At 40.2% G+C, this 57,671-nt stretch carries 51 protein-coding genes and 1 pseudogene (2 of these 52 cut by a window edge); 17 read left to right on the plus strand and 35 right to left on the minus strand.

The genetic code is table 11. The annotated features are described in order from the left end of the window. The 4 genes from AHMF7605_RS28725 to AHMF7605_RS28740 form a co-directional block, all read left to right on the plus strand. Positions 1-465, plus strand: the final stretch of a protein-coding gene (locus AHMF7605_RS28725) for a lysozyme inhibitor LprI family protein (protein ID WP_106933708.1). It extends 510 nt beyond the left edge of the window; only the last 465 of its 975 coding nucleotides appear in the window; the start codon falls outside the window, past its left edge; the stop codon is at positions 463-465. Between the two features lie 122 nt (positions 466-587). Then, the gene (locus tag AHMF7605_RS28730) at positions 588-1,361 is read left to right on the plus strand and encodes a restriction endonuclease (RefSeq protein ID WP_106933709.1); all 774 of its coding nucleotides are present in this window, start codon (positions 588-590) and stop codon (positions 1,359-1,361) included. Between the two features lie 159 nt (positions 1,362-1,520). Then, positions 1,521-1,844, plus strand: coding sequence for a hypothetical protein (locus AHMF7605_RS28735; protein WP_146153704.1), 324 nt, complete (start codon positions 1,521-1,523; stop codon positions 1,842-1,844). A 17-nt stretch (positions 1,845-1,861) separates the two neighbouring features. Continuing rightward, the gene (locus AHMF7605_RS28740; RefSeq protein WP_317046590.1) at positions 1,862-2,773 is read left to right on the plus strand and encodes an IS3 family transposase; all 912 of its coding nucleotides are present in this window, start codon (positions 1,862-1,864) and stop codon (positions 2,771-2,773) included. A 173-nt stretch (positions 2,774-2,946) separates the two neighbouring features. On the opposite strand, the gene AHMF7605_RS28745 is transcribed toward AHMF7605_RS28740, so the two are convergent. The 3 genes from AHMF7605_RS28745 to AHMF7605_RS28755 all read right to left on the minus strand — a co-directional run bounded on the left by AHMF7605_RS28745 (position 2,947) and on the right by AHMF7605_RS28755 (position 5,815). Further along, complete coding sequence (locus AHMF7605_RS28745) at positions 2,947-4,152, minus strand: serine hydrolase domain-containing protein (protein ID WP_106933711.1); 1,206 nt, start codon at positions 4,150-4,152, stop codon at positions 2,947-2,949. A gap of 11 nt (positions 4,153-4,163) precedes the next feature. Next, complete coding sequence (locus AHMF7605_RS28750) at positions 4,164-4,799, minus strand: hypothetical protein (RefSeq protein ID WP_106933712.1); 636 nt, start codon at positions 4,797-4,799, stop codon at positions 4,164-4,166. 131 nt (positions 4,800-4,930) lie between these two features. Continuing rightward, a complete protein-coding gene (locus AHMF7605_RS28755; protein WP_106933713.1) occupies positions 4,931-5,815 on the minus strand; it encodes a LytR/AlgR family response regulator transcription factor in 885 nt (294 codons plus the stop codon). 401 nt (positions 5,816-6,216) lie between these two features. Between AHMF7605_RS28755 and AHMF7605_RS28760 the strand changes: the two genes are divergently transcribed. The 5 genes from AHMF7605_RS28760 (at position 6,217) to AHMF7605_RS28780 (ending at position 9,238) form a co-directional block, all read left to right on the plus strand. Beyond that, positions 6,217-6,786 (plus strand): Crp/Fnr family transcriptional regulator, encoded by a 570-nt coding sequence (locus tag AHMF7605_RS28760; protein ID WP_106933714.1) that lies wholly within the window; start codon positions 6,217-6,219, stop codon positions 6,784-6,786. Between the two features lie 153 nt (positions 6,787-6,939). Beyond that, positions 6,940-7,374, plus strand: coding sequence for an SRPBCC family protein (locus tag AHMF7605_RS28765; protein ID WP_106933819.1), 435 nt, complete (start codon positions 6,940-6,942; stop codon positions 7,372-7,374). 61 nt (positions 7,375-7,435) lie between these two features. Beyond that, entirely contained in the window at positions 7,436-7,987 is a 552-nt protein-coding gene (locus AHMF7605_RS28770) for a cupin domain-containing protein (RefSeq protein WP_106933715.1), read from the plus strand. Between the two features lie 196 nt (positions 7,988-8,183). Further along, on the plus strand, positions 8,184-8,708 hold the full coding sequence (locus AHMF7605_RS28775; RefSeq protein ID WP_158267664.1) for a Crp/Fnr family transcriptional regulator: 525 nt from the start codon (positions 8,184-8,186) through the stop codon (positions 8,706-8,708). Positions 8,709-8,809: 101 nt separating this feature from the next. Next, complete coding sequence (locus AHMF7605_RS28780) at positions 8,810-9,238, plus strand: ester cyclase (RefSeq protein ID WP_106933717.1); 429 nt, start codon at positions 8,810-8,812, stop codon at positions 9,236-9,238. A 300-nt stretch (positions 9,239-9,538) separates the two neighbouring features. On the opposite strand, the gene AHMF7605_RS28785 is transcribed toward AHMF7605_RS28780, so the two are convergent. Then, on the minus strand, positions 9,539-10,117 hold the full coding sequence (locus tag AHMF7605_RS28785) for a Crp/Fnr family transcriptional regulator (RefSeq protein ID WP_106933718.1): 579 nt from the start codon (positions 10,115-10,117) through the stop codon (positions 9,539-9,541). Positions 10,118-10,253: 136 nt separating this feature from the next. Here AHMF7605_RS28785 and AHMF7605_RS28790 point away from each other — a divergent pair, with 136 nt between their 5' ends. From AHMF7605_RS28790 to AHMF7605_RS28800, 3 genes are all read left to right on the plus strand, one after another. Then, positions 10,254-11,390 carry an FAD-dependent monooxygenase gene (locus tag AHMF7605_RS28790; protein WP_106933719.1) on the plus strand — a complete coding sequence of 379 codons (1,137 nt, stop codon included), beginning with the start codon at positions 10,254-10,256 and terminating at the stop codon, positions 11,388-11,390. A gap of 265 nt (positions 11,391-11,655) precedes the next feature. Next, positions 11,656-12,543, plus strand: coding sequence for a c-type cytochrome (locus AHMF7605_RS28795; protein ID WP_106933720.1), 888 nt, complete (start codon positions 11,656-11,658; stop codon positions 12,541-12,543). A 111-nt stretch (positions 12,544-12,654) separates the two neighbouring features. Continuing rightward, on the plus strand, positions 12,655-13,257 hold the full coding sequence (locus AHMF7605_RS28800; RefSeq protein WP_146153705.1) for a hypothetical protein: 603 nt from the start codon (positions 12,655-12,657) through the stop codon (positions 13,255-13,257). Positions 13,258-13,466: 209 nt separating this feature from the next. On the opposite strand, the gene AHMF7605_RS28805 is transcribed toward AHMF7605_RS28800, so the two are convergent. From AHMF7605_RS28805 to AHMF7605_RS28830, 6 genes are all read right to left on the minus strand, one after another. Continuing rightward, positions 13,467-14,321: an MBL fold metallo-hydrolase gene (locus AHMF7605_RS28805; RefSeq protein ID WP_199200381.1), complete on the minus strand. Its 855-nt coding sequence runs from the start codon at positions 14,319-14,321 to the stop codon at positions 13,467-13,469. Between the two features lie 395 nt (positions 14,322-14,716). Continuing rightward, entirely contained in the window at positions 14,717-15,442 is a 726-nt protein-coding gene (locus AHMF7605_RS28810) for an SGNH/GDSL hydrolase family protein (RefSeq protein WP_106933722.1), read from the minus strand. A 78-nt stretch (positions 15,443-15,520) separates the two neighbouring features. After that, complete coding sequence (locus AHMF7605_RS28815) at positions 15,521-16,183, minus strand: hemerythrin domain-containing protein (RefSeq protein ID WP_106933723.1); 663 nt, start codon at positions 16,181-16,183, stop codon at positions 15,521-15,523. Positions 16,184-16,476: 293 nt separating this feature from the next. Next, positions 16,477-19,716: a choice-of-anchor tandem repeat GloVer-containing protein gene (locus AHMF7605_RS28820; RefSeq protein ID WP_158267665.1), complete on the minus strand. Its 3,240-nt coding sequence runs from the start codon at positions 19,714-19,716 to the stop codon at positions 16,477-16,479. A gap of 529 nt (positions 19,717-20,245) precedes the next feature. Then, complete coding sequence (locus AHMF7605_RS28825) at positions 20,246-21,118, minus strand: helix-turn-helix transcriptional regulator (protein WP_106933725.1); 873 nt, start codon at positions 21,116-21,118, stop codon at positions 20,246-20,248. A 194-nt stretch (positions 21,119-21,312) separates the two neighbouring features. Continuing rightward, a complete protein-coding gene (locus AHMF7605_RS28830; RefSeq protein WP_106933726.1) occupies positions 21,313-21,978 on the minus strand; it encodes a DAPG hydrolase family protein in 666 nt (221 codons plus the stop codon). Positions 21,979-22,905: 927 nt separating this feature from the next. Between AHMF7605_RS28830 and AHMF7605_RS28835 the strand changes: the two genes are divergently transcribed. Further along, positions 22,906-23,682 (plus strand): hypothetical protein, encoded by a 777-nt coding sequence (locus AHMF7605_RS28835; protein ID WP_106933727.1) that lies wholly within the window; start codon positions 22,906-22,908, stop codon positions 23,680-23,682. A 278-nt stretch (positions 23,683-23,960) separates the two neighbouring features. On the opposite strand, the gene AHMF7605_RS28840 is transcribed toward AHMF7605_RS28835, so the two are convergent. The 3 genes from AHMF7605_RS28840 to AHMF7605_RS28850 are packed head-to-tail and all read right to left on the minus strand — an operon-like array spanning position 23,961 to position 26,435. Then, entirely contained in the window at positions 23,961-25,022 is a 1,062-nt protein-coding gene (locus AHMF7605_RS28840; RefSeq protein WP_106933728.1) for a PDDEXK nuclease domain-containing protein, read from the minus strand. 5 nt (positions 25,023-25,027) lie between these two features. Further along, positions 25,028-25,804 carry a TIR domain-containing protein gene (locus AHMF7605_RS28845; RefSeq protein WP_106933729.1) on the minus strand — a complete coding sequence of 259 codons (777 nt, stop codon included), beginning with the start codon at positions 25,802-25,804 and terminating at the stop codon, positions 25,028-25,030. Beyond that, a complete protein-coding gene (locus tag AHMF7605_RS28850; RefSeq protein ID WP_106933730.1) occupies positions 25,785-26,435 on the minus strand; it encodes a recombinase family protein in 651 nt (216 codons plus the stop codon). The genes AHMF7605_RS28845 and AHMF7605_RS28850 overlap by 20 nt, the downstream gene beginning before the upstream one ends. 417 nt (positions 26,436-26,852) lie before the next feature. Here AHMF7605_RS28850 and recD2 point away from each other — a divergent pair, with 417 nt between their 5' ends. Both recD2 and AHMF7605_RS28860 read left to right on the plus strand, forming a co-directional pair. Continuing rightward, positions 26,853-29,348 (plus strand): SF1B family DNA helicase RecD2, encoded by a 2,496-nt coding sequence (gene recD2 / locus AHMF7605_RS28855; protein WP_106933731.1) that lies wholly within the window; start codon positions 26,853-26,855, stop codon positions 29,346-29,348. Positions 29,349-29,727: 379 nt separating this feature from the next. After that, positions 29,728-34,095 (plus strand): lectin-like domain-containing protein, encoded by a 4,368-nt coding sequence (locus AHMF7605_RS28860; RefSeq protein ID WP_106933732.1) that lies wholly within the window; start codon positions 29,728-29,730, stop codon positions 34,093-34,095. Between the two features lie 386 nt (positions 34,096-34,481). Here the strand turns inward: AHMF7605_RS28860 and AHMF7605_RS28865 are convergent, their stop codons facing one another. The 3 genes from AHMF7605_RS28865 to AHMF7605_RS28875 all read right to left on the minus strand — a co-directional run bounded on the left by AHMF7605_RS28865 (position 34,482) and on the right by AHMF7605_RS28875 (position 39,128). Further along, the gene (locus AHMF7605_RS28865; protein WP_106933821.1) at positions 34,482-35,333 is read right to left on the minus strand and encodes a carbohydrate-binding protein; all 852 of its coding nucleotides are present in this window, start codon (positions 35,331-35,333) and stop codon (positions 34,482-34,484) included. A gap of 1,148 nt (positions 35,334-36,481) precedes the next feature. Further along, positions 36,482-37,222, minus strand: coding sequence for a LytR/AlgR family response regulator transcription factor (locus tag AHMF7605_RS28870; protein ID WP_106933733.1), 741 nt, complete (start codon positions 37,220-37,222; stop codon positions 36,482-36,484). Between the two features lie 28 nt (positions 37,223-37,250). Beyond that, complete coding sequence (locus AHMF7605_RS28875) at positions 37,251-39,128, minus strand: sensor histidine kinase (RefSeq protein WP_106933734.1); 1,878 nt, start codon at positions 39,126-39,128, stop codon at positions 37,251-37,253. Positions 39,129-39,348: 220 nt separating this feature from the next. Here AHMF7605_RS28875 and AHMF7605_RS28880 point away from each other — a divergent pair. Then, positions 39,349-40,475 (plus strand): annotated as a pseudogene (locus AHMF7605_RS28880) (IS3 family transposase). A 260-nt stretch (positions 40,476-40,735) separates the two neighbouring features. Here the strand turns inward: AHMF7605_RS28880 and AHMF7605_RS28885 are convergent. The 3 genes from AHMF7605_RS28885 to AHMF7605_RS28895 form a co-directional block, all read right to left on the minus strand. Further along, a complete protein-coding gene (locus tag AHMF7605_RS28885; protein ID WP_106933735.1) occupies positions 40,736-41,179 on the minus strand; it encodes a beta-barrel fold lipoprotein in 444 nt (147 codons plus the stop codon). A 261-nt stretch (positions 41,180-41,440) separates the two neighbouring features. Further along, positions 41,441-42,550, minus strand: a complete 1,110-nt coding sequence (locus AHMF7605_RS28890; RefSeq protein ID WP_106933736.1) for a DUF3991 domain-containing protein — start codon at positions 42,548-42,550, stop codon at positions 41,441-41,443. Between the two features lie 11 nt (positions 42,551-42,561). Beyond that, positions 42,562-43,224 (minus strand): DUF4099 domain-containing protein, encoded by a 663-nt coding sequence (locus AHMF7605_RS28895; RefSeq protein WP_106933737.1) that lies wholly within the window; start codon positions 43,222-43,224, stop codon positions 42,562-42,564. 135 nt (positions 43,225-43,359) lie between these two features. Here AHMF7605_RS28895 and AHMF7605_RS28900 point away from each other — a divergent pair, with 135 nt between their 5' ends. Then, positions 43,360-43,980 (plus strand): M23 family metallopeptidase, encoded by a 621-nt coding sequence (locus tag AHMF7605_RS28900; RefSeq protein ID WP_106933738.1) that lies wholly within the window; start codon positions 43,360-43,362, stop codon positions 43,978-43,980. Positions 43,981-44,117: 137 nt separating this feature from the next. Here AHMF7605_RS28900 and AHMF7605_RS28905 read toward each other — a convergent pair whose 3' ends face one another. From AHMF7605_RS28905 to AHMF7605_RS28980, 16 genes are all read right to left on the minus strand, one after another. Beyond that, on the minus strand, positions 44,118-44,477 hold the full coding sequence (locus AHMF7605_RS28905; RefSeq protein ID WP_106933739.1) for a helix-turn-helix domain-containing protein: 360 nt from the start codon (positions 44,475-44,477) through the stop codon (positions 44,118-44,120). Next, positions 44,474-46,441, minus strand: coding sequence for a type IV secretory system conjugative DNA transfer family protein (locus AHMF7605_RS28910; protein ID WP_106933740.1), 1,968 nt, complete (start codon positions 46,439-46,441; stop codon positions 44,474-44,476). Before AHMF7605_RS28910 ends, AHMF7605_RS28905 begins: the two co-directional genes overlap by 4 nt. Before the next feature lie 13 nt (positions 46,442-46,454). Beyond that, on the minus strand, positions 46,455-47,246 hold the full coding sequence (gene traN, locus AHMF7605_RS28915) for a conjugative transposon protein TraN (protein WP_106933741.1): 792 nt from the start codon (positions 47,244-47,246) through the stop codon (positions 46,455-46,457). A 1-nt stretch (position 47,247) separates the two neighbouring features. Next, positions 47,248-48,411 carry a conjugative transposon protein TraM gene (gene traM / locus AHMF7605_RS28920; protein ID WP_106933742.1) on the minus strand — a complete coding sequence of 388 codons (1,164 nt, stop codon included), beginning with the start codon at positions 48,409-48,411 and terminating at the stop codon, positions 47,248-47,250. Beyond that, positions 48,408-48,779: a hypothetical protein gene (locus AHMF7605_RS28925; RefSeq protein ID WP_106933743.1), complete on the minus strand. Its 372-nt coding sequence runs from the start codon at positions 48,777-48,779 to the stop codon at positions 48,408-48,410. Before AHMF7605_RS28925 ends, traM begins: the two co-directional genes overlap by 4 nt. Then, positions 48,757-49,365, minus strand: coding sequence for a conjugative transposon protein TraK (traK, locus tag AHMF7605_RS28930; RefSeq protein WP_106933744.1), 609 nt, complete (start codon positions 49,363-49,365; stop codon positions 48,757-48,759). Before traK ends, AHMF7605_RS28925 begins: the two co-directional genes overlap by 23 nt. A gap of 23 nt (positions 49,366-49,388) precedes the next feature. Continuing rightward, positions 49,389-50,372 (minus strand): plasmid transfer protein, encoded by a 984-nt coding sequence (locus AHMF7605_RS28935; RefSeq protein WP_106933745.1) that lies wholly within the window; start codon positions 50,370-50,372, stop codon positions 49,389-49,391. Between the two features lie 6 nt (positions 50,373-50,378). Beyond that, the gene (locus tag AHMF7605_RS28940) at positions 50,379-50,999 is read right to left on the minus strand and encodes a hypothetical protein (RefSeq protein WP_106933746.1); all 621 of its coding nucleotides are present in this window, start codon (positions 50,997-50,999) and stop codon (positions 50,379-50,381) included. A gap of 2 nt (positions 51,000-51,001) precedes the next feature. Further along, positions 51,002-51,673 carry a plasmid transfer protein gene (locus AHMF7605_RS28945; RefSeq protein ID WP_106933747.1) on the minus strand — a complete coding sequence of 224 codons (672 nt, stop codon included), beginning with the start codon at positions 51,671-51,673 and terminating at the stop codon, positions 51,002-51,004. Then, positions 51,648-54,092 carry a TraG family conjugative transposon ATPase gene (locus AHMF7605_RS28950; RefSeq protein WP_106933748.1) on the minus strand — a complete coding sequence of 815 codons (2,445 nt, stop codon included), beginning with the start codon at positions 54,090-54,092 and terminating at the stop codon, positions 51,648-51,650. The genes AHMF7605_RS28945 and AHMF7605_RS28950 overlap by 26 nt, the downstream gene beginning before the upstream one ends. Before the next feature lie 49 nt (positions 54,093-54,141). Next, complete coding sequence (locus AHMF7605_RS28955; RefSeq protein WP_106933749.1) at positions 54,142-54,444, minus strand: DUF4133 domain-containing protein; 303 nt, start codon at positions 54,442-54,444, stop codon at positions 54,142-54,144. An 8-nt stretch (positions 54,445-54,452) separates the two neighbouring features. Next, positions 54,453-54,776, minus strand: coding sequence for a DUF4134 domain-containing protein (locus AHMF7605_RS28960; protein WP_106933750.1), 324 nt, complete (start codon positions 54,774-54,776; stop codon positions 54,453-54,455). 33 nt (positions 54,777-54,809) lie between these two features. Then, positions 54,810-55,271 (minus strand): hypothetical protein, encoded by a 462-nt coding sequence (locus AHMF7605_RS28965; RefSeq protein WP_106933751.1) that lies wholly within the window; start codon positions 55,269-55,271, stop codon positions 54,810-54,812. A 68-nt stretch (positions 55,272-55,339) separates the two neighbouring features. Next, positions 55,340-55,771, minus strand: a complete 432-nt coding sequence (locus tag AHMF7605_RS28970) for a hypothetical protein (protein ID WP_106933752.1) — start codon at positions 55,769-55,771, stop codon at positions 55,340-55,342. Positions 55,772-55,898: 127 nt separating this feature from the next. Then, positions 55,899-56,525: a ParA family protein gene (locus tag AHMF7605_RS28975; protein WP_106933753.1), complete on the minus strand. Its 627-nt coding sequence runs from the start codon at positions 56,523-56,525 to the stop codon at positions 55,899-55,901. 20 nt (positions 56,526-56,545) lie between these two features. Further along, positions 56,546-57,671 carry the 3' portion of a relaxase/mobilization nuclease domain-containing protein gene (locus tag AHMF7605_RS28980; RefSeq protein ID WP_106933754.1) on the minus strand. The gene runs 464 nt beyond the window's last position, so the window shows 1,126 of its 1,590 coding nt (coding positions 465-1,590); its start codon lies off the right edge, out of view; it ends in the stop codon at positions 56,546-56,548.

A 57,671-nucleotide genomic window follows, 5' to 3' on the forward strand; every position in this document is an offset into this window, starting at 1 on the left:
GGAGTAGAATACGACCAGAGGAATGCAAAATGGGTTATAGAAGTTGGACCGAAAATTATTGAAGCCCTTCAAAGTAAAGTTGAATTCAGAGGTGGAAATTTTTCGCACACTAATCCTGAAGCTAAAGAGCACTGGATAGATAAATCTTTTCGGGAATGTGATTGGACGACGAATTTCGAGTGGGGCGAGTGTATAAAGAAGCACCGAGGGCTCTGGAAAAAAGAGGTTGATAATGTTTATAATGCTTTGATGCGTAATTTGGATGCTGAGAAGCAGGAAAAACTCACAGAATCACAGATATCTTGGGAAAAACAGCTTAAAATTGATTCTGACCTTGTTTTTTCTTTCGAAGACATGCAGTTAAAAGTGGGACGTGAAGGTTTATTCATTGCTGCAATGTCCTTCATGAATAGAGTTAGACAACGTGCATTAGAATTAGAGGAGATTCTGACACTCTTGGACTGATCTACAGCGTTCAACTTGGGCTTTTGCGCTAATCCGGTATACTTAGTTTATATATTTATTTTCATATTAAATCGGTTAGAGCAGAGCTTAGATCATATTCGTGACAATAAAAAAAATAAGAAATGATAACTGTTAATACCCCAAATAACTGGAAAGATTTACAAATTAAAGTTGCTGAAATTCTTAAGGACTGTGGATTTACTACTGAGATTGAGAAAATAGTAATTACAGCTCGTGGGCAGGTTGAGCTTGATGTATACGCCCAAGAGCAGATAAATGGGAGAAAATATTCTATAATTTGTGAATGTAAATTCTGGAATTCATCCATTCCTCAAGCAGTAGTACACGGATTTAGAACAATTGTTAGCGATATAGGAAGCAATATTGGATATATTATAACAACAAGTAATTTTCAAAAAGGCGCAATAAATACAACTGAGTTTACGAATGTCGAGCTTTTAACTTGGGATGAATTCCAAAATAAATTTTTTGAAAGCTGGTTTGAGAAGTTTTTTATCTTCAAAATAACCAAGGAGCTTGATCCATTGATGACTTATACTGAACCAATACTTCCAATGTGGTTTCCTCTTATGTCTTTAGAAGACAAACAAAATTACTACAGCTTAAAAGAAAAATATGATGTTATTGGATATATTATTATGGTACATTTTTCAACATACTCTAGAATGTTGGTCAAGAAAGATATTCCAAAACTACCATTAATTGAACTTATAAAAGAAGATACGGAAGAAATCGAGAAAAGAATTCCAAAAGATATTTTAACAGAGGTCGGATATAGAGAGTTTTTGGATAAAATAATTGCATTTGGAAAGGTTGGAATTACTTCATTTAGAGAATTAAGAGATAAGTATAGTAAGTCTGAAGATCCAGAATGAATTAAAACTAGTCGCATCTATTCTATTTATCATAAAATTAGTTATGAGGACAATTGGTAAACTCCTGAAATAGCTTTACACTACAAGTATAAAGTTATGAATAAAAGAGAGTTCAAAAGTAACAGAAAACAAACTTTTTCGTCTAAAGAGAAGAGAATCATGGTCGAAGAAATTCGTTCCGGTCTGCTTTCTCTTCGACAATCCATCCAACAGCATCAGGTTCCGGGTTCCGTTTTACAAAAATGGAATCGCTGGTACTTTAAAATGCGACTGTTAAAGTATTATCGACCAAAATCAGCATTTCTGATGGCGCCATCTCAGCCAACCGTTGAACAGTTAAAGCAACAATTAGCCGAAGCGCAAGCCCAGCTAGCCCAAGTAAAGCTCCAGAATACCGCTTTAGAGACGATGATTAAAGTAGCGGAGAAACAGTTAAACATAGACATCCGAAAAAAGTCTGGTTCCAAACAGTTCAAGAGTTAAACACGCAGCATCCCTTAATAGGTTTAGGGAAGTTGTGCGGACTGTTTGGAAAATCCCGGCAAGCCTACTATGAGCAGTTGTGGCAGCAAGATAAAAAGCAGGTAAATCAAATGGCTCTTGTGCAGCAAGTAGTGAAGATCAGAGAGCAATTACCCGGTGTGGGTACGGGAAAACTGCATCATTTATTAACTAACTTTTTGGCAGAGTATCACATAAAGCTGGGGCGGGATAAGCTGTATGTCCTGCTGCGGGAGCATCATTTATTACGCACTAAGCGGCGCAATAGGGCCAAAACCACCAACTCGCAACATCCTTTTTACAAATATGTGAACTTAGTGAAAGAGCTGCCGGTTAGCCGTCCTAATCAGGTATGGGTAAGTGATATTACCTACATCAGAACGGGTCGTGATTTTAGTTATTTGAGTTTAATCACGGATACTTATTCCCACAAAATCATGGGGTGGGCACTAGACACCACCTTACAGACGAAAGGACCACTGGCAGCATTGCAGAAAGCCGTTAAGAGTTTACCCAAGGGAAAAGAAAGCTTGATTCATCATTCTGATCGGGGTATTCAGTATTGCTCGAAAGAATACATTCAGTTACTCTGCTCCCGTGGCATCCGCATCAGTATGACCAGTCAAGGAGATCCAGGAGAAAATGCTTTGGCCGAAAGAATAAACAGAACCATTAAAGAAGAATTTAACTGCCGAGCTTTTATCTCCTTTGACTTGGCAAAGGTAGCTATCATCAAGTCTATTCAGGCCTATAATCAGCTCCGCCCTCATGCTTCTTGTGATTATCTAACTCCTAACCAAGCACACCTAAAGAAAGGTCCACTTAAAAAGCGCTGGCGAAAATACAAAAGAAAAAATCCTGTCAGCCAGGAGTTGTTAATCAAGAAATTAAATAGAATTTTTACCGTTTAACCTGTAAAGCTATTTCAGGAATCTACCATTCTTGCTTAACGTTTTGAGAAGAACTTCTTTATAAACTTTCTCCGGTATTTTCACGATTCTATAAAAAAGTATTTCTATCCGAAAAAGTATACTTGACTTACTAATACAGTTTCACAATTTGGATCAGGAATAACCAAAATGCATCACTTCAGCACGGTTTCTATTACCTCATTTTGCAGTTGTTCAGCCGCTTTGGCGAGCGGCCCACCCATAATAACACCCATATTTACAGCTACAAAAATGGTGATATCTTCATCCGGGAAATACGCGACAAAGCAACTCGAACCCAATCCGCTCCCACCGTGGCCGTAAGCATTGCCATAATCCGTTTCGAAATAGTGGAGACCCAGCCCATATTGTAATTTTTCCGGTTCTTTTTGAGTAGCGATAAACTGGCGCATTTGCTGCTTTGAGGCTACCGTTAATAAATTGCCTTTTAGTATCGCATCAGTAAATGAAACCACATCGTAAGGCGAGGCAATAATGCCATCATCGCCATGCATAGAGGCCACTTGCTGGTTCTGAATTTTAGAAATATCTTCTAAATAACCGTTGCCCCGACGGTCGTAGTAGGAACTTACCAACCCGGTTGGTTGTGGGTAAGCGGGTTCATTCAGGTAATAAGTATCGTGCAGGTTTAAGGGTTTAAAAATATGATCAGTAATGTATTTGGCGTGCGAAGCCCCGGTCACCTGGTCGATTAATATTGTTAGTAATAAGTAATTGGTATTAGAGTAACTGTAATCGGTTCCGGGTGCAAACTTTAATCTTTTACCGGCTACGTACCCTAAATATTTGTCGGATGTAAATGGGTAAAGGGGATTGTTTAGGAAATCGGTAATATAGGTGGCATCAGAAGCATAATCAGGAATGCCCGAAGAATGATTGAGCAATTGTCTTACTGTTATCTGATGGCTTTGGGTAATTTTAGCGGTTATCGTTGCCGGCAAATAGTGGTTAATAGAGTTATCTAAAGCAACAACATTTTGCTCGGCTAATAACAGGACAGCCGTGGCTACATACATTTTGCTAATGCTTTGAATGTATTGCAAATGACAGCCTTCCATTGTTGTTTTTGAAGCGATATCAGCTTTACCTGCCGCACCTAACCAATACCCATTTTCGGGACTGCGTACCAGCATTGCCACGCCGGGTAAACCTTGAGCAATGTATTTATTTAATACTTGTTGGTATAGCACTGCTTTCGGGTGATTGGGATAAACCGGAGGAGCGGACTGGCAAGCCGTTTGGGTAGAAGGCAGAGTATAATCTTCTTTACAACTAATAGTGGTTAAGGCCAATAAAGCAACTACCAACAAACGGGTTGCCGTATAAAATAAACGTTTCATAAGTAAGGTAATTATTGATTATTAAAATGGGAATTAATTTTTACCCCAACGTGCAGGTAAGATTGTGGAATAACGGGCAATCCGGGATTGTAGAAGAATTGGACTGCTGGTTGGTATTTTATAAATGGACTTACTTTAATAAATCGGTTTTCCTTTTCAAAACCTAAGCTAATAGAAGCAGTAACTAAAGCCGAGCCATTACCGCCGTTTTTTGCCGGTTCGTACTCACCCAAGTTGTTCAATTTATAACTGTTACCGGGTAAAAAACAATGCAGATAATTCAGACCAATCTGGTATTCGGTGTACAAACCGGTTTTTGCGAGCGTAATTTTATAACCAACATCGGTGCCCAGAAAAATGCCATTACCGTTGTTCTTATTTAAAAATAAACCGGTTTGACCGGTCTGGTAGAGTTGGGTTTTTCGGCCTTGCCGATACGTATACTGGGTCCCCACCGAAAAGCCAGGGTTAAGCGGCCGAGTTCCGGTAATCGCCACCATTCGGTCGAAGGGCAGACTAATATTTTGTTTAAGAACAGAGATAACGACCGGCCATTTTTGAGTTTGGCGGGGGAGCGTTTTCAGCGTTTGGGCGAAAAGCGGACCTTGTAAAAGGAAGGAAAAGATAAGGGCAAAAAGCTTTTTCATGGTATAGGGCTACAAAAACTAACCCGTCAGGCAGCTGGTTAACGCTGCAATAATGAAATAGCAAATGCTGTTTTGGTAACATCAAAGCCCCATAAATACCTGAAGTGTAGTAAATTTCAACTTGAAATGTACTAAATCAGCTCCCGGCGCAGCCATTTTTTAAAACTGGCAGCCTTCGTACGGCTGATAATTACGGGCGAAGGCATATCCAATTTTTCCTGGAGGGTAACCAATAATTTGCCGTTTACATCTTTCTCAATGGCCTTCACAGTATCATTACGCAAAATGCACTGCCGGTTCGCCCGGAAAAACTGATCCGGATCTAAATATTGCTCACACTTATCCAACGACATATCCAGCACGAGCTTGCGCTTTTCGTGGGTATAGAGCAAATTAATATCATCGACTACGTAAATAGCTAATATCTCGGGCGTAGGTACCAGCAGTTCTTTGTTGCCTAGTTGTACCCGGAAAGTGGGAGGTTGCTTGGTCGGTGTTTCGGCTGCAGACCCCAATTGAGGTGGAATAGTCCCGTTAGTTGGCAATTGCCACTGCATTTGTTTCTGCTTTTCGATGGCCTGGCGGTAAAGTTTAAAATAATATAAGCCAATATATACCCCATTCATCACCAAAACCCAGATCGCGAAAATAAACAAGTTATAGGTATAAAAACTGCGCTTCACTGGCTGATCCGAAACAATGAAATTTACTAATTCCGTAAGAGCTACAATAACACCGAGGCAAATCAGCATGGTAGTCACCAGTTGTAAAACAAGGCGTCTTATTAACCCTAGTTCCCATGGAAATTTCTGGTCAAGGGTGAGTATAATATACCGGGCGGAAAACCAAGCGGCATACCCTTCTAAGGTATCAATGACATAAGTGGTCAGTAAATAGGAGTTAAAATGAATGGACGAGTAGGTTAAATAATAATTAACTATATTAATGAGTGGAATAACCAGAAGAATAAAAATTTTATCCTGGTAGTTGAATGGATTGGTCGTACTTAACTCCATAAAAGCTATTTGAAATATCCGGCTCGTGGTATTTCAAAAATAAAATTTAATTTGTTCTTTTCTAACATTTTACTTAACAGAATTTAGATTATAAAATATCTCACAACAAGGTACACCGGTAGTGGAAACTGGTAAAAGTGACTTTTTCGCAGTTGACTACTTCGTAACAGGACTGCACCGGATAGTATTCAAAGGAAATAGATATGCTGGTGTAAGATTTCAGTTCCTTATCACAACCTTATTTGCAGTAGAATGGAATAGCAGGGCCGTAGTTAATTACAAAAGATAAGTGCAGATTTTATCATTTATAAAGGAGTAATTTTAGAAGTAGCTTTTTTTTATTCAAAAAAACTAGCTTTCCGCTTTTAAAACCATTAAAAAATAAAGAAGAAAGATTTCCTATGTCAGAACTCGAAAAATATATTCGTACCTATTTCGGGGTAAGTAATGAAGACTTAAGTAAAATAAGTTCGTTCTTTAAACTAAGTTCTTTAAAAAAGGGAGAATTTTTCCTGCAAATGGGTCGGTATTCTGACCGGCTAGGCTTTGTACAGTCGGGTATTATCCGGGAGTTTGTTACTATTGGCGATAAAGAAATTACGAAATGGATTTCTACCAAAGGCTATTTTGTAGTTGATTTATCGAGCTTCTACTTTCATCAAACTGCCCGCTGGAATATACACGCCTTAACGGATTGTGAGCTTTATGTAATCGACAGCAAAGAATATCATAAATTTGGGCAAATAATCCCCCAATGGGCCGAATTAGAAAAGCTCTTTATTGCCAAATGCTTTATGGTTTTAGAAGAAAGAATAATTACCCACCTTTCCCTGACGGCAGAGGAAAGATACAATCAATTACTGAACTTTAATAAAGAATTATTTAACCAAGTGCCTTTACATTACCTGGCTTCGATGCTGGGTATAACTCCGGAAACATTGAGCAGGTTGAGAAAAAAAGCGGTGGCGTAAATTTATTGATTTTTATCAAGAGCAAATTTTCATTTTGAGCAGACCTTTGTTCTGTCCATTTTGAATGGAAAAGTCATGTTCATAAAATTAATTCTTTTAACCGCTATTAGCCTAGCCACAACAGCGATAGCTTTTGCACAAAATAATTCAAAAATGAAAAGTATCAACAACCAAGCACCGGTAATGTGCAGTAAAAAAATTACCATTAACGCCAGTAGCGAAAAAGTTTGGCCATTAATAGCCAATATAAACAATTGGGCAAATTGGCAAACCGACATCAGCAAGGCCCAACTGAATGGTGAACTAAAGCCCCAGACAACCTTTGATTGGAAAACGGGCGGTGCAAACATCCATTCTACCCTGCATACTGTCGAGCCATACAAGGCGTTTGGCTGGACTGGAAAAGCTTTTGGAACTTATGCGATTCACAACTGGATGTTTACCGAAAAAGACGGGTGCACCGAAGTAGCCGTAGACGAAAGCATGGAAGGTCTTTTGGCCGTACTCTTAAAGAAAATATTAAATAAGAGTTTAGAAAAGGGAATGCAAAACTGGCTCGACTTGCTAAAAAAAGAATGCGAAAATTAAGCTGGCTTTTGTTAAACTACCCGCCAATTTTACTTTTAGAAAACGAAACCGATGAAAGAAAATGGCTTTCAAAAACAAGATAATCTGTAATCCCAAAACCGGCCAGGATATAAAATTTTTACAAACGGGCAAGGATACGAACGGTCAGCTTTTAGAGATGGAAACTACTTATAATGCGCACTCAAAAGAACCGGCCGCGCATTATCATCCTTACCAGGTAGAAGACTTTAAGGTATTAGCCGGTAAATTAACCGTTCGCCTGGATGGGCAAATAAAAGTACTGCACCCAGGCGATACGCTGCATATACCCAAAAATAAGGTCCACGCTATGTGGAATAATACAAACCGTAAGACAGTCGTAAACTGGAAAGTGCAACCAGCTTTGGACACCGATCATTTGCTCGAAACTACTACTGGGCTAACGATTGACGGCAAGACTAACGACAACGGAATGCCTAACCTCTTACAACTTGTTTTAATCGCCAATAAATATGCGCCTGTATTTCGGCTGGCTAAACCAGCATTTGCTGTTCAAAAAGTATTATTTATTTTTTTAATACCGTTTGCTTACTTGTTTGGATATAAAGCGGTTTACAAAAAGTATCTTGACTGAACAAGACGATGACTCCACTTCTAACTTTAATTATTAAGTTACTACCGTACAAGTATTAAGTTACCACCGTACAAGCGGTAAAACAAGAATTTTAATACTACTCAGTTCTTCGCAAATTTCGTAGTCATTTAGCACCATTTAAGATAGATAATTTCTCTTGAACCATCTTTTCACCTACCTTCAAACAATAACAGATTTGTCAGAAGAAAGCCGAAAGATTTTCTCAGCTACGCTAACATTTCTGGAGATAAAAAAAGGGGGCTACTTGTTACAAGCGGATGAGGTATGCCCAGCCATTTTCTTTATTGTAACAGGTTATTACCGGTCTTTTTACCTGAACGACGGAGAAGAAAAAAATACCAACTTCTACTTTGAAAACAGCTTTGCCACGAATGTAAAAAGCCTTACCCAAAATACGAAATCAGATTACTTCATTCAAGCTGAAGAACAAAGCTCCGTTATCAGACTCGATAAAACCAAATTGCTGGAAGCGTATAAGCAATCCCACGAAATTGAGAGATTGGGTAGAAAGTTGTTAGAGTTAATTTTAATGAACCAGGAAGAACATGCCAACCTGTTTAAATTATTCACACCGCAACAACGGTACGTATATTTGCAAAGAACCCAGCCGGAGTTATTTAACCGCGTATCACTAACTCAAATTGCTTCCTATATAGGCATTAGCCGGGAAACCTTGAGCAGAATTCGGGGCAGGAAATAAATAAAATGCCGCCTTGGGCAGGTATAATTTTGTGACGATTGTCACAGGTTGAAATAACAAGATAAAGCCAGTTTTGTATTTCAAAATTTAATTGTAAAAAAATGCAACAGGCTAATCACAAATTAGTTTCCGAGTTTGTTGAGCAAATTTGGAACAAGCAAAACTTCGAGAAGTTAGATGATTTTATTCATCCGGAATTCAAGGATTTCTCCTTACCACCAGCTTTAACACCAGATAAAGAAGGCCTGAAAAATTGGATTATGGCTACATGTGCTTCATTTGAACATAAAACAGTTATTGAAGACCAGGTTACCGAAGGAGACAAAAGCATTGTAAAAATCCGGATGGAGCTAAAACACATTGGGGTTTGGCGAGATATGCCGCCAACTAATCTTGAAGTGCTTACCCAAGGTTACCGGTTTTTCAAAATCAAAGCAGGAAAAATTTTGGAACATTGGGCTTTAATTGATGGACAAGCAATTGAAAGTCAATTAAAAGGCGCTTCCAATGGTTGTACGCTGCCCAGATAGTTAAATAACCATAGTTTTACAAAAGCAGGAATCTGTTACCTTAAACAGACTTTTGCAATACATTAGCTCGGGACATATGTCTATAAATCTAAACTAAATTTCCGCTTTTGTAAGGCTGCATTCTTATCTTTTCGGACAAAACCAATACTTTCGTAAAGTTAGTACCTGATTTTATTAGAGTTACAGGTTTATTTACAACCACCAATACCGTGGGGTAATAAACGACCTTGATTTAGTTAGGATGGTTACCTTTGTTATCTACTAGTAAATGGAGCAACCGGATATTCAAGCCAGAAGCAGTTAAACAGAACCTGCCCGGAGCCGACTCAAACTTACCTGCGTAATACCTAAATAAGAAGCAATGTGTTTGAGGGGACACCGGTTTAGGATGCCCGGATACTTATTTCCTAACGCTTTGTACCTCTCCTTTGCTTCGTGAAACCGGATACTTTCAATGCGTTGTTGTCCTTCCAGGAACGCGTAAATGGCCAACATCCGGCCGGCTCGCTCCATTTCGTGGTATTTTCGGCAAAGCTCCTCTAAATCAGCATATAAAATGGAGTATATAATAGAGTCCTCCAAAACGTGAATTCCTTTTTTGGATGGCATTCCGGTAAAAAGGCTTTCTACACCGCCGATAAATTGGTTATCAATGGCAAAATAATCGGTAACATCTTCCGCTTCATGGAAATAAAAAACTCGTGCCAAGCCCGTTTGAATAAAGTATAAATGCCGAGAAACGGCTCCAACATCTAACAAAATCGTATTTTTTTTAACTCCTGATGCCTTAGTAAGCTGGTTTAATTCCTCTATAACTACGGAAGATAATTTGCTAATTTTGTTCAACGCTTCTGCCAAAGAGGTATTTATACTTTCCATTTATTTTGTTTTTACTAATAATTGATTTCGCAATCAGGCTAAAGTACCAATTTTATTCTTGTCAGTTTGTTATTTAACATATGTAAAAATTTTTCTGCTCGCCAAGTTTTAGATTTGTGTCATAAAAAATAAAATTATGAAAATCAGTATAATAGGAGCGGGGATTGCCGGATTAACCACCGCCATAGCTTTAAAAAAAGCCGGATTTGAAACGGAAGTATTCGAAGCAGCATCCGAGATTAAACCGGTTGGAGCGGGCTTAGGCCTAGCACCCAATGCCATCAAAGCTTTTTATGAATTAGGTATCGCCGAAAAAATTATACCACTTGGCAGAAGGTTACCCCACTTTAAAATTACTAATGCCGCCGGAAGTATTCTTTCCTTTACAGATAGCCAGGCCATAAGTGCGCGTTACGGCATTGATAATTTTACTATTCATCGGTATGCTCTGCACCAAGCGCTCCTGCAAGAACTGGATGGGACCCCCATTTATATCGGCAAAAAAGTAATTGGTCTTACCAAAGAAGGAAAAGAACTAATCATTCAGTTTCAGGATGGGAGTTCGCACAAAACTCCTTATTTGATTATTGCCGATGGTATTCACTCTGTTTTACGCAACAAACTGGTTCCCCATGCTACTATTCGTTATGCTGGTTATAGCTGCTGGCGGGCGGTGATTGAAGGTACCGGCATTGCCCAGGAGGGCGCCTCCGAGACCTGGGATACCGCCGGCAGGTTCGGGATTGTGCCGTTGAAAGACAACCAAATTTATTGGTTTGCCTGCATTAATGCCCCGGAAAAAAGTGAAAAATTTAAAAATTTCCGGGTTCAGGATTTATATGCCCATTTTCATCAGTTTCATGCGCCTGTTCCACAAATTCTCTCCAAAACAAAAGACGAACAACTGCTACACCATGATATTTTTGATTTGGACCCACTACCGCATTTTGTTTATGATAATGTGCTGCTGGTAGGTGACACCGCTCATGGCATGACGCCCAACATGGGCCAAGGAGCTTGCCAGGCCATTGAAGATGCTGTTGTACTGGGTAAAGAGTTAGAGCGGAATACAACGATTGAAGCGGCACTTCAGGCTTTTGAACGAAGAAGGTTAAAACGTACGGAAAAGATTATCCTGCGGTCGCGGAATATTGGGCGCATCGCTCAAACCAGCAATCCGATTCTGGCTGGAATCAGAAATGCCATGCTACGGATTACTCCAGCTAGCGCCCAAACAAAGCAATTTGATATGCTCTACAACATTGATTTCTAAGAGCAACACTCCTGTTAATGCATGAGCCAGTTATTTGTACCAGGTAAAGAATCGAAGTAATTTCCTGTAATAACAACAAACCCTCCAGTCTGTATAAATGTCGCTTTTATTCAATACTTGAACTTAGCCAACAGCTAATTTTGGTGGATAATTAACAATTTTTTGATAAGCCGAGATATTGCGTTTTGCTTATCAGAAAGCTTATCCTATAAAGATGGGAAACACTCCATCATCATAGTTAAAATTTAATCTTCTTAATCATCCAATGAAAAAGTTCTTTAAATGGACCGGAATTGTTCTGGGCTCATGCTTCATTATGCTGCTTTTAACTTTTCTTTTTATCAACCATAAAGTAAAAAGCCGCTTCAACAAAGAGTATCAGGTATCGGTGCAAACCATTCCCATTCCTACCGATGATGCCTCCATAAACCTTGGTAAACACATTGCCACTATAAAGGGCTGCGGCGACTGCCACGGCCAAAATTTTAGTGGACAAGTAGTAATTGATGACCCAGCCATTGGCTTTTTGGCGGGTCCCAATATAACGCGAGGAAAAGGCGGTCTTTTAAGCCGGCATAAAACTTATACGGACGAAGATTACGTGCGGGCAATCAAGCATGGCATTGGACAAGATAATAAAACATTAAAACTCATGCCATCTTACGAGTACAACCCATTATCTAAAAAGGATTTAGGCGCTTTGATTGCTTATTTAAAAAGTTTGCCGCCTGTAGATAATGAAACACCACCTATTCGTTTAAATCCCTTAGCTTACGTACTTACCCATTTTGATAAATTACCGTTGGTGGCGGCGGAAAGGGTGGACCATAGTACGCAGAGCCAAGAAGAAGTTTTACCGGAAGTTTCCGCCGCCTATGGCCAATATGTAGCCGTGTCATGTACTGGTTGCCATCGCGATAATTTCCAGGGAGGCAGTGCCATAGTTCCGGGTTCGCCCGATGTCCCTAATATAAACAGTTCGGGTAACTTAGGAAAATGGTCAGAAGCCCAGTTCATTCAAACCTTGCGAACCGGCATAACACCCGAAGGCAAAAAAATGAATGCCAAATTCATGCCCTGGAAAATGACAAAAGAATACACAGATACCGAAATAAAATCGCTCTATAAATTCTTGAAAAGCTTACCTGGTTAAAGAAGTGAACCGCGAAACAAGCCGGTAGATTTCCTGAGAAGGTCAGGTTCTTAAATTAGAATACAGAAAGCCTGGCAAATTCATAAGGAGGCATTCTCTTGCTTACTTACTATGAAAACAAATTTCTCTTCATCTGTTATTATGAAAAAATATGATAAACCAATTGCCCTTCTTTTTGGGTTTTTAACTATTCTATTCTTGGTTCTTTTATTAACCAATACTGTATTCTTAAATTGGGTATTTGCCCGGCACCAAAATCAGATGAGCTGGTTTATCCGGCCTTTATTTATTGTACCCTTCTGCTATTTTGCTTACCGTCAAAGTTGGACCGGAATTTCCATTATCATATTCGCTATATTTGCCAGTATGTTCTGGTTTAATCAACCTGCTATAATAACAGATGATGTAAAAGCATTTCTGCAGTTTGAAATACATTGGCTTAGTGACACCTGGAAACTAAAAAAAGTATTATTCGCCTTAGTACCGCTGATTTCTTTCATGACATTAGGCTTTTCCTGCTGGCAAAGAAGCATCTGGATGGGACTGGCTGTAATTGCTTTTATGGCGCTGGGAAAAATGGCCTGGGGCATTGCTCAGGCTGGAGAACCTGGAAAATCCATGAAAATACCCGCTACAATCGGGCTCTTGTTTTGTCTAAGTTGTATTTATTTCGGATTTAAACAACTTGAAAAAAGAAAACCTACTAACAAGTAGGTTTAATAAGGGGGAAAACCCCTAAAATCAATCACATTATAGCTTACTACTTGAAATTTTTACCATCATCCACTTAAAAGGGTGCTTTCCTTTTTATGCTTTTGTTAGCCTTTAACTAATTCCGTTATTTAAAAAGTTTTAATCTGCTCTTTAAGTGAGCACATCCGCCTTTTCTATGCTAGACAGATTTAAATATTTTTAAAAAAAATTTACAAAGGTATAAGATCACCATCAAAGGGAATAATAACTTTTGAAACCAAGTTATTTTCTTGAAGGGCTTTTCTCAAAGCCGTTCGCTTTACAAAACAATGATTTACTGTATCCATGTGTACAGCTATAATTTTTGCATTAGGCTGTTTCGCATAAACTTGCCTAATATCTTCTGGAGTCATAGTAATTGGGCCTCCGGATAAAAACTGCGCTCCTCCTGCATTTACTATTATAGCTGTTGGTTGGTGTTCTTTTAGAGCTTCATTCACATCATCACACCAAATAGTATCTCCTGCCAAGTAAACGCTTTGTTGTTTACTAGCAAAAACAAATCCGGATACTTCTCCCATTTTTTGCCCGATCTCACCCGAGCCATGCTTTCCTTTAGTCCGGAAAATCTTTATGTCTTTCCAGATAAGTTGCTGGTCAATTGGTGTTACATTTGTAAAGCCTTGCTTTTTGATTTTATCTAAATCAGATGGCTGGCAAAATATAAGTTTATCTTTGTTTATAAGAGTTTGTGCAGCCAGATCCCAATGATCCCGATGAAGATGGGTTACCACAATAGCATCTACCTCGCTTAAAATCTTCTGTAATGCATCCTTTTCTAAGGGAAGATCAACCATTGGTATTCTTATGTTGTTCCCGCAATTTTGTACCGGGTCTAACTCTCCTTTTGATGCCAGCATGGGATCAACAAGCAGCTTTTGTTTACCAATATGAATAATTAAAGTGGCGTGCCTTAGTAATTGAACAGAAATTTTAGGGTTCATAAGCGGATATGGATTTGCTTTCAGTAAATAAGGGGTGACGCCAAGCAACAAAAGGTTTTGTAAAAATATTTTACGGTTCATCGTCTAACTCTATTAATTTCTGTGCAGAAAATTTAAAATCACAAATTTGCGAATACTTTCTATAGGTAGCATAATTTTAATTCTCACTCCGTTTTTTAAGTACATAAAGTCAGTTTTGCAGCCCTTTTTCTAAATTCTTGTTCCGCATTTTCTTAAAATGTCTGGCTAGTAATTTTTCCATGCTTTCAGCTACTGTTAATAATAATTGTCCGTCTTTTTGTATAAGCACCCAGTTACAAATTTCGTATTATCCGAGAGCTTTTTTGGTCCACCTAAACTGATTATTTAGCTAAACAGCATGAAAGGTTGAAGGGATTATTGCGCTACTGGTTTTCTAATTCAAAGTAGCGCCTGGTATTAGATCGCCATTAAGATGTAACCTAATAATATTTCGTTTAAGGCTTTAGTTTTTGCAATTGCTCTATAATACAAACTTTAAAAATTCGAGCTCCCGCGTTATTCAAGTGAACGCCATCAATGGTTAGCTGCAGGTGGCGCTTGCGGCTTAGCCAATCCGGGCCCTTTTTAGTGTGTGAAACAACCGGGTCGGTCAGGGTAACGGCCCAGAAGCTTTCCAAAAAGTAATTTGTTTGGGAGTTAATACTTAAAATTTGGTCATATTTTAACCCGCTATCCGCTAATAAGGTCGCTTCTTCCTGAGCAACTTTGCGAATAGCGGTATTGTAAGCAGCTCGTTGAAAATTTAAGGTAAAATGTAAATCCTCATTGATACAACCTATGGTGGTAAGTACCAGTTTGCCCTTAAAAATCCGTTTAACCTCCTGAACAGTTCTTCTCCAGGCATTTTCGAAATCCAAGGCAGAAGTTAGTGGCCATAAGCCTTTTTTGAGCTGTTCCTTTAAAGCAAATTGGAACAGCTTGCCTTTCTGTTGAAAATAAGGTAAAATTAAATCGTTATAACCTCCCTGGAGCACCACACCATCATAATCGGGATTCTTACTTAATTCCTGAAGAAGCCTTTCGCTGATATGGCTAAAAGTATCCCCATTTAAGCCCGCGTTTTTTATGTTATACCCAGGATTTTCGTACTGTATTATTTTTATAAAGCTCGTGCCAAGTGTACCCTTGGTGATACTATCACCTACAAATAAAATTTTCATAATAAGTTAGAATATAGTTTCTAGGCAACAGGGTGAAATGAGCACTTGATTATATCATTGACTGATGGCTTTAATTACTTAGTTGAATTTTAGTTCTCTAAAACGTACTTGGGGCAATTCATCTGCCGCCATTTGTAAAAAAACTTCGTAAACAGGTGCCGGAGCAGATACTTTAATACCATCCATCCATTCCAAAATTTCTGCATTATTAATACTGCGCATCATCCACCGGCTTTCTTCCATAAGTACCTGCGGGTCAATTGAAGCCATAATCTGTTGTTCCATGCGCAGGATCTCTTTATCCGAAAAGTGCTTCCAAAGTGCCAGCAGTAATTGGTTTTCTTCCTTATTCATGTGGTACAGATTAAAGGCGATAAATTCATTAAGTGCATAAAAGATTTGCTTACCGGATAACTCTTTTTCTTCCACTGATTTCGCCTGACGCCAATTGCTAATAAATTGTCTTAGATCAGCACTTAAATTATGGTCTATTACATGGTCTTTTTCCAGTTCTTCTGTAAGCTGCGGTTCCTGATGTACAATATGGGCTAAAATAAATCGGTCTTCGTGGTCGGCATGTTCATCGTAGAAATAGAGTACTCGTTCCATTTCGGCAATTACTTTATCGGCTTTAAGCTCTGTAAAATCAGTTTGTTGTATTTTGCTTTGTAAATCGAAAAGCATGCTTCTAAGTGCTTTGTGGATGTTGTTAAAAACATTATAGCGTTTTACGGTTCTCATGTTATTTTTTTCACTAAAATTAAGTTGGATTGAAGTTTAAATATTGAAGAAAAACGACAAAATATAGTGCTAGATAAAACTGCCTAAGAGAAGGTTTTAAGACGTTTTAGAAAGAAGATTCATCCAAGTCCTGTAGTATTAAAATATAAATTTACTAATAATTATACAGGCAACCAGACAGCAAGAGCGAAGAACACACAATTAAAGTCAAAATTATTAAACCGTATTAGGTGCTATTTCTTGATGGTTAGAGTAATAAATTATCAAACTAGCTTATCGGAACACCAGCCAGGTTATTTTTTTATAAACCGTAAAACTTGCTGGCCTGTACTGGTATACACTAAAAGCGAGTACAAACCTGGCCGCAAATGGCTAACTGGAAATTCTAATTGGTTAGTAGCTATCAGGCGATGCGTGTTTAAACCTAAACTTAGACCATCGGCACTTAAGAGGGAGGTTACCAGTTCTTCCGCCGGCACTTTTAAGTCTACGGTAAATTTATCGATAACCGGATTAGGATACAGGCGGGTAGCTAGGATAACTGGTGACGTGTCTATATGTTGCTCGGCTTTGCTGATAGGCAATATTTCAATGGCAGCAACACAAGCTTTATCCACTACTGAAATAAATTGCAGATTTAAAAAACCATCGGTTACAGTTATTTTTTTCGAAACATTAACCGCCTTGCGGGCTCCTTTCGCCGAAGCAAAGATATCGTAATTAGTTAACCAACCCGTTCCTTCTGCGGTTACGTTAAATTTACGCTTGCCCGCAGTTGTATAATAGATTTCCGCAAAATGTAGTTTTACCATATACGAGCCATTATTAACCGGAATAGTATATTGGAAACTACCATCCGAATTGGTAGCTCGGCGATTAGTTTTATAAAGGTTACCATCTGTAGTATTATCAATAGTTCCCGAAGTAGCGGATATACTTGTAGCGCCAACAAAGTAAGTATCCGCAACAAAACTACCTAAAGAAGTAGTCAAAGCAGTTCCTCCTGCATTAATTCGGATTGCTTTCGTTACTTCCGTTCCTACCGTAATAAAAATTGTTTTAGGTACAGATGACTGGCAGCCCCAGATAACCCGGAAAGTAAAGGAATCTGTACTAGTAAAACCAGCTTTTGGCCGGTAGGTACGCTTCGCTCCGGAACCGCTTAAAGTACCATTTTTAGGTAATGAAACAATCTTATAAATTAAAGGAGAGGCACCCGTACCAGATAGCGTAATAGATTTTGGTGTATTAATAGCAGTAGTAACGTTCTGCGAATTAGCTACTGGAGTAGCTTTCTGAAAAATTAAGCTACCTACAGGATTTTTACCATCGGTAACAGGTTGTAAATGGTGCATAATGGTATATTTACCCGCAGGTGTGATTTTAAAGATAGTACCACTATAATTATGACCGCCGCCGCTGGTTAGCCCGTAGAAGTTACCTTCTTTATCCATTACTAGGCTACCGCTTGGGTTAGCGCCATCGGCATATTCATTTACTAAATACTTTAAAATTGTTATTTTACCAGTTGGGGTAATGGTAAAAATAGTACCAAATCCATCTTTTCCACCCCGGGAAGTCATGCCGTAAAAATTGCCATTCTTGCCTACTACCAAGCTACCAGCAGGATGGTCGCCTTGGTCATATTGATTAAAAGAATGCAATTTGGTAAACTTACCGTTAGGAGTTACCTTAAAAAAAGTACCCATATTATAATCGCCGCCTACATTGGTTAGCCCATAAAAATTTCCATCCTTCCCTTTTACCAGATTACCCCGGGGTGAAGAACCCTCTTCATAGTTATTGAGGCTGTGCAATACTTCGTAAGAACCGGTAGGCGTAACCCGGAAGATCACGCCGGATAACATATGACCGCCCGCTTGAGTCATGCCGTAGTAATAACCATCGTTGCCATCCACTAAGCTACCCCAAGGGGAATAGCCCGAATCATCGTTTTGGAAGGAATATAAGACGGTAAAATCCCCTCTGGGCGTTATCCGGAAATAGGTACCACTGCCGTTTACCCCTCCATGACGGGTCAGGCCATAAAAGTTGCCATCTTTTCCCAGCAGTAAATCACCCACCGGTAATCCACCATCGTTTAAATCGTCTAAGGACCGTAAGATGGTATAGGAGCCATCCGAACACAATTTGAAAATGGTGCCGTAATTATAGGTTCCACCATATTCGGTCATGCCGTAGAAAAAGCCATCCTGGCCCTGTACTAAACTACCCCGGGAAGCCACTCCACCAAAAGTACCTGGCAGAGCCATCAATATTTTAAAATTTTTACCAGTAGGCATAATCCGGTAAATAATACCATCATTTTGCGGACCGCCTATTTCATTCATGCCGTACAAATAACCATCCGTTCCTTGCATCAGACCACCCGCGCGCCCTCCCTCTTCCAAAGGCGAAAAGGAATGTAATACACCTACAGTGCCATTGGTCGTCAGTTTAAAAAGGGTTCCATTGCCCCAGTAACCGCCATTCATGGTGGTACCATACAGGCTACCGTCCTTTCCCCGCAGCAAACCTCTTTTAGGAGTATCCCCTATTTCTCCCCCGTATGTGAAGTGATAAATTACTTTGTAGCCTCCTGTTGGACTTATTCTATAGATCGTACCCCCAAAATTTTCTCCTCCGTACCGGGTAAATCCATAAAATTCACCATCCTTACCTTGCACTAGGTTGCCAACCGGGGTACCACCGGTAGTAATTTCAAAGGTATGGAGCAGGGTAAAGGTACCGGAAAGAGTTATTTTAAAGATAGTACCATACTGATTGGCTCCTCCGAGAGTAGTAAGGCCATAGAAATTGCCATCCTTGCCCCGCACTAAACTGCCATCTGGCCGACCTCCCCGAGAAGTTCCGTTGAAGTGATGCAGCACCGTATGCTTACCTGTAGGAGATAATTTAAAAATAGTACCCATATCGAAAGTACCGCCGTAAAAGGTCAGGCCATAAAAATTACCGTCCGGACCCTGCAATAAATCTCCATAGGGCCGATAACCATTGTTCCGAGTAAAGGTGTAAATTACTTTGTACTCACCACGGGGCGTTATTTTAAATGCTACTCCCGGTTCTGCTCCGTTATTGTTCAATCCACCGGACGAAGTCATGCCGTAAAAATTACCATCAGCGGCTTGTATGAGATTATTTCCTTCCGGTGCATTTCCTTCAAAACCATTGAAATCGTGCAAGATAGTTATACTACCATCCGGTGCCATTTTAAAAATAGTACCAAGATTGTTAGCACCACCGGCCGAGGTCATTCCGTAAAAGTTTCCATCCTTAGCTTGCATTAATTCTGCTTTGGGGTTTGAACCTAACTTGGTAAAGGTTTTATGAACAGCAAAGCCACTACCATCAGATTTAATGGAAAAAGCAGTACCTCCCCCTTGGGGACCATAAGTAGAGGTTAACCCAAGTAATACCTCCTGAGCCAGGATGGGAGTAGGATGTATAATAATCCACAAGCCCATCAAGAAGCCCAGTATTTTAGCAATTAGTATCCCGGAAACCTTAATCAAGGTAAAAAATAAGTTATGCAATATTAATAATGAAGAAATGCATCCTCCTCTTGATGTATAATTCTGAGAGTAGTAAGACAAGAACAGTTTCATAATTAAATGGATTGATCAGTTTTAGATATAAGGAGTGTAGTTGTATCAGAAAAAAAGAACCTACTTATTCATTACTACATTTAGCGTAGGATAAATAATATTGTGTAGTTATTATCATTTAAGCACGAAGTATCTCTTTTGATTCTAGCACAAAATTAATCCGGCACAAAAAATTTATATTGAATAAAACCGACATTCTAGAGTAACTGGATATTATAGAACTATTAATCGGAAGAAGTTTTCAGATTATAAGCGATTAACAATCAATAATTTGCTATAATTAGGCGCCAAAAGTTCGGGATAGGTCTTTTGTAGAAAAAATACTTGCTTAAGAGTTTTTGAAATAGATTATCTTAAGTAAGAGAATTAAAGCAATATAATATTTCTTATACTTCAGAAATTTGTTGATTCCCATTCCTGAAGTAAACAATTTACTTCAATAAGCGAATGATACATAAGTAGGGCAAACTTCCAGGGTTTGGAAGAAGCTTTGGTCATTCGTAATTAAAAAGGATGGGACCGTACCAGTAAATTCCCTGCAATCTCTAATGAAATGTGCTTGATCGGAGAATCCAAGTTCATAGCTCAGCTCTGCCCACTTAATTTCTGAATCAGTTGCCTTACGTACATATTGATAAGCGTTGCGGAAACGGATGATGCGCTGGTAAGTTTTGGGACTAGTACCTACTAATTCTTTGAAGTTTCGTTGTAGCTGCCGAGGACTAATGTACAGTTGATCACTTAAAGCTTCTATTGATAGTTTACCCTGCACTTTTCGAATCAGCCGGCAGGCTTCCACTACGTAGTTGCGTTCCGCTCTCAAATTACTAAGTCGGTTTAACAGGTATTTTTCGGCAATAGTTACTAATTGAGGTACACTACTTTTTCCAGACATTTCGTTTACCATATTCTTAGCGGTAGTTCCCAATAATGCTTCCGCATCGATAACGCAGTTAAACAAACAGGCAACTGGTAATTTAAATAATTCTAGAATAGCTTCGGGTCTCATGCGAATACCGAACATGAGAGAGTCCGGGCTACCTTTCCAAAAACTAGTATCTTTAAATAAACCAGCAAAATAAATAATATGGCTTTTTTCCCAGGTTTGCTGCTGGCTATTGTAAATAACACATGGCTTTTGGTCCACTTGAATGATAATTTCGACCGTTCCAAGTGGTAAACACCGCTTTACCGGTTGCTCTTCAATGGATAATCCTGGGGAAGAATAATAGTGCCAGTAGCATTCAATATATGATCTTAATACTGGTGATGGCAAATACTCGCGATACTGCGTTTCTGATGGCATCATAATTAATACAAATCAAGAGCACGAAGGTAAAATGAATGGCAATATAATGTATTGAAAAAAAGCGACATATATTTTTAAAAATTAACAGCGCCTGCCTTCAATAACACTGTTCCCGGAAAGGAATAAGAAAAGATTAAAATAGTAAGATTAGATGCATTATCTTATAGAGATAACCTAGCGTCATCAACCTTATTTCAGGCTATTGATTTCTCTAATTCAGAAACGGAAAGATAGCTGGCATATAACTTTGGCAAGAAAAATTCAAAATTTCCTACTTCCTCTACATTATGCTTTAGCCAACTAGTACCCATTTGTTTCGTAAAAACTTGGGTATGCAATAAAGGATTAATAAAATATTTACCTATAAAACTTTCCGCCCCTACTTGCATCCGCGAAATATAACGGGTACCATTAGAAACTGGTATAAATTGGTGCTCCAGGCTAAAAACTTCTATCCCCAGAATTTTGCGAATAAGTTTTAATCCGGTGAAATCTAATTTCACAACTTCTTCCGTGCTGTCAACTAATTGGTTTAGGTCGCCGCCAAATGCTTCAACGATTCTAAATTGTGCGCCAATCCCTGCACTGCCATTAGGGCTAGTTCTAGCTAACTCCCAGTGGATATGATCTATTGGGTGCCATACCAAATACTTAGAATACGTTTTGCCTTGGTAATCCATGGTGCCCTTAATGTTCTTAAACCACCATTCCAGCATAACCGGGGTGACATTTCGGATAGTATCGTGCTGAATACAAAGTTCATAGCTACTGTATGGTAAAATACTAAATTTTGTATGGGCACTATCCACGCTTTTCATCTTCCAACCAAAGTCTCGTGAATCAGGTAATCGCCATTTCATTAGTAAAACAAGTTAGGTTCTCGTCACAGATTTTGAATAGGACAAAGGTGAGGAATAAGATATTATAATCTTTTAACATTTGTTAAAAATTTGTAATTAAGACATAACAAATTCATTTTCAGATAAATGTTATTAAAAATAGTACTTAAATTATCTGTTCGAAGTGTTGATTCATTCACTGGTGTTAAGGTCCTTTTTAGTAAGTTGAGCAGATGGAGTGTGAACTTTGTTATAGGAAAGAACCGGGAACTAATTTTATAAGGTAATCAAGCTCTTAGAAAATCCTATAACCACTAATATGTAAAACAGAAAGTTGCTTTATTTCAGCAGGAACAAACCAAAACAAGAATACTTATAGGGTGTTTGGCTACACATAATATCTAATATATAATCAACAATAAGTAATCAATATTATACAAATGATGCATTCCAATTTTTGGAGATAAGAATATTTTATATGTAATGCTTTGGGTCAATAGAATTCTTTAGAAATAAAATCAAGAAAGCGAGCCATCAGGAGCGATCTACCTTTTGGTTCTAAGCTGCTAGGGGAGGGGTCTTAAAAATACCTATTTAATATCCTATGTTTGTGAGCTAACCCAAAAGGTTCTTTTCTTCTTTTTGTTAATTTAGTTAAGAAGGAAATAATTAAAGAGCAAGATGGTAAAAGACCAGAGAACTGGTTGACTTAAAACCAATTAGTCAACAAGTATAATATTGTATTATATACCGTAAGTAATGGATAAGTATAATAATGATATTATACTTTAGTGCTAGATTAGTCAACTTTAGTAATACTAATATTATAATTACTTATGAGATTAGGGGATAAGTATATGACTAATATTTGTACTATAAGCTGGTATATTCTATCAAGATAATACGTAAGTATTTAGTATATTTATTGACTAATCCACACTTAATGCTATGAAAAAGGAGTATTTCGAATTACTTAAATGTTTAGGCATTGGCCAAACCGAAATAGATGCCAATCGGTACCAGCCCGACATCATGCGAGCCTTGATTTTTGATTATGCCGAAAGACATATGGAGCAGTTTGGGGCCAAGAAACAAGACGGGCAGATCATCCGGCCGGTTTTGTTCCTTAGTGGTGAAAGGCCCGGATTTTACCTGATTGAGAAAAACGAACCGATATTGTTGCAATTGGATTTTGGGAGCCGGATCAGCCGCGCCGCCGTTCGAAAATCCATTGATGCCTTAAAACCTGGAGAAACCCTCGCCTTCAAAGAAATGGATGCCGGCTTATTAAGCTTTGTCCGGACGTATTGCAGCAAATCGGGGGAATACTCGGTAAGAAAGAAAAAAGATGGTTTAACGGTGGAGTTTGCCGCGGCCAAGAATTCGATTCGAAGTATTATCGTCAATGGTTTAACTAATTACGCCGGCTTACTAATTGTCAGTGAAAGTAATAAAATAAATTACGTACGGTCTTTGGTATCATTAGTAAATGCGGCGCAAAACAGAAACTATTCGGTAAAGGCTAACGGCAAAGAGATTCTCATTGGTTTACGTTCCGACATCGAAAACTACGCGAAGTCAAGTGAATCTTCAATGCCTGCTCATTGGACGGCCGATGATTGGACGCGTGGGTTTATTGCTGCCATGCGCCGCAAGGGCTATGGCAGGCAAGAGATGCGGAAAAAATTAGATGAATATATTACTGCAGCCAACGAGTTGTTTTAAAAACCAAAAACGGGATCTAATTAGCCAAGCTTTATTTTACTTTTTAGTCTTATAATAATAAAGTGTTTACATAACATCCGCTCATCAAACTCAATTAAACGTTTCTGCTTGTTGCTTTAAAGCTTGAGGAGGAGTTCTACGGCTTTATTTTTCAACATTATTTCTAGCTTTAAACACTTATACAAATCATTTTCAGGAGTTTACCATTTGTCTTATAATTTATCTTATGTTAAATATGAGTTGTATTATCTTAAGTTTCTCATGATAATGAGCCTATTTCATATGTTAAGGGTTAATTCATTTTCAATGTCTTCAATCGCAGGAAGGCTCGATTTTAGATTATCAGGCAGAGCACGGGTGAGTTCAAATTCAGAAATACCTATTGGTTTTTGCACATCCCGAAGAGCATATTCGGCCATTACTTTGTCTTTAGTCTGACAGAGAATCAGACCAATGGTAGGTCCATCAGTTGTATATCTAAGCAAATCATCTACCGCTGAACAATAAAAATTCATTTTGCCAGCGTATTCTGGTTTAAATTCTCCCTTTTTTAACTCGATGACCACAAAACACCGCATTTGTAGATGGTAGAACAATAGGTCTAAGTAATAATCATGATTGCTCACGACCAAATGATATTGTCGGCCGACAAAGGCAAAACCTGTACCTAATTCTAACAAGAATTTTTCAATATGCCGGGTTAGCTCTACTTCCAGTTCTCTTTCTGTAAAAGGTTGGGTTAGGGTCAAGAAATCAAAAATATATGGGTCTTTTAGGCTTTGTCGGGCTAGGTCCGACTGTGGTTTGGGCAATTGTTCAGCAAAGTTATTAGTTGTATCACCTTGCCTTAAGTGCAGGTTGCTTTTAATCATCAGGCTTAATACATCCCGGCTCCAACCATTATGGATGGTTTGTTGCGCATACCATAATCGGGTGGATTTCTCTTTAACTTTTTCAATCAATAATAGGTTGTGCCCCCAAGGAATTTGGGCAACAATCCCCAATCCAATTCTATTAGCTTTTAAATTTGCCACAGGCTGTGGCAAATTTGTCAGAGTTAGGTTTTCAGGTGGATATTCCCGATAAAAGGCCAACATTCTTCCCAGGTTGCGTTCGGAAAACCCTTTGAGTTCCGGTAGTTCATTTTTTAAGTCTTTGCTCAATTTGGGAATCACCGCGGCCGACCAGCCTTGTTCCTGCTGACGCTGGAAAATTAGTTGGCCAATATCCCAATACAAAAAAATCATCTCGGCATTAGCAGCCAGGGTAGCTTTGGTTTGGGCTATCCGGATCCGGGATTTAACATCCTCTAATAAAGATGTATAAAAAGTAAAGTCCATCTTATTTAAATTCTATCAGACAATTTAATAGGTATTTTGAAGCCTGCAGCTTTCAATTCCCGAACTAATTTTGCTTTCCATTTGCCAGCCTTATCATACGATTGATATACCACTCCTACAAAATCACTAGGTTGCTCAATGGGCTCTTCAGAATGAAGTACAAAAACGTTGCGACGGCCTAGTCGGGCTAAGAAGTAGCCTAATTCAAGTACTACATTTTGTCTAACACGCAATTTCAAAAGAGTTTCCTTACGGCCTTTGGAACGAAGTCTACCTTCATCATCCGCTGAGAAAAGAACCACTGCATACTCACAACGTGCCGCTTCTTTTTCGAACTTCTCAATGATCGTTTGTCCGTTATCATCTTCCCGTTCCAGAACTACCGTAGGTAAGATCAATCCACGTAACGCGCTCTGTACAACCTCACGCATCTGTAAATCTCGGCTATGAACAATAAATATTGATTTATTATCCCGATCAATCAATCGTAGAAGGGCAAGTGTTCCGACACGTAACTCCTCCGCCTCTTTATCAGGAAACCAGGATCCAGGGTGAGTTGTACTAGTGAGCTTACCTTGCAATTCAGCTAACTTTTTCCCATAAGCAGCTCCATTAGTTAAGTTGGGGTGCTTAATTAACCAGCCAGATAGACCAGAAAGAATAGTGCTCAGTTGTTTGGCCATTGAAGGCGATGAGCTACTGTTGTAATTGTTAGGTGCTGATATACTTAATTGCTCTGTCTTTTCTAGTAATAGACGGAGCTTAGTTTTGTCTAAATGCATACTGTAGTAAAATACATAAAGGATTATTAGTCTTTTCTCTTTTAATAAATCCTTTCACATCTACGCCGGCAAATTCCAGAATTTTATAAAGAGTGGGCTGGCTTTTGATATGGAACATGCTGCGGATTTCCTCGGTGCTGCGATTGTTCTTCTCATATACTTCTTTCACTTCCGGTGCTATTCGTTTGTAGCGCTCGTTTAAACCGGAAGGCCTCCCTCCTGTTCTTCCCCTGGCTCGGGCCGAGTCTAAACCAGCTCGGGTTCTTTCCCGAATGATATTGCGTTCGTGTTCGGCCAGAATACACATAAATTGAAAGAACAGGTTGCCCGTGGCGCTGCTTGTGTCTATGGCCTCACTTAAAGATTTTAGATTTACTTCTCGTTTCTTGAGTTCTTCTACCAGCTGTATCAGCTGCACCGTACTTCGGCCTAAGCGGTCTAGCTTCCAAACCACAATCGTGTCTCCCGGTCGGGCATACTCCAGTAATTTTTCAAAGTCAGGTTTACTGGCCTTAACCCCGGAAATTTTATCGGTAAAAATCTGTCGGCAACCATCACTCTTTAAGGCGTCCAGTTGTAAGTCTAAGTTTTGTTCCAGGGTCGATACCCGGGCATAGCCAATCTTGGTCATTTATGTAAGAAACTTAACGTAAGGGAGTAAAATACATTTAGAAAAAATACACGACAAGATAAACAAAGTTTTGGAATACTTTTCAGCTACTTGGCGCTGTGTAGAAAAACCCTCGTTTTTTTACACAGGAAATTTGGCTACTCCCCAACCTAAATATTAAATCCTGTTGATGTTTCTATTATCTTTTGAACTGGACCTTATTTAAAGATCGTGGGTCTGGAAGAATTAATGGGCTAGAAGCAACAGTTGCTATTACAACACCAAATTCCGCATTGTATTAGAAACAATTCATATGAGGAGCGGTCAGGAGCGTACCCGTTGTATTTATTAGTGCCGGAAAGATGGCTGGAAGAGAAACCTTACTTCTTAATATTTCTGTTAAAGTACATCTATCTTTGGCTTTACCTATCTTTGTATATGCCGGCATTGGACAGATCAACTACAACGGAGTTAGAAAAACTTTCGGGTATTGTTAAACGTATCACCTTCCATAGTGTAGAAACCGGCTATACGGTGCTAAAGGTAAACAGCTTTCAAAGACCTAATGAGGAAATCACCGTACTGGTGCATCAATCCAAAGTATTCGCCGGAGCAACGATGGACTTCTATGGCGAGTGGATTAATCATCCTTCGTATGGTCTGCAATTTAAAGCCAGTAAGGTCATTGAAAGAAAGCCGGCTACAGCCAATGCTTTAGAGAAATACCTGGGTTCTGGTTTGATAAAAGGGGTAGGTCCGGTAACGGCTAAGAGAATTGTCAGGCACTTTGGGGATAAAACCCTGGAGGTATTTGAAAGCAGCATTGGAAAGCTCATCGAAGTAGAGGGCATTGCTCAGCTCAAGTTAGAGATGATCCGCCAAGCCTGGGTAGAACATCAGGAAATTAGGAATGTGATGCTGTTTTTACAATCCCATAATATCTCCACCTTGTTTGCCGTCAAAATCTACAAGACTTACGGTAACGAAGCGATTGAACTGGTCCAAACTAATCCCTACCGATTAGCCACCGACATCTATGGCATTGGCTTTTTCTCGGCAGATAAAGTTGCCTTAAGCCTGGGCTTAGCTCCTGATTCTCCGCAACGCATTCAAGCCGCTATCGCGCATGTGCTGCAAAATGCCAGGGAAGAAGGGCACTGTTATTTGACCCAAGAGCAAATTATTAAAGCTGTCCGGGAGCTGCTATCCTTATTAGACTCTACTGCCGTAAATACAATCCTCCGGCAAATGGAACTGCTGGAAGAACTTAAAATCAGGTTGATCCCCGATGAGCAAGGGATAAAACAGAAATGTTTCTACGCGCACTCCTTGTATTATGATGAACAATATATAGCCACCAAAGTCAAGCAGTTGGTCACTCAAAAGGTCAAGCTGAATCAGGATCATCTCCTGCAAGATCTGGACGTATTTTGCCAGGTGCATCATATTACCTTGAGTGAAGAACAAAGAGAAAGTGTGCTCCAAATAGCCTCTCATCAGCTTTCCATCCTCACCGGGGGACCTGGTTGTGGGAAAACCACCACTACCCGGGCCTTGGTAGGGGTCCTGCAGTTTATGAGCAAGAAAGTGCTGCTCGCAGCGCCCACCGGAAGAGCGGCGCAGCGCATGAGCGAAGTCATTGGTTTAGAAGCTAAAACCATTCACCGCTTACTGGAGTTTGACCCAGCCAAGGGCGGGTTTAAACGCAACGAAGTAGAACCCTTGCAAACGGATATTCTCCTGGTGGATGAATGCTCGATGCTGGATGTTCACCTGGCCGCTGCCTTACTCCGAGCCGTGCCGGCGAATTGTCAAGTGGTGCTGATCGGGGATGCCGACCAACTTCCTGCCGTAGGAGCCGGCAATGTGTTAAAGGATATGATTGCCTCCGGCGTAGTTCCTTGCCAGAGGCTAACGAAAGTTTTCCGGCAAGCGGCCGAGTCGCTCATTATCTCCTATGCCCACCAAATCAACCGGGGCGAGGTTCCCCAGATTGAATCGCCTTTTCATCAGCCGCAAGTCTGGCAGGAGAAAAAAGATTGTTTGTTCATTGATTCGCAAGAAGCTACGAGCGAACAAGTAAGGTTTATTACGAAGGTAAAGCGAGTGATGGGGAAGGCAATCCGGAATAATGGGCAGGAACCTACTCCATTAGAAGAGCCAATCACCGATCCATATCATCAGGACACTAACTTAGCTATCCCAGCTAAATTCAATCATGTGGATCTGGAAGTCTTGGTCCAAACCCGCAGCCAGAGTGAAGAGTTAAAGGCCGTTCTAAGGCGGGTGCATCCCTGGTCTTCCCTGCATTATGGCTTAGCCGCCGTAGGGATGATAGAAAAACTGTATGAGGCCATTATTCCCAAGTATTATGGCCAGGAAGTCGAGATCCAGATTCTTTCTCCCATGACCAAGGGTAGCTTAGGGACTGCTAACCTCAACAAAGTCATTCAGGCAAAGATTAATCCGGTAAGTGCGGGTAAAGCCCAACTAGTCGTAGGCGGCCGCATCTTCCGGGAAACAGACCGGGTTATTCAGAAGCGCAATAACTATGATTTGAATGTGTTCAATGGCGACATCGGAGTGATTACCCAAGTAGATAATGAGGAGATGGAACTTACCGTAAGTTTTAAGGCAGGTCAGGAGGTAAAAGAAGTGCGGTACCAAAAAGAGCACCTACTGGAACTGGATTTAGCTTATGCCATTACCATTCACAAATCTCAGGGGAGTGAATTTGAAATCATCATCATCCCGGTAGTCACCCAGCACTTTGGCATGTTGTTCCGCAATCTGATTTATACGGGTATTACCCGGGCTAAGAAGTTGGTGGTATTTGTGGGTACCAGAAAGGCTTTAGCCATGGCCATACACAAGCAGAATACCGCCATTCGGCAGACTGTTTTAGCCTATTTACTTCAGCAGCAAGGGGGCTAATTACTGTATTATCCTCTATAGGTTTAATTCTGTTTTACATATTGTTGGTTATAGGATTTTTGTTTAGAGTAAAGAATATTAGTATTCGACTCTAAGCAAAATATTTAAGCAAGCTTCCGAATCAGAGAGCTAAATGCTTGAGGAGCTTGCTTTTACTAAGGTTGTACCACATTGAGTCTGATCCTTCTTTGTCCTATATTGAATGCCTCTTCTTTATACTGGAATACTATATAATTCTAATATTTTTTTATAAACCATTTATAATAAAAAAAAGAAGGCATTTTGTAAAAACATTCAATTTAAATCGAAAATAAATCCTTGCTATTCTGTACATTTGTATTATTTTAATAAGAGCTATTTAGCAATTATTACATTATATATGGAAATAGTAATACGTTTTATAAATTTCAGCTCAGCTTACCAGCCGTTTGTCGCTCTTTCTTATAAACTCTACCTTGCCCTTTTATTAATTTTATGGACCATAGGAATACTTGCGGGTAGTAAGTCTTTAGCGGGAACAACTAGTCTTTCCCCAAATGCGGCCTTTGCAAATAGAAAGCCACCAGCTAATAACAACAAGCTTCAATCAAGTAAGCCCTATATAAATGTAGCAGCCTTATTTGATTATCGTAGCCAGCTCTTCACGGAAGCAAAACTTCAGAAGTATAGTGTTATTTGGGCCGTCGGAAATAACGACAACGATAATGTGCTGGATGGACCGGATAATGATGATGATAATGATGGCATTGCGGATATAGCGGAATCGGGTGGCGTGGACCCTACGATAGATGCCAATGGCAACGGAGTTATCGATTACCGGGAAGTAACGCCTGCCACTGACACGAATAATGATGGCATTAATGACCTTTATGATAAAGATAAGGATGGAATCATTAATGCTTTTGATTTAGATGCGGATAATGATGGTCTACCGGATGCTTATGAAGCTAATAAAGGATTTTTGCCGACCGGAATGGCAGCGGCCGGCCAGTATACGACAACCGTCGTTAATAGCAATGATAGTGATGGGGATGGCTTTCATAATAATGTGGATGCCAGCACCGGCGGAATCGCATTAGCGAACGAAGATAAAGACGGGGATGGATTACCTAATGCACTAGATTCAGATGCGGATAATGATGGTCTACCAGATGCTACTGAAAGTACTTTATCCGGAAGCAACTTAAGTAACAATGATTACGACGCAACCAATGCCGGCACCTTTCCGGTGGCCAATAAACTACCTAATTTTCTAGATTTAGATTCCGACGGCGACGGGATGGTGGATGCTATCGAAGCTAACGGTGGAAGATTACCCGCGAACATGAATACTAATGGGCAGTTTAGTATGGCTACCTTCCAAGATGCCGACCAGGACGGTTTGCACAGCGGCGTGGATCCAACTGAAGGAGGTACGGTGCTTATAAATTCGAACAGCGATTCGGATGCTTATAAAGATTTTCTAGATATTGATTCGGATAACGACGGTATCCTGGATAATCGAGAAGGGCAGGGCAACGGTGCCAGCTATATTGCGATGGTAACGGGCACTACCGCTCTAATCACGGATAGTGACAGTGATGGCTTAGTAGATATCTATGATCCGAATTGCGGTTGTGCCACGCCGGGGATAGCGTTAACTCCCCATAATTATGATGCAGATAGGGACGGCCTATGGGGATACCGAGATACGGATGCGGATGACGATGGGATTGGGGATTACATCGAGGGAAATGATGCCAATAAAAATGGTCGTCCTGATTACGGCGATGCGAACAATGATAATGTAATGGATCCTACTACTGCTGATACGGACGCCGATGGATTATTAGATATATTCGACAGCAGTTCCTCGCGTAATAATGGTATAAACCCAGCCTCTGCCTATGGTGTGCCGCAAGAATCGGATTTAGATGGTATCCCTGACTACCGGGATGCCGATGACGACGGCGACGGTTTACTGACCATTACCGAAAAAAGTGCTTCCCCCACTCTGCCTTACTTGATCTACACCCAAGGAGGATTTAACCGGCCAGATTACCTCTACGATCCGGTGTATATGTTTGAGATAAACAATGACGCGGTACAAACTTCCCCCAACTGTTTTATTTTGACTCCCGGCGTCGGTACAAAACGCGGAGAAGCCTGGCGCATCAATCCTATCTCATTAGATAAATCTTTTGAAATAAACTTTAGTGCTAATTTTGGTAATTTAGATGCGGGGGGAGCCGATGGGATTGCTTTTGGTTTTCAAAGAAAAGCAGTAGATCCGGTTCTAGCAGCCGGTAATACCGGTGAAGGCATTGGCTTTGGTCATGGTGCCGTACAAGGGGGCGTGCGAGCCGGTGGTATTTCTCCTTCTCTGGCCGTTGAGTTCGATACCCATTTTAATAATGTAACCGGTACCTTACCGAACGGCACCACTGGTGCCACCGATCTTACCGTGGATCACATTGCTATTTTTACCAATGGCGATGAACGCAACGTAGTAGCGGGTCCGGTACAAATGAGTACTACTAGCGGTAATACGGAAGATAATCTGAACCATACTATTAAAATTATCTGGAAAAAAAGCGTGAATACGCTCTTTGTATACTTCGATGGCAAATTCCGGCTGCAATACCAAAACGATATTGTCGCTACTATCTTTGGCGGCGATCCAACAAATATTTACTTTGGTTATACGGCTAGTACCGGGGCGAATCATAATACCCAGAGTGTCTGTGATATTCAATTTGATCCTTTAGATGCTGACCGGGATGGCATGGCGGATGGAGAGGATATTGACGATGATAACGATGGCATTCCGGATTTGATGGAGTTATACGGCGTAAATAGTGGTTTGGACCCATTAGCGGATGACAATCAAAACGGCCTCGTGGAATCCGAGGACAACGATGGTGTTCCCAGCTACCGCGATCCAAAGTTTACGGGTAAGACCTGGGTTGATGCTAACGCCGACGGAGTGAACGACAACTTCGATAAAGATCAGGACGGAATTATTAATTCCTTGGATTATGATGCGGACAACGATGGGATCACGGATGTAGTGGAAGCCAATAACGGGTTGGTGCCGGCCGCTGACTACGATGCCAATCGCGGTATTTTAACCAGTGCAGTCGGCACGAATGGGATGCCTAATACCGCAGAAACTAGCCCGGACAACGGCGTAATGAAATATACTCTGGCCGATTTTGATGGTGATGGCATCTTGGATTACTTGGATATAGATGCGGATAATGATGGCTTGTTAGATAACCGCGAAGCCCAAGGCAATATTATCATCGCGAAAAGTGGGTTGGATAGTGATAAAGACGGCTTGGACGATGCCTACGACAGAAATAACCGGTTCAGCAATACTTTGCTGGCTAGTGCTCAAGTCTTAACTCCGGTTAATTCCGATCGGAGTGGTTCTTACGACTACCGGGATGTGGATGCCGATGATGATGGGTTACTGGATAATCTGGAAGCGCAAGGGGTTACGGTTCGTTTAAAATCAGGTGCCGATGCAGACCAGGATGGCCTAGATAATACCTATGATCCTACCTGCGGTTGTCCAACAGCCGGAATTGCCCTTAATCCAGTAAATACCGATAAAGATGCCGCCCTGGATTACCTGGACCTGGATTCCGATAACGATGGTATCTTAGATATCGTGGAAACCCAATCTAATTATTTTGTTAAAAAAGCTAATCTGGATACGGATGGGGATGGACTGGACGATAGTTATGATCCCATTTGTGGCTGTAGCCGGAACGGAGTAGCGAGCACCCAAATCAACTCGGATGCCACGGCTCTTCCCGCTAACCAGGATGGATTACCAGATTACCTGGATCCGGACAGTGATGGAGACCTGCAACTAGATGTGGCGGAGGGCAATGACATCAATGATAATGGAATTTCTCTGGATGATTTCAAATTATTAGCCGCCACCTTTGGGGGTAATAACCTTTGGTATGCCGATACCGATGCGGATGGCAACAAAGTTCCGGACTGGTTGGATAACAGCAATAATGATTTGTTCTTGAATTTTCTGGATGTTACCAGTTCCTTTTACCAGGATACCGACCAGGATGGGTTAGTGGATATTTATGACCCGGATAATCTAGGAACGGTTCCGCATGCGAGCAATGATGCTAATAATTATACGTTTAATTACTCCTTCCGGAACCTGAATGAAATAACACCCTTGCCCGTGGAGATAATTAATTTTGCTGCTATTCCGGGAGCCAACTTTATTAAACTTAGCTGGCAAACGGCTAGTGAGCATAATAATGATTACTTTCAAGTAGAAAGAAGTAGTGAGGGAATTCATTTTACGGCCATTAGCAAGGTTAAGGGGGCGGGTACTACGGACCTACTGACTTCCTATCAATTTTTAGATAAAAGCCCATCGCTAGGCACGAATTATTATCGCTTAAAGCAAATGGATTTGGATCAAAGTTTTCGCTGGAGTGCCATTGTATCAGCCCGGATAAATCAAACTTTATCAGAGAGAGACAACCTGGTGATTAGCCCCAATCCTTTTGAAGACCTGTTGCAGATAATGGTCGAAGCTACTAGGGAGGACAAACTGCTGATAAAAATAAATAACCTTCTCGGAAAAACTTACTGGGTAAGTGAAATACCCGTCTTGCCTGGATTAAATAATATAATGCTGCCTTTAGGGAGTCTAAATAGCGGCTTATATTTAATAGAGTTAAAGCTCGGGGAGAAAAGTACCACTCAGCGAATTATAAAACGATAGCTGAATACTTATTCAGAACGGATAAGAATTAAAAACAGAATAGGCACGGATTACCTCGGGACTTTTCTGTTTTAGGGTCGTATATAAATCAATATGGTTATAAGTAGAGAAGAAAATGTAAAGCTGTTTTACATATTTGTACTTATTGGACTCTTAAGCGGTATGATTATTAATAACCAACATTCATATTAATCACAACCTGTTATTAGGAAATCTATTCTCATTAGATCCAATCAAGTAATCCCTACCCAAATTGTCTAGGCTATAAAAAATAGTAACTTATAAACTGTTTTGCATTAAAGGACTCATAAGAAAAATCAAGATTGTAAATAAACAAAAGGGAGAATAAATATTGCTCTCCCTTTTATTAGTAAGCTTTATTATAATTATTGCCAATACTTATGCCACATATGGTCGTCGGTGCCTTGTACAAAGCAATCGATGCGATTAGGTCCCCAAGATACGGCTCCTGGCCCACTTTTGAGTATACCTCCTAGATCTGCCCAATCTCCCCAGTTACTGCCATCCCAGTATTTATGCCACAAGTGGTCATCCATTCCTCTAGCAAAACAATCTAATCGATTTGGTTCCCAAGAAGTAACGGCAGTAGATGAAGAAATTTGACCTCCTAGATCTTCCCAATACCCCCAATTACTGCCATCCCACCAGGTATGCCACATATGATTATCAGCACCCCGAGCAAAGCAATCGATGCGATTAGGTCCCCAGGAGACAGCACTAGGTGCATTCTGGATGTCGCCACCTAAGTCTTCCCATTCACTCCATTTGGTTCCATCCCAAGCCATATGCCACATCCGGTTATCTAAACGTCGAGTGAAACAATCTAACCGGTTAACCCCCCAAGAAGCTACTGTTGGAGAGGTAGCCAATTGCCCCCCCAAATCTGCCCAATCTCCCCAGCTACTGCCATCCCAGTATTTATGCCACAAGTGGTCATCTATTCCTCTAGCAAAACAATCAATCCGATCGGGACCCCAGGAAATAGCAGCCGGCGCGTCTTTAATCTGTCCGCCCAAATTCTCCCAACTACTCCAAGTATTACCGTCCCAACACTTATGCCACACATGATTGTCAGTACCCCGAGCAAAACAATCAAGTCGATTAACATCCCAAGAAGCAACACTAATTGAGGAGGCTATGCCATTACCTAAATCTGCCCACTCACTCCAATGGGGACCAGCATCAGGACGTATGATTGACCAATAGATGCAATTCATATTAAATTGAACAACCGCCGGGAAATTAGCTCTTCCACCGTGTTCATTGATAGCATCAATAAACTTAGAAAGGCTATTAAGAATATTAGCAGCTACTTCTGCAATTGCAGCCGCAGCTGTACCTCCCGTTGGATCCCCTGCTGCTCCCCCAATTATTCCTGCTGCAGTTTTAATGACTCCCGTGTCGAATTGGTTACTCCCTTGAATTTTCATGATGACTCTTGTGCTGAGAATTACACCATTTGCATCAAATTCCATTTCAAGTTGGGCATGATCATCTTTTGCTCCACCTCGAATGTGGTCAAGCTTAGTTGATAGGAAGATGCCTGACTGAGGAGTAAAAGAAACAGTGGGTTTATAAGTACGGTAGTTACTCCCCGCACTTTTGTATTCAGCAGCATTACCTTCTTTTTTATTCCAGCCAATGCCATTGAGTTGTTGGCCTAGTTTGGCCATGTCGAATTGTATACTCATTTGATTAAAATTGTTGATTAGTGAATATTAGTTTTGATAGGTCCTCTTTGGTCCAAGACCATTTGTTAAGAATTGATTTTTTGACTGTTGTTTTCATTTGTTTATTTTGGTTGTTTGAGCCTACTCTAATATCGCTTTTCGGCTTGGGCGAAAAATCTGTAATAAGCTTAGGTAAGGATGGATCCTAAATGGCCTGTTATCAGAAAATTAGAAACTATTTACTGCTCATTATCAAGATGTTAATGTAAGTATACTGGGCAGATTTCTGTTTTATTGCAGACAATGCGCATGTGGTATCCAGCAGATGTAGCTGGTTAATTCGGGTGAGCAGTTTACAGTAGAGTAGTAAGAAAATAAAACAGGGAATTATTAAAGCTAACGGTAAAAAGGAGGATAACTATTGAGTTTACCTTAGTGTCTAATCTTTAGAATAGATTTAATAGATAAAATATAAGAGGATAGAGTAGACCCTTAGAAAAAAGGTTTACGCTTCATTACTGTGTTGTTGAAGTAATAAAGCATAAGCAGTTGAACCGGCGAGGTTCAGCGTGTAAAAATTCCAGCTACTTTTGTAACTGAGATCTAATGAATAGTTGTTGACTTACTTTAGAATAGAGTAATGTAGGATACCCCTGTAAAGCATGATTTGTTACTCTTGAGGACTTGGTTATCGTTTAGAACATCCGTAATAAGGCGTCTTTCCTACTGCGAGCTACACTTACAGCTGAGTTATCGCTCATTAGTAGATAGCCACCATCGCCTTTGACGTATTTTATGACTTCATTTAAATTAACCATGTGAGAATGGTGAACTCTAAAAAAGTGGTGATTCTCCAGCATTTCTTCGACTTCTTTTAAGGTTTTAGATACGATTATTTTACTGCCGTTTTTAAGGAAAATGCTGGTATAGTTGCTGTCTGACTCACAGCGCACAATCTGATCGGCATACACCATTTCGTAGCCTTGTAGAGTAGGTAAAGCTATTTTCTGTAAACCATTGCGTACTTGCTGCATGTTACTAAGCAGTAAATCTAGCTGCTGGGTAGAAATAAACCGGGCAGGATGAGTATTTATTTTAATCAAAGCAGCTTGCAATTCATCTTTATCAATGGGTTTAAGCAGATAGTCTAAGGCACTGAACTTAATGGCCCGAATAGCAAACTGATCGTAAGCTGTAGTAAACACAATGTCAAAATCAATTCTGGGCAAGGATTGTAACATTTCAAACCCATTCATCTGAGGCATCTCAATATCTAAAAAGACTAGATCCGGCCTTCGCTCATTGATGAGGGGTATAGCTTCTTTGCCGGAGTTACAACTAGCCAATACCTGCACCTGTGGGAAGTACTTATTCAACTGCCACTGGAGCAACTCTACGCAGTGTAGCTCGTCATCGACAATAATGGCTCGGATCATAGTTTTGTATGTTTGTATATTAGATTAATTAGAGGGGTATTTTAAGAATCACCTTTGTTCCTAATGGATTGCCATTTGAATCTTCTTGATCAATAATCTCGACAGTAGCTTGTTGCTGTTTTAGCTTGTTGAGCATTTCTACCCTTTCAGAGGTAATTTGCATACCCATTGATTTGTCCTTGGTTGCTGATTTACTTTTTAACTCTACGGCTAACTTGCGGCCAACCCCGTTATCTTCTACTTCAACATAGAGGTAGGCGTTTTGCACGTACACCTTTATCTTTAGATGTCCTTTACCTTCTTTATGCAACAAGCCATGCCAAATTGCATTTTCTACGTAGGGCTGAATTAGTAAGGGCGGTATTTCAAAGTACTCGATATCTACTCCTTCTTGTATCTCCAAGCTGTAGCTAAAACGGCCATTAAACCTGATATTCTCTAGCTGAATGTAAAGCCGAATTGCTTCCAGTTCGTTCGCTAGCGAAACTAACGCTAACTTGGAATTAGTGAGGATCAACCTAATTAAACGCGAGAATTTGGTAAGATAATTAGCGGCGTCTTCTGCTTTATTCTTGACGATAAAATTATTAATGGAGTTTAAGGAGTTAAATAAGAAGTGTGGATTCATTTGGGCCCGCAAAGCTGTGATAGATACTTCGGCCAGTTGCTTTTCAAAAGAAGTTTTCAGTTGCTCTTGTCGGCGGACTTGTCGAATGCGATAGCGGTAAAAGGCAAAACTTAATACGATAATAATCAGGGAAGGAAAGGATAGCCAGGTAAGAATTTGTTTTTGGATAAAATCACGGGAAGGCTTTACTATATCATTAACTAGGAAGCTTACTCCAAAACGAGGTGCCATGGGGATGGCACCTGGGTAATTGTGGTACAATTCCTTTTTATACAAAAGTAGAATAGCTTTATCTGTCACATGATTCCAGCCCACTATATCCTGCAAACGTCCGTTTAGGGAAAGTCGTTTAAAATTGTTCTTAGCTGGAATAAATTTATTTAAACCATTTTCTGTCAATACCCACAATGTTCCCGCACTATCCTTGTGCAAGCCAGTGATAAAATCATGATCTAAACTATTGGGATCAGTAGGATTGTGCTGGTAGTGAGTAAATCTATGTGCATGATAATGGTAGAGACCTTTACTGGTACCAAGCCACATATCATTGCTATTACCTTTCTCGAAAAAATGAATAAGCAGAGGGTTTTGATTGTTTGTAGTAGGAGGTAGGCTTAAATAGGTAAACTCTTGGGTTTTTAGGTTAAATAAATAGATTCCTATGTTCATCACGATCAGAATATTTCCTGATCGGTCCTCCATAATAGCTTTCATCTGTACAAAGCCGAAAGGATAGCGGTCACTTTTAGTATCCGTAAAATTTTTATTTGCCTTTTCTAGCGGAATAAAATAAGGTCTAAACTTTTCGGTTATTTTGTCAAATTGATTAATACAAGCGCCCCAAGTAGTTAGATCTACTCTATTCGAAATGGTAGAAGTATAAGTTTGCCCAACCCAAACTGTATTATTACGACTAATAAAAGCAACTTCTGTATAGTTCTCCCTACCACTACCCATGTCGAATTCTTTTAAAAACAGTCCATCATAGCGATAAAGGCGATTATTAGATATTATCCAAATGAATCCTTGTTTCTCTTGGATTATTTGGAGATTGTGATTATACAGGTGGTTATTTGGATTATATAAGTGTTTTGCTTTCGGTTCATTTAAATCAGGAATAAATATTTTAGGAAGTACTTCATTAATTAAAGCTCTACTTGATGAATCTTCTCCTTTTCGCTTAACTGTATCCTTTGTGATGGATGAACGAGCAAAGCTATTAAAATGCAGTAAAATCAATAGAAAACAAAAAGCTATTGAAGTATTTGATTTTTCCATAAAAAAATAGGAACAATGTATTTTTCAATTATTAAAGAAATATACCTGAAAAAGCTTGAGTTATCTAAGTAAAATGAGCTACTCGTATTCTGTTTGGCCATTTGGGGTATCTGGGTGAGCAGTTTACAGAGAAGAAATTTTTCTTATAATAATTAGTGTAAGCTTCCCCCAAAATAGAACTGTTTAGGAAGAGAAAAAATCTTAACTTAGAACAGTGCTTATGAAAAGAAAAACCTTCCCTTCGCAACAGATTGCCAAAATCCTCAAAGAGTTTGAGGAAGGCAAAAGCGCCGCCGAGATAAGCCGGGAACATGGTGTGAGCCAGGCGGCATTTTACAAATGGCGGCAACGTTACAATGGCATGGATGCCACCGAACTCAAACGACTTAAGGACTTAGAAGAAGAGAACCGGCGGCTGAAAGCCATGTATGCCGAACTCGCCTTAGACTTAAAGTTAGCGAAGGAGATGGACCCGATGCTGAGGCACGTCTGCGGGTCTGAAAAAAAGCTTTGAAGCCCTGTCAAAAAAGGCAGATGGTGCAAGAAGTGCATCAGCAGCCTCAAGCTGGCATTACAAGGGCGTGCCGGGTATTAAACTTGAGTAAGTCGGTCTACTACTATCAGTCGCAAAAGGAGGATAAGGTAGTGGAAGCAGCATTACGTGAGAAAGCCGAGCAACATCCCCGAGAAGGCTTCTGGAAAGCTTATGGCCGATTATGCCAAGAAGGGCAGGTGTGGAATCATAAACGGGTATATCGCATCTACAAAGCCTTAGGTTTAAACCTGCGGCGTAAAGCGAAAAAGCGATTGCCGGCCCGTATTCAACAGCCTTTACAGGTGCCGAAAGAGTTAAACCATACCTGGTCGATTGACTTTATGAGTGATGCTTTGGGGAACGGGCGAAAGTTCCGCTCTTTCCATGTGTTGGATGATTTTAACCGGGAAGCACTGCACATTGAGGTAGACTATTCCTTGACAAGCAACCGGGTAGTCTGGGTGCTCAATCATTTAATCAAACGAAGGCAGAAGCCCAAGCGCATCCGAATGGATAACGGACCCGAGTTTATCGCCTCGCTCATGGCCGAATGGAGTCAGATGCAGGGAATAGAATTTCTCTTTATTCAACCTGGCAAGCCCACCCAGAATGCTTTTATCGAACGGTTTAATGGTACCTTCCGCCGGCATGTTCTGAATGCTTACTTGTTTGAGAACCTCGAGGAGGTAAGAGAAATTACAACAGGGTGGTTACAGGATTACAATTATAAACGACCACACGATGCTTTAGCCGGAATGACTCCGGTAGAGTTTGCCCAGAAAAAACATTGTGAACAATTAGTATCTGCTTAACCAAAATTTATACTTTTAACCAGTTCTAAATACGGGAAGCTAACAGCTAGATGAGCGATTGGATCCATTTTTATCGAGCACTTTAATGCCGGCTTCCGTAACCCAGTCCTAGTCATCATTCTGGGTTAAATGCCAGGCTGCCGCAACATCATCAGAGTTAATCTTCGCCACTTTCTCATAGTCGACTATATTACCTTCAAACTCATTATCAAAAATTATATTCGGATTATAGTCTCTGCGTTGGTATACCTCTACCATTTTTAGTTGGCTTTGTAACTGAGATCATCACTTTTATCCTTTGTTACTTCAGTATAAGAGAAAGTTTTTTCTTCTAATAAAGTACCATTTCTGTAAACGGAAAATTTCAAAGTCATAGCAGCTGGTCCGGTTTCCACGGGAGAAAAGCCGGTCATAGTGGAAATGCTTAATTCTTCTACATTGAGAGCTTCTACCGAAAAGGAAGCTGTATTTAAATTATCTCCCAGCAACACGGCCGGCACCGGATCTGTTGTCCCCCGGTACTTAAAATCTCCACCGGCGATAGTAATAATCCTGGTAAATTTCTGATAATCTCCGGTTTGACTTACATCTACCCGAAACGTCGCCGTGCTGGTGGTTGGGTTTGGATCGTCGTTATCTTTGCCGCAGCCAACAAGCAGGAGAAATAATATCAAGAAACTGCAAAAGTATTTAAGAGTTCTCATATAAGTATACTATAAGTGAATAAAATGGCTCTTTTTATAAACTAAATATATCTTATTAATATTGCCAAGACACCTAAATAAAATTACATATACAATAAAGATAAAGTACTATGGCTGACTATTGCCATTATATTTTTTAATTTCTTGCAATATATAACTCATACCTTGAGGCTATCATATCTAAACCCGGATCATGACCACCTTTTCCAATCTTGAAATATTTGCCTGGTTCGGTTCAAACCAGCTCTTTTAAATATATCATCAATATTTAATAGTAGATATTTTGCTTACTTGAGTTGCATTCTTTGGATGGATGATATCATTAAAGTCTTTAAAGGCTATACCGTTATTTTCACTGGCAGCTTTGTGAACAGTTACTCCAGACCTAATACCAGATGCCCTTTCAAAAGCAGCTAAGCTTATCTTTGCTACCTGAATTTCAAAGCTTTTACCATTTACCAGAAATAAAAGGCTATCCTCCTTCTTTTGAGGCAAGGGAACATCTTTACCACTTACTTGCATGGCTACAGCAATGTCATACATTTTGCCTTGGTAATCATTATCAAAGGCAGTATGTATTTTAACACCCGCCCAGTGCTGGAGTGCTCCCTGCAGCTGACTTTTGGCAATACCTCCACCGAAGGAAACAAAAGCCGCATTATCAACATCGAGCCGGTGTTTGTTTAATTGGTAGAAACTCATGAGGTCAATCGGATTCTCCCCTAAAAACACATTCCGAGTACGCTGGGGAGCCCCCACAAAGTCAGCAATCCACATACCGCTTTTCCGGTCGCTACCTGGTGCTACGCCTTTAAATCCATAGTTCCGTAAATCGTAGCCAACTACTTCATTACTAACGGGCTTGGTTAAGGGAAAGCCAATGTTTTCATAAGGCCTGCCTTTAGTTTTCTCAGTGTCCTTAACCAGGTGAATAAAAGGTGAGAAGCGTTTAATAGTTTCCGGATCTAAGCCCCGTTCCTGAATCAGATAATGTAATTTAAAGACAGAAGGATTAGCTATCTGGTACCGACTGGAATCAAATTTCTTCGGCTCCGGAATGCTGTACTCTACTTTTAAAAGATGGGGTTCGTTAACATAACTCTGAAGTACTTTGTTGATACCAGAAAAAACATTTTGATATGAGACGTTAAATCTGCTTAACCGATTTTTTACAAACTCAATTAAATCTCCCCGGTCGTTGGTACAATCCCGATTAAAGTAAAGTTTTTTCACCGGATCGATCAGCACAGTATCTCCATCCGAGTGTTTAAACTCCAGCACGGCTTTTCCCTTTTGTAAATTAACTTTGTAACCTAAAGACTCAGCTACTGCGGTGATGGCAATTCGCTCTCTGTAGTCCTGAAATGTCATGACCGTAAGAATTACCTTCTAACACCTTTAATTTTCTCTGAACTAACAGCTAGTGTTGGTTCTTCCAATTTAACCATTGTTACTTCTGGATTTTGCCGGAACTGGTTGGCATCAGTTATTTTGTAACCTCTGGGTTCATTTAAATCTATTTGAACTATGTTTACTTCTTTGGTGGACTTATTTACAATCTCAACCGGCAATCCTTTTTTAAGCTGCTCTTTTTGATCTACGCTTAACACAGTATCTTTTATAGCATTAGGGATTTGGATGGCGCTTAACCTGGCGCTTAGTAGTTCATTAGTTTCTTTGTCCAGCTGGTGGATGTGCGGCTCTATGGAGCCATTCAAAGCTTTGGAGTTTTTTACAATTGCCTCTCCTTTTAATAATTTATTCCACTGCTCTTCATTGGCTTCAATGTTGTTTACTGGCCGTGCTAAAATCGGATGTACTCCGAGGGAGAGTGTATTATCAGGATTTCTGGTTAAACTTAATTTAGCCTGAGCTTCAATTGGCTTCATTCCTTCTTTTAAATGAATCCTTAAAGAAATTAAACCTGTGCGGCGACCTTCAAGCAAACTTGCCAGTTCATGAGCTGGCATCGTGATTACATCTTTTCTGCTCATTCCCAGTTGTTCAAACTGAGAATAGGGCAAGTCTTTAATTTGGAAACTCATGACATTTAGTTTATAAATGTATTTTCATAGATTATCTTTGAGTAAATATACATAATTGACATGTAAAAGCGGTACACTTTAGAATTAGTTGTTTTATAATATACATATTTTGTATACTTATTATACAAAATATACATGAAAACACTTAAACAGTTATCACCAATCTTATTACTAGTTATTCATTATACTGCAAAAGCTCAGTTTAATACCATTAAAAGGGTTAAAATTCTACCTCATATCCAGATTGATTCTAATACCAGCTTGCCAAACAACCCCTCGCATAATAGTATTTGGGAGACTGTAAATGTAAATAGTCTTCGTCAAAAAACTAATGTATCCGTATCTATGCCCTTGCAGGCGCCAATTATTAGCAGCGGGTTTGGTAATAGAATATATCCACTGACTGGGAAAATAAAATTTCATTATGGCCTTGATTTCAGAGGATCTTCAGATTCAATTATGGCCATTCTACTGGGCACAATAAAGAAAGTAGCTTATTCTCGAAGTTTAGGCAATTATGTTGAAGTAGAACACGGTGAGTTTAAAATCATTTATGGTCATTTATCCCAAATAATGGTTAGAGAAAAGATGGAAATAACCGCTGGTACCGTCTTGGGTATAACTGGCAGTACGGGAAGAAGTACTGGAGAACATTTACATTTTGCTATCAAGCACCGAGGCAAGGCCATTAATCCAGTTCCATTTCTGAATTTAATTTATCGCCAGGTAGAAATGGAAGCCCGAAAAAAGCAATAGAATAGAATCGAAATTAACTTTCAAATAAGATAAAACTACTAAGCCTGAAGACAATGCCTCAGGCTCAGTAGTTACAAAACCAACCTTAAAGTATATAGAGAGCCTTGGCCCGGTACTGTATAAAGCACGAAAAAAGATTAGAAACTACCCTCTTTTTCCATAATACCTATGATATCAGTTATTTGGCCGTTGACATCTGTTTGCAGGATTTTGAGCCGTTCTATAGCAATGCTATTAAAAGTGCTCATGTGAGATAATGGTTCAGACCTTTTTATAACTTCGAATTCATCCGAAAAAATAAAGCTTATATGAAAATGGTCTGAGTAGAAATTCAGCAGTTGAACCAAGAGCTCCAGCGTACCTCCAATCCCATTCTCTAGACGAGATATTTGATTCTGATGTGTCTCCAGGGTTGCTGCTAAATCTTTTTGAGAAAGGTCCAGCCCCTTTCGAAGAAGTTGCAGGCGTTCCCCCAAATCGTGTAGATTTAATTTCATGTGTAGAAGTGGTCTTTTAGTGTTTCTATTTCTCGATTGATTTTGGTAAAGTTTTTATCTAAGACAGTGTTCCTGTCAGAAGCATTACCAAAATTATAAAATATTGGCATAGAAACATATGACTCTTCTTCTTTTGCTATTGCTGCAGTATCCAGATTAATTTTGCAATTATAGGTACTATTTACATGTTGGCCATTATATTCATTATTATCAAATGCTACCTGGGCCACCACTTCACCGGCCGCTAAGGTAGCAATTTTTGAAGCAGGTATTAAAGCTCCCATCTCTTCATTCATAGAAATAGAAGTCCGGCTACGGTCAATACTTACTCCTTCCTTTTGCTGCCGGACTTTACCAAAAAGTTTTTCTAACCAATCTAGGGTATCTTTGTTGCGAACGGACCCGGAGATTACGTTAGCGGCTACGGAGCAAATAGTATCTGCGGTTTCCCGACCGTATTGTTGTTTGAGTTGGGGCAATTCCTGTAAACCTAAAAGAACGGCTATTTTATTGCTTCTAGCGGTTGCAATTAAGTTTTCTACCTTATGTACGTATAAGGTTGGGGATTCATCAATGATAAGCCCGCAGGGCAGGTTTCTTTTTGAATTTATAAGCTTGGTCATCCGATTTAGAATTAGAGCGTTGCAGGCACTGTTAATACTCTGCGTGGCCGGATCATTGGCAATAACTAAGATGGCCGGATTATTAGGATCAGAAATTTTTAATTCAAAATCATCACCTGATAATACCCAGAATGTTTCCCGCGTAGCTAAGCGGCCTACGTTGATTTTAAGTGTCCCAATCTGGCCTTCCAATTGATCAAAAGCCTTGTTTTTGTAAGCGGTCCGAAACGGCGAAAGCAAGCTGACCAGTTGAGGTTCAGAGAAAAGCATGTTAAATATTTCATCATAACCCAGATTGATAAAGGCCAATACGTGCGGAAACGTGGAATATTTGCCACCCTCATGCCTACTGAGAAAAAAGATACAGCTGGCCAGAAAGTTTACTGCGCTTTGAGTAAAGAACTGAGCAGCCCCGGATTCTTTGTCACTCTTGGTAAGGCTTTGCAGCAAGGCTTCTGCAGTTTCAGTGGCATCAGCCAAGGTTGGTAAATATTCTGGTTTTAAGGGATTGAACCTTCGACTGTGTTCTATACTATTGAAATTAATAACGTGAAATTTAAAATCTTTTAAGGTGCCTTTTTTCTTATTTAGCAGATAATGATAATAGGCTATTTTTCCCAGGTCTGGAAACTTAAAATCATAGAGAGCCATAGTAAAACCCTTGGCTAACATTTGTTTAATAAATGGATTTACTACCGAATAGGACTTACCGGATCCGGGTGTTCCGATTAGCAAGGTGGCACGAAAAGGATTGGCAATATTCAGGTAACCGTGATTTACCTTTCTTTTGTAGTAAAAAAGCATAGGCAGGTTGACACTGTATGGCGTATTCATTAGCCCCCGGCTCTGCTCAAAACTTTCATTCTCGACATTAAACTTATCTTTCATTAGCCCGGTCTGAATGTGCTTGGAAATATTATCCAGAGCAATATTTATCATTACCGCTCCAACCAAGGAGAAAAGCATATAAGCTGCATCCGACCAGGTTACACCAAAAGCCAACAGCCGATTAGTCGGATGCTGGTAAAAGTACCCGGCACCGAAGAAAAACAAGAAGCCGAAAAATAACGGTAAGTAGATGTGCTTTACTGGATCGTGGTGTAAGTTTTTCCGGGCCTTGGTTCCAATGGCTACTATTATGATCAGAAGAAAAGTAAAAGCCTTAGAATAGTAAATGTTCTGGTAAATCGCAATTCGCTGTAATTTAAGGATTACCGGCCGCAGCTGTTCCATAAATCCAGCACCCGCAAAAAGGAATACTAAAAACTCCGTGAACAAGGTGAAATAGATAAAACTCTGTAAAAAGGAATAAAGCTTCTTTAATTCGCTTGATTCTTCCATAACTTATTTTGTTTTAAAGTGTATCAGCCTTTAATACATCCTTATAATCTACCTTCACAGAAATAGTACGGCCGCTCACCTGCTTCTCGGCTACTTCTATATTAAATACCTTTTCATCAGGGAAGGTGAATTTCTTAAATACAAACACGTTTCGATACCGGCGCTTAAAGCTATCATTGTTAAAAAGCTGATGTACGGGCTGTATTTCTAATTGCTGGAAGTTGGTTGACTTAACTACCTTTTTATCTTCTATTTTAAACCGGATCTGATCAATGTCATAAGCAATGTTGGTTTTATTGGTTATGGAGAAATCAATAAAGAAATAATCTCCGATGGTGTAGATGTTATTTACCACCGCTTGCATCTTGTCTTTTTTAGTGCTGACAGATCGACCTACAGGCTTTTGCTGCAAGGCTAGCAGAGAAAATCTTTTCATTTCCTGCTCGCTCATGGCCACATCCGGATTCAGGTATTCATCAACCTGAGTAGGATCAATTCTTACCTCGGAGCTAGCTGATGCAGGAGTAGAATAAGCGAGTTTATACTGAACCATGAAACGCTCTCCAACAATCGTTACTATGCCGAGTTTGGGGTTTGCTTGCTTTGGTTTAATGCGGAATATATTATCCACCGGAATATCACCGGCCACATCATTAGTGGAAATATCGACGTATTTGATCGGTTCTGGACTCACAAAATGAGTGGAGATAGTTTCATTTACATAGATTACCTGAGGAGCTGTTTTTTGGCATAAAGCCGGTAAGGTTATAGCCATCAATATGAACAGCATTAGTGTATTTTTCATGTTATTGTTTCTTGGCTTTGTTATCGATTAAGTAAACTATGGTATTATATTTCAGCTTAGCCTTGTTTTGCTTGACCGCCTTGCCCACGGCCCGGGAAGTAGTTTGGGCCATTTTATCCATTACCGAGAAGAGCATCTGGTTAGTATTTTCCGGACTATCATCGAAATTTATACTCTGACCATTGGTGCTGTTTGCTGCTAGCTGTTTGGTAAAATCTCGAAACTGAGAGCCCGGCACGTATAAACCCACCAACCCGTCGTTATCATAAATACTTAAATCCACGGGTATAATCTGCTTGCCATAAAGCAGGGAGCTTATGGCTATTTCTACCCGCTGAGCCGAGAAACCCGATACCACCCCGTACAAGTAACTACCTTTTTGTATTTCGTAATTACTCACGTAGATATCATCCAGCAACCTGATTCTAATCCGGCCTCCCTCCCGGATTTTCAAACCTTCATCTAGCATCGCTTTAATAAATTGCTCGTCTCCGTCATTTTTAACCGTGTTGAAATAAGCAGCATTGGGGTTCGCGGATTTGCGAACTTCTAAAGCTTCCGGTGCCTGTACTGTTTTTTCTGCTATAGTTGGCGTTCCTTTCCGGGCTGGCTTTTTCGGCTCTTGACCGGCTTTTTCCAGGCTATCGACAAAGCGCATTTGTTCTTTAAACAACCGCATCTCCTTTTCATAAGCGCTTCCTGGCTTTTGCCGCTGTGGCCGGGAACTAGAAACTGTTGTAGCCGCATAGCGCTGGCGGTCAGTGTTCTGTTGTTCCTGAACCCGATCCATAAAAGCAGGGGTGTTCTTTTGAGCAAGAATAGCATTATTAATACTGTCGAGCATTCTTTTTTCTTTGTCAGTATAGACGCTGCCGTATTGCTTTTCTTCTTCGTCTTGCTCTAATTCCTGAACAGCGGAATAATCCCTGTGGTGTTTATGCTCCTCCAGTCCGGCCCCGAACTTACTATTGATATCCTTTTTCTCCAGATTAGCGGCGGGCAAATCTGTTATGATCTCATCGGTTTCTTTTAAAGCTGTCTGCTGCTTACCTTTTGCTTCTGTGGAGGGGAACATGTCCAAGTAGAGATAATTAAAAAGAAAAAGAAAAGGCAGTACGATTAAAGGCAGCGCGTACTTAGGTTTTCTAAAATCAATCTTTCTCATTTTAAAATTTTCTTTAAATCGTTATTGATTTCTTTTAATACCAGGCTGTCATTTAAGGTGAGACTGTCTGGATTAATGGATTTGGCTTTGCTGTACAAGCCAACCAGATTCATTAAATCAGTAGTTACCGGCTTGGTAGCAGTAGAAGCATCTGCTGCGCTTATTCGATTAATGAGCGTAGTAGCTGTTGCCTTGTGGCTTTGCTTATGGCTGACCTTTCTGATTAGAAAGATGGTTATTGCCACGAGCAGAATTAAGAACATACCGGCAATTATTCTTTCCGGATACTTTGACCGGTAAATAATTATTCGTTGCCTGGTGCTGAGCAAGAATTCTACTGCTTGCCTAAAAAGATTTCTTCTGTTCATGCTCCAAGTCTTTATTCACAACCGTTTTCCAGTTTTTAATTATTAATCCGTGCGGATTATTCACCGTGCGTGGCACGTCCTGAATATCCCCTTCGGTTACCAAAAGCCTTTTAAGAATGGAAGTTTCCCGCTCTACCCGCTGTTTGGCATAGTACCGGAAATGCCGGTTCTGATCCAATACAATGCTGTCAGTTTGGATGGTTAGCAGAGCTGAGCTGGCCAGGATGGAATTATAATACCCTTTTTCTTTAAGGTTATTGTATTGAGCCAATCCGGTTTCATCCACTAGGTACATTGCCTTAGTCAGGTTATTTTTGATGTAGGCGTCATCTGGCGGCAAAGTGAAGAAGAGTAGGTGAAACATATTAATGTGACTTTCCATTTCCACTTTCCGGTTAGCTCCTAATTCGGTTTGCTGCACCAACAAGGGAACATTATGGTCGATCACGTACAACTTTTTGCGCTGTTCGTTGATGAGCGAATAGGCGAAAAAACAAACAATGCCTACCATCACCAGGGCCGTTATGAAACTTCCAATGCTAATGGCAAAAGCCAGTCTTATCTTACTTTCAATTCTGTTGATCATGTTTGTACTTTTTATAAAATGAATTATTTGATCAGTCCCGTACCCGTTCTTGCCACCGAGCTAAAGGCTTGACTAACGCCGGTGGTATTAATAATCCAGGTAGATATTACCGGTATGCAGAGCATAGCTAGCGCCGCCATTAACAGCGAAACTAGGTAAAAGCTAATGTGCCCACTGGAGGAGCCGACGTAAGCAATAAAGAGTTCTTCATTTTCCAACACTGCCTTTAACACTTCAATTTCCCGCTCTTGCCCGTAGCGGACCAGCACAAATGAAATGGTCATGATGATGTAGGCAATGGTCGAATAAAGACCAACAGAGATGTACCTACCGATCCAGGTAAGGTAAGAGTCGCGGAAGCCAGGAAAGATACTCAGGGCAAAGGAAAACGGACCGAGAATAACCAGAATAGCAGCGAATATAATCTGAAAAAGAAAGATTATGTAAATGCAAAACTGGAAGATAATAATCACGATGTACTCAAACAGGCGCATAAAAGCGAAATTGATTTGAGCGGTCAACATCAGGTAATAACCTTTCATCTTATCGAGTAAAGGAGACAAATCTATTCCTAGCTTTTCCATCCAATCTTTATCCTGCGTTTCATCCTTAACCTGCTCGAGATCGCCGGTATCTTCGCTCATTTTCTTGGCTACCTGCTCTATCAATCCTAACCTTTCAACGTGACCGTGTTCTACCATATCTATTTGTGCCGAATACATGGTTTTGGCGGTGTCGTTTACTAATTTGATAGGAAAGTTCATGACTTCAATGAAAGGCTCCCAAAGCAGGATTACTAGTGCCAGTGCAAATGGCCGCATTAGAGGCATTATCTCAATGGTCTTGTCACCGGCTATCATTTTGTAAGCCTCCAACGCGAAATAAAGCAGCATTGCAATAGCAGCAATTGCCTGGGCATCAGAGTAAAAATTAAAAGTCAATTCCGCTATGTCCAGATACAAGGTTTCCATTAAATCGAAAATAGTCTGGTCTATAAGCTCTCTCATTATTTCTTATTTTTTAGGGAAGTTTTTACTGGTTTGAAAAAGGCTTATTATTCTCAGGTAATAACCGCGCAGCGTAGAGAGATCCTCCAGAGCTACCCGAAATCGTTCCGCTTTTTTCGCATCGTCTTGGTAGGCTTCTTTGGTTAATTGGATATCTGCGTTAATGCGCTCCTGTTCCCCTTTTAAAGCAAGCAGTACATCTAAGCCCACTCCGGCGGTAATGGCTTCGGCATTTAGCCTGGCAATGCGATTGTTGAGGCCGTTTATTTTATTCTCGTACAGCAGGAACCAACTTTTATTCAGGCTGCGATCCGCCATTTTAAAAAGCTCTTGATCTCGGATTTCCGTTACGTTTTCATCCTCTTGCTCAGTATCAGCGGTATTTAAGCGCAAAGCCGCCATAATGGGCAACAGTTGCTTCATATTGCGCCGGTCCGGGCCTTTGCGGTATTTGTTGTGAAAGAGAATGAAATACCATTTAGGGTTGAACTTGTTCCAACGGGTAATAACTTCTCTTTCTAGTTGGTAACGAGTGTTAGGGCTTTTAACCGGAACAGGTGGCGTTTGCCCCAAGGCTTCTACCAGAGATAGTAGCAATACCGGTGCTAGTAGTAAAGGCTTTTTCATGGCTACTTTCTCCGGCTTTTGTATTCATCTACTAAAGACCTGGCAATAGCAGCACTATTGTTCGGATACCGCAATCCCATTGGATTCATAGCCTTCCATAACCCCGCGTACTTGGCCAACCTCATTTTGCGATTGATACCAAAGGCTAAGCCGCGCATAATCCTCAGTTCATCTATCACATGGCGAATTAGGGCCAATCGATCCGCATTACTCATCAGGTTTACATCCGTGCCAATAACAGCTACCTGGTAGATGTAATTAAATAAATCAGCGGTACGATTAATTAGCTCCAGTTCCGTTTTAGCGGCTATAATTGTGAGCTCCGGATCACCTTTGGCTGTTTCTAACATTTGCAGCTGATACTTGCCAATGTCCTTAGCAATAGTACTGGCATAGATAATATTCTTACTCTGCCCTATAATAGATTGCACAGATTTGAGCGAGTTGTACATCTTTTGCTCCATTTCGTGAATCTGAATCATTTTGAAAGTAATGGCTTTCTGATAACCGGCGATCTGCCCCTCATTGTCTTTTATATCACTGAGAGCAGCTTGCTGAGCTGAATGATTAATGACCAGGGTAGATACAACAGTTGGATCAAATACTACCTGTTGGGCAAAAAGTCCGTGTGAGGCAAAAGCCAAAACACTAAGCAGGAAGAGGGGCTTTTTCATGAGCTGTTCGGTTTATATAATTGGTGAATTCATTTAGCTTTAATCCGGATTTTTTAAAATCCTCGACAAAGGCATCTAAGCCATGCTGGTAAGAGGCAAACTTTTGCAGGTATATTTGGAGAGCTTCTTTCTCTTTTCGCTCCGTGGTAAAAGTTAGGTACTCATGCAGCGACACTTCTACCCCGTACACTTCACCCTTGGCTCCACGCTTGATGTACACTTCTTTGAAGCGTCCGCGGCCTTCCCGATTATCAAGTTTGTTAATGGTAAAGATCTTGTTTTGCTCGACCTGGTTAAGAGAAAGTAGGTTGGCAATATCCCGAAAGTTATCTTTGAACTTAGTCTGGTCTAGAAGACAGATTGTATCGGAGTTATTGATAATACTATTTTTTACCACGGCATTTCCGATGATATCATCCAGCTCTTGGGTTACTACTACCGCTTCTCCCCAGAACTTTCGCACAGTTTTGTACACATAAAGGATATAACCAGCCATTAGTGGCGAGGCAATGGCTTTCCAGGCCTCTTCAATGATTAAGGCCTTGCGGTTTTTCTTGTGCCGCATTTTCTGCAAGAACACATCCATGATAATGATCGTCGTGATTGGGAAAAGGATCTTGTGTTCTTTGATGGCATCTATTTCAAATACTATAAATTTATCGTCGAACAGGCTAGAGTCCATTTCATTGTTCAGGATAGCGCCGTACTCTCCCTGCAGACAGAACTTCTTCAGAATAAACCGGTAACTCTTGACATCAAAGTCAATAGATTCGCTTTCGTTTATTTCCTGAATTTTATTAATTGAAAAATCATAAAAGGACTGGAAAGAAAGGTATTTGGCTGCCCTTTTCTGGTTGTAGAAATCCTCGTAATAAGCACTAATTACCGATGATAAAACACTGTCTTCAGTTTGATTAATGCTACCATCAGCGCCCTTCCAGAGCAGACTTACCAGCGATTTAAGGAACTCCCTTTTTTCTTCGTTAAATTCTTCCCGGGCAATCCGAAACGGGTTCATAGTAATCGGTTTTTCTTCGCTGTAGGTAATGTACCGGCCGCCATAGTATTGACACAGGCCAGAATAGCTGTGCCCAGTATCCACCATAATGATATCCGTGTCCTGCAAAGCGTACTGTCGGATCATGTGATTCATAAAAAACGACTTACCGGCACCGGAAGGGCCCAGAACAAACTTGTTGCGGTTGTTCATGCGCTGGGTATGAATAGGCATATCGCTAGTATCAATTGCCACCGGAATACCTTGCCGGTCTGAAAAAAATATCTGGAAATCAGATTGCTCATTCTTTAGCAGACTTTCTTTAAACATTAGGCAAATGGCCGCATCGGTTGTGGTCTGGAACTTATCGTAATACTTAAGTTCCTCCTGGTTGCCGGGAATAGCAGATCGAAATAACTCCATTTGGTTAGTTGCATTTCGGGAAGGAATGATGCCGAAGTTAAATAAGCTGCTTTCAATGTAGTTTGTGGCCCGATCTATCACCTGGTCATTGGCCGAGAGAATAATATTGTAGTGACCAAATACCAACAACTGATTATCCTTGGCAATGTCAGCCATTACCCGGTCTATATCGGCCACGGCTAAGTCATTAGCAGGATCCGGCATCGAGGTGTGTTTTTTCTTTTTAGCATTGAGCCGGGCTAATTCGATTCGTTGGTCCGGAATCTGGATAGTCTGATTATAAGCAATGCAATCGGTACCTGGTATAGAGTGAAGAAAATGCATTAAATCCACGGGCAAGTTATAGCCTAGATTAAGGTCCGTATGGGGTTTAATGGCAGCGGGAAAGTTTATTTCATCGATATCAATGAGCGAAATACTTTTAATAGTGCGATTGCCGATCCGGATGCTTTCATCAGTTGCGGAGAAATTATTAAATGAATAAACCTCATCAGAAAAGTTAAAGGCCACAAAGCGATTCAGCAAACTGATAATTTCCTTTTCTTTCAAAGGTTGGGGCTGTAACCCCCGGCTTTGCAACACATCAATTACCTTGGTAATATTGCGCTCAAAGGTTTTAAAGTCTTTCGCATCATAGGTAAAAAACTTAGAGCGTTTAGCATTTCGGGTGATAGTGAGATAGGTTGTAATATCCCGGTACTCTCGACCTGTAAAAGCTTCATTATATTTCTGGCTGAGGTAATCCTCTGACTCCTGACCTTTAAATTTTTTCAGTGCCAGTATATCTAGCTTTTGGATGGTATAACCCGAACCCAAAATCTTGATGATGTTACTGAAGACGTAATGAAAGTCCGTATAAGCATCTGCATCAGCGGAGTATTGCAGGACAGGATTGGTAATTTTCAATATTACAGAATGGTCACTTTTCTCGTGGAAAAGAACGTCGTAAGCATAGGTTTGAATGCCTATGAACGGCCGTGAAAATTCTTTGGCTTTCATAACTTGTAAAACAGTAATGGATATAAATCAGAGAAGAAGAAAGCCGGTACTAGCGATTAGAATGCCGCTTGAAATAAGGCGAAACGATGTAGGTACCGTTGGATTTAGTTTTGCTGTGTAAGCCGCCTTTCTGCCGGCTATGAATAAAACCCATGCCTCCCAAACCAATAACTATTAACCCGATAATGCCGGCAACTGGATGAATTATGGTTGAAAGCAGAATACCAGTCACAAAAGCAACCAGCAAACAAGCCATTCCCCAATAGATATATTTTCCTTTTAAGGATTTAAAAATAAGGGGCCGTTGCAGCCCCTTATAAACATTAAACCCTGATCCCTTTTCGGATTCCATGGCGGGAATTACACACCGAAGAAGGCTTTCACAATGGTACCTACTACCATAAGGAATACGCAAGAACCAACCCAACCCATAATTGATTTCTGTACGTCATTATCGCCGGAGTTCCATTTAATGTAAACCCGAACACCGCCAACTAAACCGACAATAGCACCAATGATGAGAATTAAATTACCAATTGGGTCAATGTAAGTTGTAAGCTCAGAAGCACCGGCATCAATACCCGCCGCACCGCCACCCTGCGCGTTAGCAGTTACAGCATAGGCAATACTCAACACAAACAATAAGGCTCTCTTGGAGAATTTAGAGAATAAGGTTGTTTTCATAAAATTTAAGATAGTTTAAAATTGGGAAACTGATTAAAAGGTAATTGTTGCGGTCTCCAGCTTTGCTTCATCCTTTAATGATTTGAGAAAATCACTGACAGAAAGCGCCTGCCCCTGGATTGGTATTTCGATGTTGGTTTCTTCCTGGTCTATTTCGCTGGCCCAATCATTGGAATAATCCATCGTTTCCACGGTAACTGGCTCTGGAACTCGGGCATCAGAAATACTAGAGCCGGATCCATCGCCAGCAGAATTATCAGAAGATATGGGAGGAAAAGAAATTGGGCGTATATCGACAAGTTTATCTTCGTAGTCCTTTGCTTCTACCACCTGCGCGGGTTCTTCTTCGTCCATTAAATCCCGAACATTGTACTGCGTAGCGGGTCCCGTGGGAAGCTTTGGGCCACCTGCGATTAGCAGGTCAAAGAGAAAATTTAAACCGTAATAAGCCAAATAAACGGCAACAATAGCAATCAAAAAGTTACCCCATTCCATAAGCTGTCTATCTCAAATTAACTAATGTTAAATTTTATTTAAAATGAGCTAAGGAGGGATTGGGAGGATTAATCGAAAAACATATTACCTTTTTTCTTTTCTCTTAAAGCTTTTATCAGGTCCTTATTTTCCAAGAGAAATTGCTTTAAAAGGTAACTGGCTAATACATTCGAGTTAATTTTAGCTTCTTTTCGTAACAGGTCCAATGCTTCCCCAATATTATCATCGATGTAAACCAAGCGCCGATTAAAAATAAAGTTTTCCTTTTCGGCCTTCAGTGTATTCCTGATTTTATCAAACCCGTCTTTGCCAGAAATTGCTTTCGGCTTCACATTTACCTCTTTATCCGGAGCAGCGTTCTTTTTCGCTGGTGCCGCTTGAGGAGCATTGTCTGGTTTTGCTGGAATATCTTCTTCGGGTTTGCCGGCTGCTTGCCCGGTTTCAGTTCCTTCCGGGTTGTCAATCCGGTTCCTAATCTTATTTAATAGATCCTTGCTCATCACAAATATACATTTTATGAGTAAATAAAAAAATAAAATACTAATAACATATTATTTTAAAATTTTTAATGCCTTTACAATATAATATTATACTTATCTAATATTAATAATGTATAAAATAAAATTCCTATACTAAATATGAGTCATATATATAATCAAAGGGTTCTTGGATTAAAGATCTAGCCTCGCTACTGATGGAAACAGTATCAATTCGCTCTAAGGCTACTCGGTCCGGTATTTTCGGGGCTATGGTTCCGTAAGCGGCTAATACTTCTTTCACCTTTCCTTCAGTTTCGTACTTTACCGTTCCTTTAATTCTGGTGGGCAGGTATACAATCTTAATGTTCGGATTTACGTGATGAGCTACTTTGGAAAAAAACAACGAGCTTTCAAAAATAGTCTTTTCGTAGGCAAACGGGCAGATAATTAGGTCCGCATCTTTAATGATGGCTAGCATATTATCATCATCAAGCTTACCGGGTGTATCGAGCAAAATATGGCCTTCCGTTTTTACTTCATTCAAGGCATGGGAATACTTAGAATATTCTTCCAAATCCACTTTCATCACTTCGTACAATGGGTCATTGGAATACATTTGCTTGTCTTCCTCCCAGCGGGCAAACACTGTTTCCTGGTAATCCATATCGAGAATGATAATATTCTCTTTTTTATCCAGCACTAGGTAATTAGCTAGAAGGGTGGTAATAGTAGATTTACCCACACCTCCTTTTTGGTTAGCAATTATGATTTTCATTGGTTTTATGGTTTAGGTGATTAATCTTTTCGTTTCCGCTTTCTCTTTTTCTCTGGATGCTCTTCCGAATTATCCTGCAGAACCTCGAACACTAGGCCAGCTACTTCAGCAAAGGTTCCGCTGCTATATTCCAGTTGGTGGCTATATTGGTTCTGATTTATCCGGTCGCAGTCAATAACCTCCACTGTGCTGTAATCCGGTGCTGTTGACATCAACTGAGCCATATTGTACAGAGTATGATTCTTTTGATCTATGAGGTAAACCGTATTTGATTTTCTAGCAAAGGAATATTTATTCTCCTCAGCAATATCTCCTAGGTCTTTACCCGTAGCTAGTAAACTAGTTAGCTTATCTGAAAGGATCATTGTCTGCTCCCCATGTTTATTCTTTTCTCCCGAGATGAGTTGAGATAACACTATAGCATCTTCCTTTCTTAAAAACATAGCTTTGCAAATCACTTCCACTTCATCCGGAGTAGTCGTAGTAAATTTCTGCGCTTCAAACAACCTATCATTGTAAAGCAGCTGTTTCATTCTTTCTTTTGAAACCGAAAAGCTGGTTTTATTTTCCCCCCAAATTTTTACCACTCCATTACTGTTGAGCTCAAAACCAAGCTTTAATAATTGTGCTTTAACCTCCCGGTACCGCAGCACTTTATTATTTTCTTCATTGGCTAAAGTATCAATTACTTCAGCTCCGGCCTTTAACTGATCTTGTCGCGTTGGCAACGTGAGTAAAGCAGCTAAGGGCATTACTTGAGAACCTTTGAAGACTTGCTCTTTTGCATGATCAATAATCGTGTAGCCGTAAGGAATATTCTTACCCTTAGCGGTGTGAAATATTATTTCTGCTCCGAATTTTGATTGCATGAATTCCGTAAATTTTTCCGGAGTTAAAGCAGGTTTGTATTTAATGAATAAAGCCTTCAATTGGTGACTCCGATCCGTGGGCTCCACATAGTTTTTAATTTTATCATCAACCTGGGTTTTAGAAATAGAGTGTTGCACTTCGCCTCCGCGGATGAATTGATAATCTTCGGCCTTTACCGTTACTGTTAAACCTTGAGACTCTAGCAACATCTTAAACTGAGCCTCAGAGGAAAAATTATAACGTAAAGACTTAGTAACCTGCTCTACAGGTTGCTGG

This window comes from Adhaeribacter arboris (assembly GCF_003023845.1).
Taxonomy (GTDB): domain Bacteria; phylum Bacteroidota; class Bacteroidia; order Cytophagales; family Hymenobacteraceae; genus Adhaeribacter; species Adhaeribacter arboris.

Excerpts from the sequence above, each read along its gene's own strand:
- AHMF7605_RS28730 (WP_106933709.1), top strand. The coding sequence starts at position 588 with ATGATAACTGTTAATACCCCAAATAACTGGAAAGATTTACAAATTAAA.
- AHMF7605_RS28735 (WP_146153704.1), top strand. The coding sequence starts at position 1,521 with ATGGTCGAAGAAATTCGTTCCGGTCTGCTTTCTCTTCGACAATCCATC.
- AHMF7605_RS28745 (WP_106933711.1), bottom strand. The coding sequence starts at position 4,152 with ATGAAACGTTTATTTTATACGGCAACCCGTTTGTTGGTAGTTGCTTTA.
- AHMF7605_RS28750 (WP_106933712.1), bottom strand. The coding sequence starts at position 4,799 with ATGAAAAAGCTTTTTGCCCTTATCTTTTCCTTCCTTTTACAAGGTCCG.
- AHMF7605_RS28755 (WP_106933713.1), bottom strand. The coding sequence starts at position 5,815 with ATGGAGTTAAGTACGACCAATCCATTCAACTACCAGGATAAAATTTTT.
- AHMF7605_RS28760 (WP_106933714.1), top strand. The coding sequence starts at position 6,217 with ATGTCAGAACTCGAAAAATATATTCGTACCTATTTCGGGGTAAGTAAT.
- AHMF7605_RS28765 (WP_106933819.1), top strand. The coding sequence starts at position 6,940 with ATGAAAAGTATCAACAACCAAGCACCGGTAATGTGCAGTAAAAAAATT.
- AHMF7605_RS28770 (WP_106933715.1), top strand. The coding sequence starts at position 7,436 with ATGGCTTTCAAAAACAAGATAATCTGTAATCCCAAAACCGGCCAGGAT.
- AHMF7605_RS28780 (WP_106933717.1), top strand. The coding sequence starts at position 8,810 with ATGCAACAGGCTAATCACAAATTAGTTTCCGAGTTTGTTGAGCAAATT.
- AHMF7605_RS28785 (WP_106933718.1), bottom strand. The coding sequence starts at position 10,117 with ATGGAAAGTATAAATACCTCTTTGGCAGAAGCGTTGAACAAAATTAGC.
- AHMF7605_RS28790 (WP_106933719.1), top strand. The coding sequence starts at position 10,254 with ATGAAAATCAGTATAATAGGAGCGGGGATTGCCGGATTAACCACCGCC.
- AHMF7605_RS28795 (WP_106933720.1), top strand. The coding sequence starts at position 11,656 with ATGAAAAAGTTCTTTAAATGGACCGGAATTGTTCTGGGCTCATGCTTC.
- AHMF7605_RS28800 (WP_146153705.1), top strand. The coding sequence starts at position 12,655 with ATGAAAACAAATTTCTCTTCATCTGTTATTATGAAAAAATATGATAAA.
- AHMF7605_RS28805 (WP_199200381.1), bottom strand. The coding sequence starts at position 14,321 with ATGAACCGTAAAATATTTTTACAAAACCTTTTGTTGCTTGGCGTCACC.
- AHMF7605_RS28810 (WP_106933722.1), bottom strand. The coding sequence starts at position 15,442 with ATGAAAATTTTATTTGTAGGTGATAGTATCACCAAGGGTACACTTGGC.
- AHMF7605_RS28815 (WP_106933723.1), bottom strand. The coding sequence starts at position 16,183 with ATGAGAACCGTAAAACGCTATAATGTTTTTAACAACATCCACAAAGCA.
- AHMF7605_RS28825 (WP_106933725.1), bottom strand. The coding sequence starts at position 21,118 with ATGATGCCATCAGAAACGCAGTATCGCGAGTATTTGCCATCACCAGTA.
- AHMF7605_RS28830 (WP_106933726.1), bottom strand. The coding sequence starts at position 21,978 with ATGAAATGGCGATTACCTGATTCACGAGACTTTGGTTGGAAGATGAAA.
- AHMF7605_RS28835 (WP_106933727.1), top strand. The coding sequence starts at position 22,906 with ATGAAAAAGGAGTATTTCGAATTACTTAAATGTTTAGGCATTGGCCAA.
- AHMF7605_RS28840 (WP_106933728.1), bottom strand. The coding sequence starts at position 25,022 with ATGGACTTTACTTTTTATACATCTTTATTAGAGGATGTTAAATCCCGG.
- AHMF7605_RS28845 (WP_106933729.1), bottom strand. The coding sequence starts at position 25,804 with ATGCATTTAGACAAAACTAAGCTCCGTCTATTACTAGAAAAGACAGAG.
- AHMF7605_RS28850 (WP_106933730.1), bottom strand. The coding sequence starts at position 26,435 with ATGACCAAGATTGGCTATGCCCGGGTATCGACCCTGGAACAAAACTTA.
- recD2 (WP_106933731.1), top strand. The coding sequence starts at position 26,853 with ATGCCGGCATTGGACAGATCAACTACAACGGAGTTAGAAAAACTTTCG.
- AHMF7605_RS28860 (WP_106933732.1), top strand. The coding sequence starts at position 29,728 with ATGGAAATAGTAATACGTTTTATAAATTTCAGCTCAGCTTACCAGCCG.
- AHMF7605_RS28865 (WP_106933821.1), bottom strand. The coding sequence starts at position 35,333 with ATGAATTGCATCTATTGGTCAATCATACGTCCTGATGCTGGTCCCCAT.
- AHMF7605_RS28870 (WP_106933733.1), bottom strand. The coding sequence starts at position 37,222 with ATGATCCGAGCCATTATTGTCGATGACGAGCTACACTGCGTAGAGTTG.
- AHMF7605_RS28875 (WP_106933734.1), bottom strand. The coding sequence starts at position 39,128 with ATGGAAAAATCAAATACTTCAATAGCTTTTTGTTTTCTATTGATTTTA.
- AHMF7605_RS28885 (WP_106933735.1), bottom strand. The coding sequence starts at position 41,179 with ATGAGAACTCTTAAATACTTTTGCAGTTTCTTGATATTATTTCTCCTG.
- AHMF7605_RS28890 (WP_106933736.1), bottom strand. The coding sequence starts at position 42,550 with ATGACATTTCAGGACTACAGAGAGCGAATTGCCATCACCGCAGTAGCT.
- AHMF7605_RS28895 (WP_106933737.1), bottom strand. The coding sequence starts at position 43,224 with ATGAGTTTCCAAATTAAAGACTTGCCCTATTCTCAGTTTGAACAACTG.
- AHMF7605_RS28900 (WP_106933738.1), top strand. The coding sequence starts at position 43,360 with ATGAAAACACTTAAACAGTTATCACCAATCTTATTACTAGTTATTCAT.
- AHMF7605_RS28905 (WP_106933739.1), bottom strand. The coding sequence starts at position 44,477 with ATGAAATTAAATCTACACGATTTGGGGGAACGCCTGCAACTTCTTCGA.
- AHMF7605_RS28910 (WP_106933740.1), bottom strand. The coding sequence starts at position 46,441 with ATGGAAGAATCAAGCGAATTAAAGAAGCTTTATTCCTTTTTACAGAGT.
- traN (WP_106933741.1), bottom strand. The coding sequence starts at position 47,246 with ATGAAAAATACACTAATGCTGTTCATATTGATGGCTATAACCTTACCG.
- traM (WP_106933742.1), bottom strand. The coding sequence starts at position 48,411 with ATGAGAAAGATTGATTTTAGAAAACCTAAGTACGCGCTGCCTTTAATC.
- AHMF7605_RS28925 (WP_106933743.1), bottom strand. The coding sequence starts at position 48,779 with ATGAACAGAAGAAATCTTTTTAGGCAAGCAGTAGAATTCTTGCTCAGC.
- traK (WP_106933744.1), bottom strand. The coding sequence starts at position 49,365 with ATGATCAACAGAATTGAAAGTAAGATAAGACTGGCTTTTGCCATTAGC.
- AHMF7605_RS28935 (WP_106933745.1), bottom strand. The coding sequence starts at position 50,372 with ATGAGAGAGCTTATAGACCAGACTATTTTCGATTTAATGGAAACCTTG.
- AHMF7605_RS28940 (WP_106933746.1), bottom strand. The coding sequence starts at position 50,999 with ATGAAAAAGCCTTTACTACTAGCACCGGTATTGCTACTATCTCTGGTA.
- AHMF7605_RS28945 (WP_106933747.1), bottom strand. The coding sequence starts at position 51,673 with ATGAAAAAGCCCCTCTTCCTGCTTAGTGTTTTGGCTTTTGCCTCACAC.
- AHMF7605_RS28950 (WP_106933748.1), bottom strand. The coding sequence starts at position 54,092 with ATGAAAGCCAAAGAATTTTCACGGCCGTTCATAGGCATTCAAACCTAT.
- AHMF7605_RS28955 (WP_106933749.1), bottom strand. The coding sequence starts at position 54,444 with ATGGAATCCGAAAAGGGATCAGGGTTTAATGTTTATAAGGGGCTGCAA.
- AHMF7605_RS28960 (WP_106933750.1), bottom strand. The coding sequence starts at position 54,776 with ATGAAAACAACCTTATTCTCTAAATTCTCCAAGAGAGCCTTATTGTTT.
- AHMF7605_RS28965 (WP_106933751.1), bottom strand. The coding sequence starts at position 55,271 with ATGGAATGGGGTAACTTTTTGATTGCTATTGTTGCCGTTTATTTGGCT.
- AHMF7605_RS28970 (WP_106933752.1), bottom strand. The coding sequence starts at position 55,771 with ATGAGCAAGGATCTATTAAATAAGATTAGGAACCGGATTGACAACCCG.
- AHMF7605_RS28975 (WP_106933753.1), bottom strand. The coding sequence starts at position 56,525 with ATGAAAATCATAATTGCTAACCAAAAAGGAGGTGTGGGTAAATCTACT.